The sequence below is a fragment of the Streptomyces sp. NPDC001980 genome, from assembly GCF_040296885.1.
GTDB lineage: Bacteria > Actinomycetota > Actinomycetes > Streptomycetales > Streptomycetaceae > Streptomyces.
Map to the genome: position 1 here is coordinate 57,672 of NZ_JBEOYD010000006.1, position 57,057 is coordinate 114,728.

Genomic DNA, 57,057 nt, shown 5'->3' on the forward strand with positions numbered 1-57,057 from the left:
GGCGCGCATTCCCGGTGTGTCCGGGCACACGGGCATCCCACACCGTACGGATTTCCACGCTGGGGCGAGACGATGCGTTCCCCCTCTGAGGCCATCGAGGAGGGAGGCTCAGGGATGCGTCAGGGACTCCGTCAGGAGGACCTTGCCGGGGGAGGCGGACCCCTTGCTGTCGCAGGACGCGTCGACGACGTATGCCGTCACCTTGGAGGCATCGGAGGCGTCGGGGAGTACGACGAGGTAGGCGTCCTTCCCCTCGTATGTCCCCTTTTTCGCGCCGAGGGCAAGGTCAGTCTGGCTGATGCCCTGGCGGACGCATACAGGCACCTGCGTCGTGGGCTGGAGCTTGATCCTCGGGCTTTGGGTCGAGCTCGGCTGGCCGGTGTCCTGGGACTCGACGTTGAAGGGCTTCTGGGAGCCCCGCTGCGTGTTCGTCTTCGTGCCGAGGAGGTCCTTCACCTGACCCTGAAGGGTGTTCTTGGAGAAGGCCCCGGCGGAGTCCGTCGGCTTGCTCTGAGCCGTCGTGGTTCCGTCGCCGCCGAGGGACTGGAGGAAGAAGGAACCGGCGCCGAGAACGGCGGCGGTGAAGACCGCGCCGAGGACGGCCGTGCGGCGGCGTCGGCCGCGGTCACGTCCGCGGTCCTTGCGGCCGGGACCGGCGGAGGCACTCGGTCGCCCGGCGGGCCGGTCCCCCGAGGACGACATCTCGCGGGGCGATGTTTCACGTGAAACATGAGCCACGGGTGCCGTTGCGTCGAGTAGAGCTTCGGCGGCGAGCGCGGCGTCGATCCGTCCCGCGACATCGGCCGGCATGCGCGGCGGATCCGGCAGATCGCCCAGCAGACCCCGGATCTCCTCCAGCGAGGCGTGGACGTCGGTGCAGAGCTCGCACCCGTCCAGGTGCTGTCGTACTTCCTCCGTCCGAGCGGGTGGGAGCAGACCCTCGGTGAGGTCGGAGATCTCCGCGACATCCGGGTGTCCGGTCGTGTCTGTCGTCGAAGTCATGCTCGCCCACCTCCGCCCTTCACTGCGGCTGAATCACTCGGCCCGGTGGCCTGTGGGCCCCGATCCTGAGGCCCCGCTGCGGGTGGGACGGATGTCCCCTCCGCCCGGTTCCGTGCCGGGTCCGGGTCGTTCTCGTCACCGGTGTTTTCCGGCCGTAGATGAGTGAGCAGAGGGAGGAGTCTGGCTCTGCCGCGAGCGCAGCGGCTCTTCACCGTCCCTGTGGGGACATCGAGGATCCGGGCAGCTTCGGCCACCGGATAGCCCTGCATGTCGACCAGGACGAGGGCGGCGCGCTGGTCGTGGGGCAGGGTGCCGAGGGCTTCCAGGAGCTGGCGGTGCAGATCGTTCCGCTCGGCCGGAGCGGAGGCCGATTCATGCGGCTCCAGGAGTTGCTCCAGCCGCTCGGTGTCGTCGACGGGGGCGGTCTTGCGGGAGGCCGCCTTGCGGGCGCGGTCGAGGCAGGCGTTGACCGTGATCCGGTGCAGCCACGTTGTGACGGCCGACTGGCCTCGGAAGGTGTGGGCGGCCCTGTAGGCGGACACGAGGGCGTCCTGGACGGCGTCAGCGGCCTCCTCGCGGTCCCCCAGGGTCCGCAGGGCGACCGCCCAGAGCCGGTCCCGGTGCCGTCGCACGATCTCACCGAAGGCATCGGGGTCGCCTTCCACATGGCGGGCGAGCAGATCCTGGTCGCTCACTCCGCCGTATCCGGCGCCTTCCGCCATCTGCCCCCTCCGCCTTCGGTGCCGCCGGTGAGACGTCAGCCGGTGAACTTCACCTCGGTGACGGCCTGCTTGTAGCCGGCCTGTGCGTACGCGTCGGGATCCGCGCCCGAATTCGGCACGGCGGTGATCCACATGAGCACGAACTGGCTCTTCACCTTCTTGCTGACCTTCACCGTGGCGGTGTTCCCGGTGGTGGTGACGCTGCCGATCTTCGTCATCGAGCTGATCGATCCCGGGTTCAGCGAGTCGGCGGCGTACAGCGCGACCGTTGTGTGATCGCCAGAGTAGCGAAGGGAGATGGTTCCCGTGGCGAGTTCCTTGGCGGAGCCCAGGTCGTAGACGATTCCCACACCCGGCTTGTACGGAGCCAGCTCCGGTCCGCTCACGAAGGTGTTCGTCCTCCAGTACGTCGAGGTGCTGCCGTCGTACGTCTTCTTGACGTCGTTCGGATGCTGGGCCTCGCCCGTGGCGACGTACTCCTGCGCGTTCTGGATCTTTATCGCGGCGGCGGGCGCCGAGCTGGCGTTGTTCTTGTCGCCGTCGTCCGTCGTCTGGGTGTTGGTGGTGTCTCCGCCGGACTTGTCGCCCTGGTGCATCAGGGCGTCCGCGAGCTGCCAGCTGCCCAGGCCAAGGGCGGCGATGAGAAGGGCCGAGACGCCCCACTTCAGCGCCTTGCCGGTGCGGCTCTGCAGCGGTGGCGGCGGGGCCTGGAGCGGCTGCGTCGCGCCGGGCGGCGCGGGACGGCCGTAGGTGCCCTGCTGGTACGTGGTGCGCTGGTACTCGGGCGGTGCCGTGAACGCCGGCTCCGGCGGACGGATGCGGGGCATCTCGCCGATCGCCTTCACCAGCTCCTCCGGCGTGGTGCACGCGGACTCGTGGCGGGAGGCGGTGGCGCCGTCGTTGACCAGAGCCCGCATGGCGAGCTCGGACAGGCCGCGGTGGATGCCGGCACGCACCTGGTCGGGTGCGATCAGACCGACGTCCTTGGGCAGCCCGGCCAGACCGTAGGCGTCGCTCTCGTACGGCCAGCGCTGGGTCAGCGCCGCGTACAGCAAGGCACCGATCGCCTCGGTGTCGGTGCGCTGCGGGGTGTCGGAACTGATGCCGCGCAGCGCCGCGTTCACCGCGAGGCCGCGGATGCGCCACTGCCCGGTGGAGGTGCGCAGCACGGCGTTCGGGTTCAGGCGGAGATGGGCCAGCCCCTCGCGGTGCGCGGCCGCCATGGCGGAGGCGATCTGACTGACCATCTGGTAGGCGTCGTGAGGCTCCAGCGGTCCGGCCGCGAGCAGTGCGGTCAGCTCCGTGGCGTCAGGCAGCCACTCGTGGACGACGTAGACGAGGTCGTTCTCCTCGACGGCGTCCAGGACCTGCACGAAGCGCGGGTCCCCGAGCAGTGCGGCGGAGCGGGCGGCGGCCAGCACCGCACGGGTCCGCGGATGGTCGGCGGGCAGGATGTGGACGCCGACGGCGCGGCGAAGTTTCTCGTCGACCGCACGCCAACTGCTGAATCCGTCCAGACGGGTGACGCACTCCTCAAGACGGTAGCGTCTGGCGAGCTTGTGCCCGCTGTGCAGTTCAGGGGGTGCGGCCTGCTGCTCAGCACCCGCGGCCATGCCGTTTCCCTGTGCTTCGTCGCTGTCCGTGTCCCGCTCCGGGTTCTTGGCCACCCCGTCGGCCGTGGACTGGTCCGCCTTGGCGGTCAGCGGCTTGTCACCGCTGTTGTCTGCCACGTCGACGGCAGCCGTGCTCCGTTCCGCCACCGTCGTTCCTGCCTCCCCATCCGTTGCACGCTGTCCGACGCCGAAACCAATTGTGCCCACAGTCCCCCGCTATGCACGACACGCGGCGGCGAACGATGGTTGTGCGCTTACCCCCGCCTCAGCGCCCCAGACGCCCGCGCACCATACCCACGAGGGAGTTGAGCTCCTCGATGCGCATGCGGCGCGCGGCGACGTAGAAGACGCCGAGCAGGACCGCCCCGCCGGCCAGCAGCGCGGCGAAGGAACCGATCACGCCCTGCCCCAGAGTGTGGCCGATGCCGTAGCAGGCCGCACCACTGACCAGCGCGGCCGGTACAGAGGCGATGCAGAGCCTGGCATAGGTGCGGGTGACCCGGGAGGCGTCCAGGTCGCCGCCGAGCCGCTTGCGCAGCCGCCGCCAGGCCACGCCGACGCCGATCGCGTAGGCCAGGCCGTAGGAGGCGGCCATGCCGGCCACCGCCCAGCGGGCCGGGAGCAGCAGGTAACAGGCGACCGAGGCGCCCGCGTTGACCGCCGCGACGATGACCGTGTTGTAGAAGGGGGTGCGGGTGTCCTCGTAGGCGTAGAAGGCGCGCAGGACGACGTACTGCACCGAGTAGGGGATCAGGCCGAGGGCGAAGGCCATCAGCATGAACCCCATGTTGGTGGCCTCGCTGATGCCCGAGGAACCGAAGATCAGGGTGCACATCGGGATGCCGAGGGCCAGGAAGCCGAAGGAGATGGGGACGATCGCGACGGCGGTCGTCCTGAGGCCCTGGGAGATGTCGTCGCGGACGGCGCCCGTGTCGTTCTCGGCGGCCGAGCGGGAGATCCGCGGCAGCAGGGCGGCCATCAGGGACACCGTGATGATGGCCTGCGGCAGGCCCCAGATCAGCTGGGCGTTGGCGTAGGCGGCGAAGCCGGTGCCGTCGACCGGGGAGCTCTTGCCGGCCGAGGTCGACAGCTGGGAGACGACGAGCGCGCCCGCCTGGTTGGCGAGGACGAACAGCACGGTCCACTTGGCGAGGGTCGCGGCCTTGCCGAGGCCGTGGCCCCGCCAGTCGAAGCGCAGCCGCAGCCGGAACCCGGTCTCGCGGAGGTAGGGGATCATCGCCAGGGCCTGGACCACGAGCCCGAGCAGCACACCGAGGCCGAGCAGCCGCTGGCCCTCAGGCGGGATGGTCGTGACCTTCATGCCGGAGTGTGCGGCGGTGCCGTAGACCCAGATGAACAGGCCGAGGGTGACGATGATGACGATGTTGTTGAGGACCGGGGTCCACATCATCGCGCCGAACTTGCCGCGGGCGTTGAGGATCTGACCCATCACCACGTGGATGCCCATGAAGAAGATCGAGGGCAGGAAGTAGCGGACGAAGGTGATGCCGACCTCGTTGGCCGCCGGGTCGCTGGCGACCGAGTCGGACAGCAGGCGGATCAGGAACGGCGCGGCCGCGATGGTGGCTGCGGTGAGCAGGCCCAGCGCCACCATCACCAGCGTCAGCAGACGGTTCGCGAAGGCCTCGCCGCCGTCCTCGTCCTCCTTCATGGCCCGCACCAGCTGCGGCACGAAGACGGAGTTGAGGCCGCCGCCGACGGTCAGGATGTAGATCATCGTCGGCAGCTGGTAGGCGACCTGGAAGGTGTCGCCGAGCAGACCCACGCCCAGCGCGGAGACGATCAGCGCGGAGCGGACGAAGCCGGTCAGGCGCGAGACCATCGTGCCCGCCGCCATCACGGCACTCGACTTGAGCAGGCCCGCGGCCTTCCCGCTCTTCTTCGCGGGGGCGGGCGCCGGGGCCGCGGCGGGTACGGCACCGAGGTTCAGGGTCTGGTCGACCGCGGCGGTCGGACCAGCCGGTGCCGGCGGTGCCTGGTACGGCGGCACCTGTGCAGGCCCTCCCGGGGCGGCCGCCGGACCCGGCACCGCCGGGGGCTCCGACGGCAGGTGACCGCCGCCCTGCTGCGGATCCCGGTAGCCGTGCTGCTGCTGGTCCTGGTAGCCGCTCTGCTGCTGGTCGCGGAAGAGATGGGCGAAGGCGTCCGGCTCGTGACGCTCCTCACCGGAGTGCGAGACCAGGTCGTCCACGCCCACGAACTGGGTCGTGCGCGGGTCGTCGCCGTACGGCAGGTACTGGCTCGGGCCGTCCGGCTCCGGCGCCGGGGTCTGGGCCCACACGTGCGGGTCGGGGGCGTACGGCGACTGGGCGGGCTGCCCGTACAGCGGCTGCTGCGGGTAGCTGCCCGGAGCAGGCGGGGGGTGTGCGGCACGGTCGTAGAGCGCCTCGGCGACCGGATCCTGGGCAGAGAGGTCGCGCGCCCGGTAGGGGTCCTGGTCGTAGGCGTCCTGGAGGTACATGTCAGCCGCCTGCTGCGGCGGGACCTGGCCGGGCTCCGGCGGCGGCTCGGGGTAGCCCGAACCGGCCGCGCCCTGGCCGCTTTCACCGTCGTACGGCGCGTTCATGGTTACCCCTACCTCATCGTCCCGGGCCCACCGGCCACGACATCGCTCAACGGTCCACTCTCTCACCCGTCTCGGACGGGTCGGCGCTTTCCGATGCGGTGTCCGGTGTCGGGTCACTCGGCTGGTCCGGGTCGTCTTCCCGGGTCCGGGCGACGGACTCCTCCTGGAGACGATCCCCACGGGTGGCGGGGTTCCCCGGCCCGTCGGTGTCCCCGGCGTCCTCCGGGCTCCTGGCCTCCGAGGTGCCGGGAGTCTCCAGGGTGCCGGGAGCTTCCGGGGCGTCGGGAGCGTCCGGAGAGTCCTCGCCCGCTTCGTCGGGGCCGTCGCCCTCCTCGGCCCGGCGGGCGGCCGCCCGCTTGCGCTGGGTGTACATCCGGAAGCCCGCGAGCACCAGCAGCAGCACGCCGCCGCCGATGACCAGCATCACGGTCGGCGTGACCTCGGTGACCTTCACGTCGAACCTGACGGGCGCGCCGTACTCCTGGCCGTCCTCGGTGTAGAGCTGGGCGGTGACCTCGACCCGGCCGTTGGCATTGGCCGAGGTGGAGAACTTCACGGACTGGCTGTGGCCGCCGGAGACCTCGACGGGCTGCTCGTAGTAGGGCTTGCCGCCGATCTCCAGTCGGGTCGGCATGGTCGAGGTGAGCCGCAGGACGAGGTGATCGACACCCTGGACCAGGTTGTTCTGGACGGTCACCGGGATGGTGGCGCTGCGGCCGGAGAGCTTGGTCTCGGACTTGTCGATCAGCTTCACCTGGCCGATGAGGTCGTCGAGCCAGGACTCCACGCTCGTGCGGAAGCTGTCCGCCTCACTGCCGCGGCCCCGCCACGACGTCGACATCTCGCGGTTTATGGCCCGCCCGAAGGGGGTCACCACCCGGGACTCGTCGGTGAGGATCACCTGGAAGTTGTCGAGCTTGTCCTGGGTGCGGGCGATCTGCTCGAAGGCCGTCCGGGGCAGCTCCTGCTTGCGCAGCGAGGACGGGTACGCGGACGACGAGGGGATCTTCGTGGTCGCGCCGGGGTCGGGCTTGGCCTTGGCGGCCGCCTCGAGGTCCTGGGGCTGCGACCAGTTGCTGTCCTGCAGGGCGGTGATCGCCGTCGCCATCGCCTGGGCCTGGCTTGCCGTCGGCATCCGCTGCGGGGCGACGACGATACTGCGCTGCTTGCCGGTCTGGGTGTTCAGCGCGAGGCTCTGGGCGAGGAACTGCTGCACCGCGAGCGTGGCCGAGTCGGCGTGCGTCAGATCGCCCTCGAACGCCGTGGACAGCCGCGCGTCGGCGACCACCGCGGTGGTGCCGCCGCCGATCGGGCGCGCCGCCGAGGGCGTGTAGGTCAGCCCGCCGGTCTCCTGGAGGCTGTCGCTGCGGGCGATCACCTTGTCGGCACCCGCCGAGGTGGCGACCTTGATGATCGAGGGGTCCACGGCGCCGTCCACGGGCCACGCGAAGTCGGTGCTCGGTGTGACATGGAGCACGGTCTTCACCGTGGTGGCGGCAACGTCGGTGGCGTCCTTGAGGTGGCTCAGCGAGCCGGTCACGCTGGTGCCGTTGTGGGCGAGGGAGGCCAGGTCCGGGTCGGCGAAGGGGAGGGCCACCACCTCCTTGTCGGTCACCGCGTCCTGCAGATCGGACAGGAACTGCTTGGCCACCGCCTGATGGGTGCCGGCCGTGGTGGTGTCGCCGGTTCCCTGGATCCGGTAGTTGCGCGTCATCGCGTCCACGGAGGCCAGCAGATCCGGGTCGATCACCCAGGTGACGTCGAGGTCCTTGCCGAGCGCCAGCATCTGGGCCAGCCGGCCGCCGGGCGAGATCTCCTTGGCCAGGTCGTCGTTCTGGAAGACGGGCGTCTGCAACTCGCCGGCGCCCGTCTTCGCCGTCACGTGGACGGTGGAGATCAGCGGCCAGAGATACGTCGTCTTCGTCTTCGTGTCGGCCTCGGAGGACTGCCACGGCAGGAACGTCCGCTGGATGCCGAGGACCTGGTCCCACTGCTGCGCGGAGGTCTTGCCGGACAGCGAGACGCCGAACTGGTACACGCCGTCCTGGCCGAGATCCAGCTTGTCGACCGGCACGGAGATGCTGAAGTGCTCGGCGACCCCCGGAGGGAGCGAGTCGAAGTCCTCGGTGTATTTGTCGCCGACCTCGGTGCCCAGGCCCGACTGGAGGTCCTCGGACTGCCGGGCGGCCGTGTCGATCTCGGAGCGCGTGCTGAGCAGTGAGCCCATCCGCAGGTCCACGTGCGCGTCTGTGACGGCCTGCTTGCCGTTGTTGGTCACCGTGCCGGAGACCGTCAGTGTGTCCCCGTCGCTGGGGGCGCTGGGGCTCAGTGAGTCCAGGGCGACGGACACGGTGTCCGAGCCGGCCGCCTGGGCCGGCGCCGCCGCGGGCAGCTGCATCAGTCCGGCCAGCAGGGGTGCACCCGCGAGCAGTGCCCCGGTGCGCCGCAGCCAGCGGCGGGCAGGTGAGGGCGTCCCCTGGAAGTCTGCCGCCTCGGCCACGCGCTCGTCCGTCCCTCGTCGTCGTCAGTGGTCGTCGGAATGTGCGTCCACGCATGGTAACGAGGTGCGCTGAACGGAAGTGCCGCGGTCTGCTCCCCAAGATCGGGAGAGGAGGTCGGGCTGTCCCCTATATCCAGTATCGTCGGGAGACTCTGTTAAGAGGCGAACGCTGCGCTTGTATGAGTACGGAGTGAGATGTCCCACCCCTCCGCACGGGAGGCTTTCCATGGGGCGCTGCCGGAATATGGAGGCGCTTCGGACCGTCTGGGGCACGTACCCTGTTCTGTTGTGCCGAACGCCAATGAAGACACTCCCACTGTCCTGAGCCAGGCGCAGCAGCGCGCGGTGAGCGAACTGCTGCGGGTGGCGCCCGTCGCCGACGACCTCGCCCGCCGATTCCAGGAGGCCGGGTTCTCCCTTGCCCTGGTCGGTGGCTCGGTTCGGGACGCGTTGCTGGGTCGGCTCGGCAACGACCTGGACTTCACGACCGACGCCCGCCCCGAGGACGTACTGAAGATCGTCCGGCCCTGGGCGGACGCCGTCTGGGAGGTCGGGATCGCCTTCGGCACGGTCGGCGCGCAGAAGCAGGGCTACCAGATCGAGGTCACCACCTACCGCTCCGAGGCCTACGACCGCACCTCCCGCAAGCCGGAGGTGTCGTACGGGGACTCCATCGAGGAGGACCTCGTCCGCCGTGACTTCACGGTCAACGCGATGGCGGTGGCGCTGCCGGAGAAGGAGTTCATCGACCCCCACGGCGGTCTGGAAGACCTCGCACTGCGCGTGCTGCGCACCCCGGGGACGCCCGAGGACTCCTTCTCGGACGACCCGCTGCGGATGATGCGGGCGGCCCGCTTCGCCGCGCAGCTCGACTTCGAGGTGGCCCCCGAGGTCGTCGCGGCGATGAAGGACATGGCCGGCCGTCTGGAGATCGTCTCGGCCGAGCGGGTCCGGGACGAGCTGAACAAGCTGATCCTCTCGGCCCACCCCCGCAAGGGGCTGACCCTGCTCGTCGACACCGGCCTCGCCGACCATGTCCTGCCCGAGCTGCCCGCCCTGCGGCTGGAGAGCGACGAGCACCACCGGCACAAGGACGTCTACGACCACACGCTGATCGTCCTGGAACAGGCCATGGCGCTGGAGGAGAACGGTCCCGACCTCACCCTCCGGCTCGCCGCGCTGCTGCACGACATCGGTAAGCCGCGCACCCGCCGCTTCGAGAACGACGGCCGGGTCTCGTTCCACCACCACGAGGTGGTCGGAGCGAAGATGACCAAGAAGCGCATGACGGGGTTGAAGTACTCCAACGAACTGGTGAAGGACGTCTCGCACCTGGTCGAACTCCATCTGCGCTTCCACGGCTACGGCACCGGGGAGTGGACGGACTCGGCGGTCCGCCGCTACGTCCGTGACGCGGGCTCGCTGCTGGACCGTCTGCACAAGCTCACCCGGTCCGACTGCACCACCCGTAACAAGCGGAGGGCCGCGGCGCTCTCCCGTGCGTATGACGGCTTGGAGCAGCGCATCGCCGAACTCCAGGAGAAGGAGGAGCTCGACGCGATCCGCCCGGACCTCGACGGCAACCAGATCATGGAGATCCTGGGTATCCGCCCCGGCCCGGAGGTCGGCAAGGCCTACAAGCACATGCTGGAGCTTCGGCTGGAGAACGGGCCGATGGGGCATGACGCGGCGGTGACCGCGCTCAAGGAGTGGTGGGCCGAGCAGGGCTGAAGGCGCACAACGGGGTCATGTTTCACGTGAAACATGACCCCGTTGTGACGTAGCGAGGGGCGATGTTTCACGTGAAACATCGCCCCTCTTCACTGCGGGGTTGCGTGATCCTGCTGTGGTCGGCGGTCGTACTCGAAGCGGGCCATGACTGCCGCAACCGCTGCGTAGACGAGGGCGACCGTGATGACGAGGGTCGCGGAGCGGCCGTCCGGCGGAAGCATCAGTGCGGCTACAGCGGCGGCCCCGACGAAGGCGACGTTGAAGAGCACGTCGTAGACGGAGAAGATCCGGCCGCGGAAGCCGTCGTCCACGGACGACTGCACGAGGGTGTCCGTGGCGATCTTCGCGCCCTGGGTGATGAGTCCCAGGACGAAGGCGGCGACGAGCATGGGGACGGTCGTGAACGGGAGGCCCAGGGCCGGCTCCAGTACGGCGGCCGACGCGGCGCACACGACGATCCAGCGGCCGGGGCCGAGCCGCCCCGCGGTCCATGGCGTCACCACGGCGGCGGCGAAGAAGCCGGCGCCGGAGATGCCCAGAGCCAGCCCCAGCAACCCGAGTCCGTCGTCCGGGTCGGAGGAGAGGGCGTACCGGCACAGCATCAGCACCAGGACGAGCAGCGCGCCGTAACAGAAGCGCATCGCCGTCATGCTGACCAGTGCCCAGGCCGCCTCACGGCGGCGCGGTGCGGCGAGATGCCGAATCCCCTCCAGCAGGTCGCGTGCTGTGGTGATCACGGCCGTTCCCAGGCTCGGCTGGGCTGGATGCCGGTCCGGGCCGAGGAGGTCGGGGGCCATGGACAGGGAGGCCAGGGCCGCGCCCAGGTACAGCATGGCGCCCAGCAGCACCACCACGGCATCGGAATCCGAGGCCACCAGCCGTACGGCGAAGGCGAGGCCGCCACCGGCGGTCGCGGCAAGGGTGCCGGCGGTCGGGGTGAGGGAGTTGGCGAGCACCAGCCGGTCGGTGTCGACCACCCGTGGCAGCGCGGCGGACAGACCGGAAAGGACGAAGCGGTTGACGGCCGTGACACACAGGGCGGAGGCGTAGAAGAGCCAGTCGGGGACGTGGCTGACCATGAGGACGGCGGTGGCCGCGGCCAGCAGCGCGCGCAGCAGGTTGCCGTAGAGGAAGATCTGGCGGCGGCGCCAGCGGTCCAGCAGGACGCCGGCGAAGGGTCCCACGAGGGAGTACGGGAGGAGTAGGACGGCCATGGCAGAGGCGATCGCGGCCGGCGAGGTCTGCTTCTCCGGGGAGAAGACGACGTAGGCGGCGAGGGCGACCTGGTAGACGCCGTCGGCCCCTTGGGAGAGCAGGCGTATGACGAGTAGACGGCGGAAGTTCCGCAGGCTCAGCAGGACACGCAGGTCGCGGACGACGGGCATGGGGCACAGCCTCACATATGGGGCCACGCACAGGAGAAGGGTCCCCGGATCGGATGACCCGGGGACCCTCTGAGCCCTGGCAGGAGCGTTTTTTTGCGAGCTTGAGCTGTGGAGCTTCAGCGCCCGGCGGTGTGCCTGGTCAGCGCTCGACGTCGCCGCGGATGAACTTCTCCACGTTCTCGCGGGCCTCGTCGTCGAAGTACTGGACCGGCGGGGACTTCATGAAGTAGCTGGACGCGGAGAGGATCGGGCCGCCGATGCCGCGGTCCTTGGCGATCTTCGCGGCGCGCACGGCGTCGATGATGACACCGGCGGAGTTCGGGGAGTCCCAGACCTCGAGCTTGTACTCCAGGTTCAGCGGGACGTCACCGAAGGCGCGGCCCTCCAGGCGGACGTACGCCCACTTGCGGTCGTCGAGCCAGGCGACGTAGTCGGACGGACCGATGTGGACGTTCTTCTCGCCGAGGTCCCGGTCGGGGATCTGGGAGGTGACGGCCTGCGTCTTGGAGATCTTCTTGGACTCCAGGCGCTCACGCTCCAGCATGTTCTTGAAGTCCATGTTGCCGCCGACGTTCAGCTGCATCGTGCGGTCCAGGATGACGCCCCGGTCCTCGAACAGCTTCGCCATGACGCGGTGCGTGATGGTGGCGCCGACCTGCGACTTGATGTCGTCGCCGACGATCGGCACACCGGCCTCGGTGAACTTGTCCGCCCACTCCTTGGTGCCGGCGATGAAGACCGGGAGGGCGTTGACGAAGGCGACCTTGGCGTCGATGGCGCACTGGGCGTAGAACTTCGCCGCGTCCTCGGAACCGACGGGCAGGTAGCAGACGAGGACGTCGACCTGCTTGTCCTTGAGGATCTGGACGATGTCGACCGGCTCGGCCTCGGACTCCTCGATGGTCTGGCGGTAGTACTTGCCGAGACCGTCGAGGGTGTGGCCGCGCTGGACGGTGACACCGGTGGTGGGCACGTCGCAGATCTTGATGGTGTTGTTCTCGGAGGCGCCGATGGCGTCCGCCAGGTCGAGGCCGACCTTCTTGGCGTCCACGTCGAACGCGGCGACGAACTCCACGTCCTTGACGTGGTAGTCGCCGAACTGCACGTGCATCAGGCCGGGGACCTTGGACGCCGGGTCGGCGTCCTTGTAGTACTCGACGCCCTGCACCAGCGATGCGGCGCAGTTGCCCACGCCGACGATGGCTACGCGAACCGAACCCATTCCGGTTGCTCCCTGTGTGTACGAGTGAGGCCCTGAACGGGTCTCACGTGGCGGTGTCGTCGGACGCATCCGGCCGGAGGGAATCCCCGGACCGGGGCAGGGCGCCCGGCGCTCCATTGGTGGTGTTCTGCTGAGCGGACCCCCCGGAGGCGGAACCCTTCAGGTCCCGCCCGGCCCGCTCGCTCTCGATGAGCTCGTTCAGCCAGCGCACTTCGCGCTCCACGGACTCCATCCCGTGGCGCTGGAGCTCAAGCGTGTAGTCGTCGAGGCGCTCCCGGGTGCGTGCCAGCGAGGCGCGCATCTTCTCCAGGCGCTCCTCCAGCCGGCTGCGGCGGCCCTCCAGCACGCGCATCCGCACATCGCGGGAGGTCTGCCCGAAGAAGGCGAACCGTGCCGCGAAGTGCTCGTCCTCGTACGCGTCGGGGCCGGTCTGGGACAGGAGCTCCTCGAAGTGCTCCTTACCTTCCGCCGTCAACCGGTAGACGATCTTGGCGCGGCGGCCGGCGAGGGGCGCGGCGAGAGCGTCCTCGGCGGTGCTCCCCGGCTCCTCGATCAACCAGCCGTTGGCGACCAGCGTCTTGAGGCAGGGGTAGAGCGTTCCGTAGCTGAAGGCACGGAAGACGCCGAGCGACGTGTTGAGCCGTTTCCGCAGCTCATAGCCGTGCATCGGGGACTCGCGGAGCAGGCCGAGGACGGCGAACTCAAGGATGCCGGAGCGCCGGCTCATGCTCGCCTCCTCTCGTCCGCGGTTCGCTTATCTCGCTCTGATGTATCGACTCGATACATCCCGACGATAGATCGGCTTTCCTCGTGCGACAAGAGGAACGACGGTGAACGGGATCACATCACCGATTCGTTGGAGGCAACTTGCCTGATTTGGGGTGAACTTCGGGGCTCGGCGGGTTTTGGTGGTGCGTAGTCTGTGCGGCATGCACACCACCGGGAACCGAGTGACGCCTGGGGGGCGTCCATGTCCTCGGTGCCGTACGGGTGAATGCAGGACCGACCACATCCGTATTTCGGGGGGACCGGAAATCAGCCGCCGTTCCAGGCGCCCACGGGTGCGCCTGCCCGAGGAGTAATCGTTCGATGAGCGAGCACCGTCGCAAACCGCCGCCGCCGCAGGGAGGCGGACGTGCCGCGGCCCGACGCGGCCAGTCCGAACCGTCCTCCAGCCGCCGCGCGGCACCGCGAGGCGCCACCGGGTCTCCTTCCGACTCCTATGGGTCCAGTTCCTATGGGTCGGACTCGGGCTCGGGAGGTGAGGAGCGCCCGTACGGTGGCCGTGCCGAGGCACGCCGGGCGGCGCAGAGAAGTACGGGAAACAGCAGCCGCCGCAGAGCGGCCGACAACGGAAGCCGCGGTCCGGGTGGTCCTGCCGGGCCAGGGCGTGGCAGAGGCCGGGCGTCGACGGCGCCCGGCAAGAAGCGCCTGATCGACTACCCCAGGGCGAACAGATTCGGCTGGCGTCGCTGGGTCCCCTCCTGGAAACTCGTCTCGGGGCTGTGCATCACCTTCTTCGGCAGCCTGGTCGCGCTGGTCGGTGTCAGCTACGCCATGGTGGGTGTCCCCAGCGAGAACACGGCGGCCCAGTCCCAGAACAACGTCTATTACTGGGCCGACGGCAAGCAGATGGTCGCGACGGGCACCGGCGTCAACCGGCAGAACGTCAACATCGCCGAGATCCCCCAAGCCATGCAGAACGCCGTGATTTCGGCGGAGAACAAGAGCTTCTACACGGACCCGGGCGTCGACTTCAAGGGCATCGCCCGCGCTCTCGTCAACATGGCCCAGGGCGGTGAGACGCAGGGTGGTTCGACGATCACCCAGCAGTTCGTCAAGAACACCTACCTCAGCCAGGACCAGACGCTCACCCGCAAGTTCAAGGAGATGTTCATCTCCATCAAGGTGGGCACCAAGTTCAGCAAGCCGCAGATCCTCCAGGGCTACCTGAACACCTCGTACTTCGGCCGTGGCGCGTACGGCATCCAGGCCGCCGCCCAGACCTACTACGGCGTGGACGCGAAAAACCTCACGCCGAGCCAGTGCGCGGTCCTGGCGGCCCTGCTCAAGGGAGCGACGTACTACGACCCCGCGGGCAACCCGGACATCGACCCCGCGGCCTCCCAGAAGGCCAATTACCAGCGCTCGCACGAGCGCTGGGCCTGGATCCTCGAGGAGATGCACAAGGACCAGCACCTCACCGATGCCGAGTACCAGACGGCCATCAAGAAGTACCCGATGCCCCAGGGCCGCAAGGCGGTCAAGGGCATGACCGGCCAGATCAGCTATCTCGCCGACACGGCCAAGAAGTACGTCCTCGCGCACTCCAACATCACGGAGACGCAGTTCGACCAGGGCGGCTTCCAGATCTACACGACCTTCCAGAAGGACAAGGTCAACGCGCTGAGCACGGCCGTGGAGAAGGTCCAGAAGGCGCGTCTGGACCCGAAGAACCGGGAGAAGGACAAGTACGTCCAGTTCGGTGCCGCGTCGGTGGTGCCCAACGACGGCGCGATCGTCGCCCTGTACGGCGGTGCCGGCTACGAGAACAACCACTTCACCAACAACGCCGACACCTCCGGTGTCCCCGTCGGTTCGACGTGGAAGCCGTTCGTCCTTGCCGCTGCCATGCAGTACGGCACGTACAAGACCTCCCCCGATGGGGTCTCGCCGCTGAGCAAGTACAACGGCAACGACCATCTCAAGGTCATGAACGAGGACGGCACCGCCGTCCTGAACAAGGACGGCTCGACGTTCTTCCAGAACAACGAGAGCAACTATCGCTGGGGGTACATCACCCTGCGCAAGGCGATGGAGCAGTCGATCAACACGCCGTTCGTGCAGCTCGGCTGGGACGTGGGCATGTCGAAGGTACGGGACGTCGCGAGCCGGTCCGGCATTCTGGACAGCAGCTTCGCGACCCTCAACCCGTCCTTCGCACTCGGTACGTCGACTCCGAGCGCGATCCGCATGGCCGACGCCTACTCGACCTTCGCCGCGTCCGGCAAGCACGCCGACCCGTACTCGGTGACCGAGGTCAAGCAGGACGGGCAGCCCTTGCAGGGCTTCAGCAAGCCGAAGGTCACGACGGCGATGCCCGAGAACATCGCGAACAACGTGACGGACACGCTGGAGAACGTCATCCAGAACGGTACGGGTACCAATGCCAAGGCCCTGGGCCGTACGGCGGCGGGCAAGACCGGTACCACCGACAGCAACAAGTCGGCCTGGTTCGTCGGCTACACCCAGCAGCTGGCCACGTCGGTGGCGATGTTCCGCGAGAACCCGAAGGACGCCGAGCTGCTCTCCATGAACGGCACCGCCGGCGTGGCGTCCATCCACGGTGGTGACATCCCGACCTCGGTGTGGACCGAGTACATGGAGTCCGCGCTGAAGGGCAAGAACGACCCCGGCTTCCCGGACGCCACCAAGGTCGGCGAGATCGCTGACGAGGCGGGGGCTCCCTCCCCGACGCCGACCGTCAGCATCACGCCGAGCGAGACGCCCACCGAGACGCCGAGCGCCACCCCCAGCGAGACGGCCACCTCCCCGTCGCCCACGGTGACGGAGACCTGCCAGTTCGCCTGGAACTGCTCGACCGACGGCGGCTCCACCGGCGGTAGTACGTCGGGTACGACGTCCTCGCCGACAGCTACGGAGACGACCAGCGAAGGCGACACCAGAGGCAATGCCAACGGCGGAGGAAACCTCTTCGGCGGATCAACCGGCTAGCCGCGCGGTCTGACCGGCTGGTGACCATTTCGCCCGCCGAAGTCTGTTTCACGTGAAACATGGGCCGCCGCACCCGGCGAGGTGCGGCGGCCCTCGGCGTATTCCTAGGGAGGTACGGCAGGATGGGCCCCATGCCCAGTGCAGAGACGACGCCCGCGGGCGTGCGTGAGCCGGAGCCGGTGCGGCCGACCAGGGAAGACGAGGTCGCCGCGGCCGGGAGTGAGCTGATCGGCGGCCCCATCGGGCGGCGTGCCCTGCTCGGCACGTCCTGGTGGACGCCGCTACGCGTGGTCGTCATCGTGGCGGTCGGGATGTTCGCCCTCGGCATGGTGCAGAAGCTGCCCTGCTACGACAGCGGCTGGTTCTTCGGCGCGAGTTCCCAGTACACCCACGCCTGCTACTCGGACATTCCGCATCTCTACCAGGGGCGCGGTTTCGCCGACGGTCTGGTGCCGTACTTCGACAAGCTCCCGGGCGACATGGACTACCTCGAATACCCGGTGCTGACCGGTGTGTTCATGGAGGTGGCCGCATGGCTCACGCCCGGCAGCGGCAGCATCATGCTCCAGGAGCAGGTGTACTGGTTCGTCAACGCCGGGATGCTGATGCTGTGCGCCGCGGTCATCGCGGTGTGCGTGGTCCGTACGCACCGCCGGCGCCCCTGGGACGGCCTGCTGGTCGCCCTGGCACCTGCCTTCGCCCTGACCGCCACCATCAACTGGGACCTCCTGGCGGTCGCTCTGACGGCCGCGGCGATGCTGATGTGGTCCCGGAGTCGTCCCCTCGCCTTCGGTGTCCTCCTGGGGCTTGCCACGGCCGCCAAGCTGTACCCCGTCTTCCTGCTGGGCCCGCTGTTCCTGCTGTGCTGGCGCGCGGGTAAATGGCGGGAGTTCTTCGTTGCCACCGGCGGTGCGGTGGTCGCCTGGCTCGTCGTGAACCTGCCGGTGATGATCTTCGCCTTCGACGGATGGTCGAAGTTCTACACGTTCAGCCAGGAGCGGGGCGTCGACTTCGGATCCTTCTGGTTGATCTGGGCGCAGAACACGACCACCCCGCCGAGCACCGACGTCGTGAACACCGCGGCCACGGCTCTGGTGCTGCTCTGCTTCCTGGGCATCGCCGCCCTGACCCTCACCGCTCCCCGCCGGCCGCGCTTCGCCCAGCTGGCCTTCCTGGTGGTGGCGGCCTTCATCCTCACCAACAAGGTCTACTCCCCGCAGTACGTGCTGTGGCTGGTGCCGCTGGCGGTCCTCGCCCGGCCCAAGTGGCGGGACTTCCTGATCTGGCAGGCGTGCGAGGTGGCGTACTTCCTGGGGATCTGGATGTACCTCGCGTACACGACCAGCGGGGACGCCCACAAGGGTCTGCCGACCGACGGCTACCACTGGGCCATCGCCGTGCACCTGCTGGGCACGCTCTACCTGTGCGGCATGGTCGTGCGCGACATCCTCATGCCCGAGCGGGACGTGGTGCGCCGCACCGGGGAGGACGATCCGTCCGGCGGGGTGCTGGACGGCGCGGAGGACGTCTTCGTGCTCGGCGCGGCGGCCCGTCCCCCGCGCCACGCGGCCCACTTCGAGGGGCCGCAGGTGGAATGGGGAAGCCGATCCTCCGAGGTCGATTCGCTCTGAGCGAACACCCCAGGTCCTGAACGGCAAAAGGGCCGTACACGGAGTCCGTGTACGGCCCTCTTCCCGTCCTGTGAACGGTCAGGCGGTGCGCTTGTCCATCCTGCGGCCGGTCAGCGGTCCACGATCCGGTCGAACTGGGTCGTGGTGTGCCGCAGATGGGCCACCAGTTCCTCGCCGACCTTCGGCTCCGGGGCGTCCGAGGGCACGAAGAGGATCGACACCTGCATGTGCGGCGGCTCCGCGAACCAGCGCTGTTTGCCGCCCCAGACGAACGGAGAAAGGTTCCGGTTCACCGTGGCCAGGCCGGCCCGTGCGACGCCCTTGGCGCGCGGCATGACGCCGTGCAGGGCCTTCGGGGCCTCCAGGCCCACCCCGTGCGACGTACCGCCCGCCACGACCACCAGGAAGCCGTCCGAGGCCGACTTCTGCTGCCGATAGCCGAACCGGTCGCCCTTGGCGACGCGGGTGACGTCCAGGACCGCCCCACGGTACTCGGTGGCGTCGTGGTCCCCCAGCCACAGCCGGGTGCCGATCCGGGCCCGGAACCGCGTCTGCGGGAACTGCTGCTGCAGCCGGGCGAGTTCGTCGGCCTTGAGGTGGCTGACGAACATCGTGTGCAGCGGCAGCCGGGCCGCGCGCAGCCGGTCCATCCAGCCGATGACCTCCTCGACGGCGTCCGAGCCGTCGGTGCGGTCCAGCGGCAGGTGGATGGCGAAGCCCTCCAGCCGGACGTTCTCTATGGCCGAGTGAAGCTGCGGCAGGTCCTGCTCGCTGATGCCGTGCCGCTTCATCGTGGACATCACCTCGATGACCACGCGGGCACCCACCAGGCCGTACACGCCGTCGATGGACGACACCGAGCGGATGACCCGGTCGGGCAGCGGCACGGGTTCCTCGCCCCGTCGGTACGGGGTCAGCACCAGCAGGTCGCCGCCGAACCAGTCCTTGATGCGCGCGGCTTCATACGTCGTACCGACGGCGAGGATGTCCGAGCCCAGACGCGTGGCCTCTTCCGCCAGGCGCTCGTGCCCGAAGCCGTAGCCGTTGCCCTTGCAGACCGGGACCAGACCCGGGAACTGCTCCTGCACGTGCTTGTGGTGCGCCCGCCAGCGCGCGGTGTCGACGTAGAGCGTGAGCGCCATGGCCGGACCTGGAACCTTTCTGGGTGGCTGGGGAGTGCCAGAGGACTGCGGTGTGTCAGGGCTATAGAAGCACGGAGCGTGACGTCAGCGGCGCGACATGTAGATGTCGAGCGCCTTGTGGAGCAGCTTGTTCAGCGGGAAGTCCCACTCGCCGAGGTACTCGGCGGCCTGGCCACCGGTGCCCACCTTGAACTGGATCAGGCCGAAGAGGTGGTCCGTCTCGTCCAGCGAGTCGGAGATGCCGCGCAGGTCGTAGACGGTGGCGCCGAGCGCGTAGGCGTCGCGCAGCATCCGCCACTGCATGGCGTTCGAGGGCCGCACCTCACGGCCGATGTTGTCGGAGGCGCCGTAGGAGTACCAGACGTGCCCGCCGACGATCAGCATGGTCGCCGCGGACAGGTTGACCCCGTTGTGCCGGGCGAAGTACAGCCGCATCCGGTTGGGGTCCTCGGTGTTGAGGGCCGTCCACATGCGCTCGAAGTACGACAGCGGGCGCGGCCGGAAGTGGTCACGAGCGGCCGTGATCTCGTACAGCCGCTGCCATTCCGCCAGGTCCTGGTAGCCGCCCTGCACGACCTCGACGCCGGCCTTCTCGGCCTTCTTGATGTTGCGCCGCCACAACTGGTTGAAGTTCTTGTGGACCTCTTCCAGGGAACGGTTCGCCAGCGGCACCTGGAAGACATAGCGCGGCTGCACGTCGCCGAAGCCGGCACCGCCGTCCTCGCCCTGCTGCCAGCCCATCCGGCGCAGCTTGTCGGCCACCTCGAAGGCGCGCGGCTCGATGAAGTCGGCCTCGATGTCGCGCAGCCGCTTCACGTCCGGGTTCTGGATGCCCTGCTTGATGGAGTTGGACTCCCAGCGCCGGATGATCACCGGCGGGCCCATCTTCACCGAGAACGCGCCCTGCTGCTTGAGGTGGGCCAGCATCGGCTGGAGCCACTCGTCGAGATTCGGCGCGAACCAGTTGATGACCGGGCCCTCGGGGAGGTAGGCGAGGTAGCGCTTGATCTTGGGCAGCTGGCGGTACAGCACCAGGCCCGCACCGACCATCTCGCCGGTGCGCTCGTCGAACCAGCCGAGGCTCTCCGAACGCCACTCCGCCTTGACATCGGCCCAGGCCGGGACCTGCATGTGGCTAGCCGCCGGCAGGCTCTGGATGTACGCCAGATGCTGTTCGCGGCTGATGGTCCTCAGGGTCAGGCTCATGTCGGGGCGCTCCTCGGGCTGGTGTGTCCCCATGGGTACAGGGGCTCCGGCTCTCGCGCCGAAGCCTACTGCGCCTCGCCCGCGGCCCGACTGGCCGTACGGCACCTACGCCCCGGCTCCTGCCCGGCCGGGGCGTTCCACGGTTGTGCGGGGGCGCCGGACTCAGCCGAACAGGCCGCCGTGCGCCATGCCGATGAAGAAGCCGATGCCCGAGGCACCGAGACCCAGGATCAGACCGAAACGCTCGCGCGTGGTGATCGAGACCCACTGCCCGAACAGACCGGTGACGAGGCCGATCAGGCCGGTCCAGGAGCTGAGCAGGTGCAGGCTGTGGAAGAACGACGTGATGAAGGCGATCAGCCCGAGCGCCAGCGTCACTGCCATCAGCGAGTCCTGGAGCGGATGGGTCTTGCCGTCGGTGGCGAACAGTGATCCGGCGGTGTTGGGTCGCAATGCCTGTGCCATGGAGCACCTCCTGCGGAAGGCGGCGCATCGTAGCGCCGTACACACCCGATGTGTACAGATTGAGGGCCCCGGCCGCCGGATTTCAACCGGAAGCGGGTGTGCGGGTAGTCTGTAGCCTCTGCACCGGTGTCTGCCCAGGCCCTGACCGGGATCCCAGCGGGAACCCCCGAATGTCAGTGGCTGCCGATACCGTTGCGCACGCATCACAACCCTCCTGCCACGGAACGACCGTGGCCGCTGAGTCCAAAGGAGGTGGGTTCCACATGCGTCACTACGAGGTGATGGTCATCCTCGACCCCGATCTGGAGGAGCGCGCTGTCGCCCCCCTGATCGAGAACTTCCTCTCCGTCGTCCGTGAGGGCAACGGAAAGGTCGAGAAGGTCGACACCTGGGGCCGTCGTCGTCTCTCGTACGAGATCAAGAAGAAGCCCGAGGGCATCTACTCGGTCATCGACCTGCAGGCCGAGCCTGTGGTCGTCAAGGAGCTCGACCGCCAGATGAACCTGAACGAGTCGGTCCTCCGGACCAAGGTCCTCCGCCCCGAGACCCACTGAGCTTTCCGCTCAGCCGATCTCGGGATTTCGAGTAGCAGCACAAGCAGCCAGCAGCAAACCCGCCGAGAGGTTCCCCCATGGCAGGCGAGACCGTCATCACGGTCGTCGGCAATCTTGTCGATGACCCCGAGCTGCGCTTCACCCCCTCCGGTGCGGCGGTCGCGAAGTTCCGTGTCGCGTCCACCCCCCGCACCTTCGACCGTCAGACCAACGAGTGGAAGGACGGCGAGAGCCTGTTCCTGACCTGCTCGGTCTGGCGTCAGGCGGCGGAGAACGTCGCGGAGTCGCTCCAGCGAGGCATGCGCGTCATCGTGCAGGGCCGGCTGAAGCAGCGGTCCTACGAGGACCGTGAGGGTGTCAAGCGCACGGTCTACGAGCTGGACGTCGAGGAAGTCGGCGCCAGCCTGCGGAGCGCCACGGCCAAGGTCACCAAGACCGCCGGTGGCGGCGGCCGCGGTGGTCAGGGCGGTTACGGCGGCGGTGGCGGCCAGGGTGGCGGCGGCTGGGGCGGTGGCCCCGGTGGCGGCAACCAGGGCGGCGCCCCCAACGACGACCCCTGGGCTTCCGGCGCTCCCGCCGGTGGCGGCAACCAGGGCGGTGGCGGCGGCTGGGGCGGCGGCTCCGGCTCGGGCTCCGGCTCCGGCGGCGGTGGCGGCTACTCGGACGAGCCTCCCTTCTAAGGGGCAAGGGCTCGTATCCCCACTTCTTGATCACACAGGAGAAACACCATGGCGAAGCCGCCTGTGCGCAAGCCTAAGAAGAAGGTCTGCGCTTTCTGCAAGGACAAGGTCACGTACGTGGACTACAAGGACACGAACATGCTGCGGAAGTTCATTTCCGACCGCGGCAAGATCCGTGCCCGCCGCGTGACCGGCAACTGCACGCAGCACCAGCGTGACGTCGCCACGGCCGTCAAGAACAGCCGTGAGATGGCGCTGCTGCCCTACACCTCCACCGCGCGCTAAGGGAAGGGTGACCGACTAATGAAGATCATCCTGACCCACGAGGTCTCTGGCCTCGGCGCCGCCGGCGACGTCGTCGACGTCAAGGACGGCTACGCACGCAACTACCTGATCCCGCGGAAGTTCGCGATCCGCTGGACCAAGGGTGGCGAGAAGGACGTCGAGCAGATCCGTCGTGCTCGCAAGATCCACGAGATCCAGACCATCGAGCAGGCCAACCAGGTGAAGGCCCAGCTTGAGGGCGTCAAGGTCCGCCTGGCCGTCCGCGCCGGCGACGCCGGCCGCCTCTTCGGTTCCGTCACCCAGGCCGACATCGCTTCGGCGATCAAGGCTGCCGGTGGCCCCGAGGTCGACAAGCGCCGCATCGAGGTCGCTTCGGCGATCAAGACCCTGGGCGCCCACGAGACGTCCGTGCGTCTGCACCCCGAGGTTGCCGCCAAGGTCAACATCGAGGTCGTCGCGGGCTGATGCTGCGCTGAGCAGTAGCTGAACAGGGGCCGCACCCGTGAAGGGTGCGGCCCCTGTCTCTTGGTCGGCTTTCGTGGTCGGCGATGGTGTGGAGTCGCGGGTGTTTCACGTGAAACGTGACAGCCCGCGATGTTTCACGTGAAACCGTCGGCAGCGCACATGGGTCAGCGCGTCGCGCCGGTCACGATCCATCGGCCGGAGCGGGCGCGCAGCCAGAGGGTGAGCATCCGTACGGTCATCATCAGCGTCATGGCTCCCCAGAGCGCCGTGAGTCCGCCGCCGAGGGCGGGGACGAGCAGCGCCACCGGAGTGAAGACCGCGAGCGTGAGGACCATGGCCCCGGCGAGATACGGCCCGTCTCCGGCGCCCATCAGTACGCCGTCGAGGACGAAGACCATGCCGGAGATCGGTTGGGAGAGCGCCACGATGAGCAGTGCGGGTAGCGCTGTGCTCTTCACGGCGGGGTCGCCGGTGAACAACGGGAGGAAGAGCGGTCGGGCGGCGATCACGAGCAGGCCCAGGATCACTCCGGTGGCTATGCCCCACTGCACCATGCGCCGGCAGGCTTCGCGGGCGCCGACGGCATCATCCGCCCCGAGATAGCGGCCGATGACGGCCTGTCCGGCGATCGCGATCGCATCCAGGGCGAAGGCCAGCAGGCTCCACAGGGACAGCACGATCTGGTGGGCGGCGATGTCGGCATCGCCCAGCCGGGCAGCCACTGCGGTGGCGATCATCAGGACGGCCCGCAGCGAGATCGTCCGGACGAGCAGGGGCACGCCGGCCTGTGCCGAGGCCCGTATCCCGGCGGCGTCGGGGCGCAGCGACGCCCCGTGTCTGCGGGCGCCGCGCACGACGACGGTCAGGTAGACCGCTGCCATTCCGCACTGGGCGATGACCGTGCCCCAGGCGGAGCCGGCGATACCCAGTCCGGCCCCGTAGACGAGCGCCGCGTTGAGTCCGGCGTTGGCGATGAACCCCGCTACAGCGACGTACAGCGGTGTGCGGGTGTTCTGGAGGCCGCGCAGGACGCCGGTGGCGGCGAGCACGACCAACATGGCCGGGATGCCCAGGGAGGAGATCCTCAGGTAGGTGGTCGCGTAGGGAGCGGCGGTGGCCGAGGCGCCGAAGACGTCCACGATGCCGGAGGCGAAGGGCAGGACGACGGCGATGACCGCGGCACCGAGCAGCAGTGCCAGCCAGATGCCGTCCATGCCCTGGCGGACGGCCGCCTGGAGGTCGCCCGCACCGACCCGGCGGGCGACCGCGGACGTGGTGGCGTAGGCGAGGAAGACGAAGATGCTCACGGCGGTGGTGAGGAGGGCCGAGGCGATTCCGAGACCGGCGAGTTGTGCGGTGCCGAGATGGCCGACGATCGCGCTGTCGGCCATGACGAAAAGCGGCTCGGCGACGAGTGCGCCGAAGGCCGGGACGGCCAGTGCGATGATCTCTCGGTCGTGCCCCCGGCGGGTGGCCTCGGAGGTCGCGGGAGCCTGTGACATGGGCGCTAATCTAATCGTCCACAGGTAAGTGATGCAAATAAGGAGTGACCCTTACCTATGGTTGCGTGGTCCGCGCCGTCGCGCGTTGTTCGAAGCGATCTTGGCCCGACCGGGAAAGTTTTTCTTCTGCACAGCCGGTGGATGGGAAAAGTGCAGGTCAGACGCTGTTGTGAACAGGGATCGAGGGCTTGTTCACAGGGCTGTCCACCGTGTCGTGCACAGGTTTTGGCGGGTTCTCCACAGCATACGGGCGGTCGTCCACATGGCCTGTGGATAACCAGATTGGCTGACGGTGCCCGCGGGCCTAACGTGGTCCGGCACCCGCTCCTTGTCACGGCCTCGGAAACCTCACAAAACCGACGCGTCCAGAACCGGAATGGGGCGTCCTGGTTGTCAGTGCCGTGCCGTACAAAAGAGGGCATGGCGAGGTCCGCGGTGCGGACGGGAGGAGGTGGCTCGGTGAGCATTTCCGAGCCCTTGGACGATCCGTGGGCCGACGCCGGTCCGGGTGATCGTCTGCCCGCCTCCCGCCGACGGGACGAGGGCGGTCGCGGCCGGGACGACCGGCACGACCGGGGCCGGGACAGCGGAGACTGGGACGGCGGGGGCGCCACCTTCGAGCGGGTTCCCCCACAGGACCTGGACGCCGAGCAGTCCGTGCTCGGCGGCATGCTGCTCTCCAAGGACGCCATCGCCGACGTCGTCGAGATCCTCAAGGGCCACGACTTCTACAAGCCCGCGCACGAGACGATCTACCAGGCGATCCTCGACGTCTATGCGAAGGGCGAGCCGGCCGACCCCATCACCATCGCTGCCGAGCTCACCAAACGCGGCGAGATCAACAAGGTCGGCGGCGCCTCCTATCTGCACACCCTCGTCCAGACGGTGCCGACGGCGGCGAACGCCGAGTACTACGCGGAGATCGTCCATGAGCGGGCGGTGCTGCGCCGTCTGGTCGAGGCGGGCACCCGCATCACGCAGATGGGATACGCGGCCGACGGCGACATCGACGAGATCGTCAACAGCGCCCAGGCCGAGATCTACGCCGTCACCGAGCAGCGGACCAGTGAGGACTACCTGCCGCTCGGCGACATCATGGAGGGCGCTCTCGACGAGATCGAGGCGATCGGCTCCCGCACCGGCGAGATGACCGGCGTGCCCACCGGTTTCACCGACCTGGACTCGCTCACCAACGGCCTGCACCCCGGCCAGATGATCGTCATCGCCGCGCGTCCCGCCATGGGCAAGTCCACCCTCGCGCTGGACTTCGCACGCGCCGCGTCGATCAAGCACAACCTCCCGAGCGTCATCTTCTCCCTCGAAATGGGCCGCAACGAGATCGCGATGCGTCTGCTGTCCGCCGAGGCCCGGGTCGCCCTGCACCACATGCGCTCCGGCACGATGACCGACGAGGACTGGACCCGGCTGGCCCGCCGGATGCCCGACGTCTCGGCCGCGCCGCTCTACATCGACGACTCCCCGAACCTGTCGATGATGGAAATCCGCGCCAAGTGCCGTCGGCTGAAGCAGCGCAACGACATCAAGCTCGTAATCATCGACTATCTCCAGCTGATGCAGTCCGGCGGCAAGCGGTCCGAGAGCCGTCAGCAGGAAGTGTCGGACATGTCGCGAAACCTCAAGCTGCTGGCCAAGGAGCTGGAGGTTCCGGTGATCGCGCTGTCACAGCTCAACCGTGGTCCCGAGCAACGCACGGACAAGAAGCCGATGGTGTCCGACCTGCGTGAGTCCGGCTCCATCGAGCAGGACGCCGACATGGTCATCCTGCTCCACCGTGAGGACGCCTACGAGAAGGAGTCGCCCCGCGCGGGCGAGGCGGACATCATCGTCGGCAAGCACCGAAACGGCCCGACGGCGACGATCACCGTGGCCTTCCAGGGCCACTACTCCCGCTTCGTGGACATGGCGCAGACCTGATCCGAGCCGGGACGGCGCAGACCTGATCCGAGCCGGGACGGCACCGACGTGATCCGTGCCGGCGAAATGGACTCGACGACGGTGCGCCCACCAGGTGGACTGGGCGCATGACCACATTCCAGGAAGAGCTGCTCCCCGCCACCCGGCGGGCGCTGCTGCATCGGATCGCCGTGGCCCAGTCCGAAGGCCGGGCGCCGTCACTGGTGGCGGCGGTCGTGCGAGGCGGGCGGGCCGTCTGGCACGGGGCGCGGACCTCGGTGGACGGGCATGGGCCGGACGAGAACGTGCAGTACCGGATCGGCTCGATCACCAAGACGTTCACGGCCGTTCTGGTGCTCCGGCTGCGCGACGAGGGGCTGCTCGACCTCGGCGACCCGTTGGAGAAACATCTGCCGGGCACCGGCGCGGGGGAGGCGAACATCGCCGAACTCCTCGCGCACACCGGCGGCTTGGCGGCCGAGTCCCCGGCACCCTGGTGGGAGCGCACCCCGGGCTCACTGCGGCCGGAACTCAGCGACGTGCTCGGTGAGCAGCCCCTCCTGCATCCCGTCGGCCGCCGTCACCACTACTCCAACCCCGGTTACACCCTGCTCGGCGCGCTGGTCGAGGAACTCCGCGGTGCCCCCTGGGAGGAGGTACTGCGGCGGGAGGTGCTCGAGCCTCTGGGCCTCGACCGCACGAGCGCCCAGCCGCAGGCGCCGCACGCGGGTGGCTGGGCGGTGCATCCCTGGGCCGACGCCCTGCTGCCGGAGCCGCTGGAGGACCTCGGGCGGATGGCGCCGGCCGGGCAGCTCTGGTCGACCACCGGCGACCTGGCCCGCTTCGCGGTGTTCCTGGCGGCCGGGGACGACCGTGTGCTGAGCGCCGAGTCGGTGCGGGAGATGCGCACCCCGGCAGCCCCCGCGGAGCCCGCCGACGTACTGGACGGTGCCACCTACGGCCTTGGCCTGCAGATCCAGCGCCGTGAGGGCAGGCTGCTCGTCGGGCACTCCGGCTCGCTGCCCGGCTTCCTGGCCAACCTCACGATCAGCGTGGACGACGACGTCGCGGCCGTGGTGCTGGCGAACTGCACCTCCGGCCCACTGCTGTCCGTCACCGGTGCCGACCTCGTCCGTATCGTCGCGGAGGCCGAGCCGCGCATCCCCGAGCCATGGCGCCCTCTGACACAGGTCGAGCCGTCCGTCCTGGAGTTGGCAGGCCCCTGGTACTGGGGAACACATGCCTTCGTGCTGCGGGTGTCGGCCGACGGGCTTGTCTCACTGGGGCCGCTGACCGGCGCCGGCCGCCGAGCCCGTTTCCGCTCCAACGGCGACGGCACCTGGACCGGCCTGGAGGGCTATTACGCCGGAGAGCTGCTACGGCCCGTACGGCGCCCGGACGGCACCATGAGCCACCTGGACCTCGGATCGTTCGTGTTCACACGCCAGCCGTACGACGAGACGGCTCCCGTGCCCGGTGGGGTGGACCCCGAGGGATGGCGGGGGATCGGTTAGCGGACAAGAAGGCGGGGGCGGTGTTTCACGTGAAACACCGCCCCCGCCCGCATGCTCCGCTCGGCTGTGAGTCGCCGGGGTTCAGATTTCGAGCTTGAAGCCTGTGTGCGAGGCGGTGAAACCGAGCCGCTCGTAGAAGCGATGAGCGTCGACCCGTGACGTGTCCGAGGTCAGCTGGACCAGCTGGCAGCCCTGGCGGCGGGATTCGTCGATGGCCCACTCGATGAACCGGGTGCCCAGCCCGCTGCCGCGCTCGTCGGCGTGGATACGCACGCCTTCGATGATCGACCGGGTGGCACCGCGCCTCGACAGCCCGGGAATGACCGTGAGTTGGAGTGTGCCGACGATGCGCCCTTCGCGGACGGCGACGACCAACTGCTGGTTGGGATCGGCACTGAGTCGTTCCAGAGCGCTCAGATAGGGCGCCAGGTCGTCCGGTGTCTCCCGCCGGGCGCCCAGCGGGTCGTCGGCGAGCATGCCGACGATGGCCGGGACGTCGTCGGCGACCGCGGTGCGTATGTCAAGGTCTCCCATACCCGCAGCCTATGCGGGCACGTGCAGCGACTCCACGGCCCGGACCAGGGGAGCCAGATCCGGGTTTCTGGCCGCCCCGTCGAGGGCCTCGCGCAGCGCCGTGTCGTTGGTGGGGCGAGCCTCTTCCAGCAGTCGCAGGCCTGCCTCGGTGACGTTGGTGTAGATGCCACGCCGGTCGGTCGGGCAGAGGTAGCGCTCCAGGAGGCCTCGGTCCTCCAGGCGCGTGACCAGCCGGGTGGTGGCGCTCTGGCTGAGGACGACCGCGTCGGCGACCTGCTTCATCTGCAGATGGCCCCCTTCGCCGTCGTGCTGCCGGCTGAGCACGTCGAGCAGGGAGTACTCGCGCACGCTCAGGTCGTGCTTGGTCTGAAGGGCGCGCTCGATGTGCGCCTCGATCCTCCCGTGGAGCAGGGAGAGGGCGCACCAGCCCTGGGCTAGGGCGGTGAGCGCGGGGTCCGTCGCTGTCATTGGCGTTTTCCTCCGTCCCGGAGCGGCTGAACCCAGGATAGAGCAGGCCCGCAATATCCCTCGCTTGCATATAGCCCGCGTCTGCAATTATTGTGAACGCACGCAAAGCGCACCTGCAATCGTCTGGGAAGGTCGTACCTCCATGCCTCTCGCGCTTCTGGCCCTCGCGATCGGGGCCTTCGGAATCGGAACGACCGAATTCGGGATCATGGGCTTGCTGCCCGAGGTCGCGGGTGACTTCGGGGTCTCCATCCCGACCGCCGGCCTGCTCGTCACCGGCTACGCGCTCGGTGTGGTGATCGGTGCCCCGCTGATGACCGTGCTGGGCACGAGGGTTCCCCGCAAGCGGATGCTGATGCTGCTGATGGGCTTCTTCATCGCCGGCAACCTGCTGACCGCCGTGGCCCCCGTCTTCGCCGTCATGCTGATCGGCCGGGTGGTCGCCTCCCTCGCCCACGGCGCCTTCTTCGGCATCGGCTCGGTCGTGGCGGCCGAGCTGGTTGCACCGAGCAAGAAGGCAGGGGCCATCGCGATGATGTTCACCGGCCTCACCGTCGCCAACGTCATCGGCGTCCCGCTGGGCACCCTCGTGGGGCAGCACGCCGGCTGGCGCGTCACCTTCGGCATCGTCGCCGCCCTCGGCGTCGTCGGCCTGGCCGGTATCGCCAAGCTGGTCCCCGAGCTGCCCAAGCCGCAGGGCGTGCACCTGCGGCACGAGCTGGCCGCCTTCAAGAACACTCAGGTCCTGCTCGCCATGGCGATGACCGTCCTCGGCTTCGGCGGGGTCTTCGCGGCCATCACCTACATCGCGCCGATGATGACCCATGTCACCGGTTTCGCCGACGGCTCCGTCACCTGGCTGCTGGTCCTCTTCGGCCTCGGCATGGTCGGCGGCAACCTGATCGGCGGCAAGTTCGCCGACCGCGCCCTGATGCCCATGCTGTATGTGTCCCTGGGCGCCCTGGCGGTCGTCCTCGCCCTCTTCCCGCTCACCGCGCACAGCAAGATCGCGGCCGCTGTGACCGTCGCCCTGATCGGTGCCCTGGGCTTCGCCACCGTCCCGCCGCTCCAGAAGCGCGTCCTGGACCAGGCGCACGGCGCTCCCACCCTGGCCTCGGCCGTGAACATCGGCGCCTTCAACCTCGGCAACGCCCTGTCCGCCTGGCTCGGCGGCATCGTGATCGCCGCGGGCTTCGGCTACACCTCACCCAACTGGGTCGGCGCCGCCCTCGCCGCGGCCGCCCTCGTCCTCGCCTTCCTGTCGGCCGCGCTGGAGCGCCGCGACAGCGCCCCGAGCGCGGTGGTCGCCGCCGGCACGCCCGCAGGACAGCGGGCGTCGGTTCACCACTGACCGCCCGCATCTCTCACCGCACGTCAGCACCATCCAAGGAGAACCATGAGCACCACCACCGTCGCCCCGCTCACCACTCAGGACGCCGAGCTCCTGATCGCCGAGGCCGGTCGCGCGGCCGAGGCAGCCGGGGTCACCGTCAGCGTCACCGTCCTGGACGCCGGGGGCCATCTGCTGGCCTTCCGGCGGGACGACCGCGCCGTGCTGATCTCCGGCGAGACCAGCACCCGCAAGGCCTACACGGCGCTCCAGCTGAACACCCCCACCGCCGACCTCGTAGACGCCGTCCAGCCCGGCGGCCTCTTCCACACCCTGCCCACGGCGCTCGACAGGCCGCTGCTGTTCATCGCCGGTGGTGTCCCCGTCCGGCGTGACGGCCGGCTCATCGGGGCGATCGGTGTCGGCGGCGGTGCGCCCGACCAGGACCACGGCTTCGCCTCCGCCGCGGCATCGGCACTCGCCTGACAGCCCCCTGCTCGACGGCGAACGCCGGCTCCCTCAGGGAGCCGGCGTTCGCCGTGGTCGAAGGCTTCTCAGCCCGCGGCGACCGTCAGCGGCGCGAACCGCCGTGTCCAGTCCCCCGGTGACTCCGTGATTCCGTAGGTCATCACCGAGTTCATGGCGACGGAGGCCAGCCCGCGGTCCTTCGCCCAGGCCAGCAGTTCCTCGTGCCGGATGTCGATGTCGGTACGGAGCGGGCGGTCGGTGTGGGCGGCGAGCGAGGCGATCAGGGACTTCGCCGTCTCCGTGTCGCGGGCGATCAGCGGCCCCACGACATGCGTGTCCATGTTGGGCCAGGCGGCCGCGTATCCGACGATCCGCCCGTCGTCCACGGCGACGCGCAGCAGGTCCGAGAACGCGGGCAGCCGGGTGATGAGGAGGGTGCGGTCGACGCCGAACACCTCCTCGTCCAGCCGGAGGATGGAACCGAGGTCCTCGGCGGTGGCCGCCCGGGTCACCACCCGCGGCTCGGACCCGCCCGGCGTGAAGGGTCCGGAGAGCATCTCCGAACGTCCCGTGACCTTGAATCCCAGCTCCTCGTAGAGCGGCCGGCCGTACGGCGTCGCATACAGGGTCAGCGGAGTCGTTCCCATCGCCGAGACGATGTGCCGCATCAGCCGGCGCCCGATGCCCCGGCGGGCATGTCGTTCGGCGACCAGGACCATGCCCACCGCGCCGAGATGCGGGCGTTCCCTCGGGCCGTACTCCGTGATGACACAGGCGGCGACCAGGCCTCCTCCGGGGTCGTCGATCCCGTATCCCTTCCCGGCCGTGAGGAGCAAGCGCCACTTGTGTTCCTCACGGGGCCACCCCCGATCCTCGGACAAGTCGGCGCAGGCGCTGAGATCGCGTGGCGTCAGTCGGCGAATGGGCAGAGGGGCGTCGGAAGGAGTTGACACGCAGGTCAGGCTTGCCGACCGACACCCACGGCGTCCACCTGTTTCAGGTAGGACGCACGCGCTTTTGGCCATGTCGTAGTCCACGGCCCAGCCTTTGGACAGGCGTGGGGCGTTTCACGTGAAACATCGCCGTATGGCCCCCGTGCGGTGCCGCACCAAGGAGCTCTGTGCGCTGCCCGTTAGCCTCGGGCCCATGGCGAGACTTCACCTCTTCGATCTCGACGGCACTCTGCTGCACGGCACCTCCGCACCCGTCGAGATATCCCGTCAACTCGGTCTGGAAGCAGAGACCATGGAGCTTGATCGGGCGATTTCGGCGGGACGGATAGATCCGCCGGAGTACGCGGCGCGGGTGTACACCCTCTGGGCCGATCTGACCGAAGCACATGTGACGGCGGCCTTCGACGGTGCGCCGTGGCTGGCCCGTATCCGTGACGTCTGGGCCGAGATCAGGGGAGCGGGGGACTACTGCGCGGTGGTCTCGCTCTCGCCCTCGTTCTTCGTGGAACGTCTGCTGGACTGGGGAGCCCATGCGGCTTTCGGATCCCGCTTCCCGGCGGTGCCGTTCGTCGAACCGGTGGATCCGGCGGGAGTCCTCACTGCCGCGGCCAAGGTGACGATCGCGGACCGTCTGTGCGAGCAGTTCGGGGTCGGTCGGGCGGACTGCGTCGCCTACGGCGACTCGATGTCGGACAGGGACCTGTTCGGCGCGGTTCCGGTGTCCGTGGCGGTCAATGCGGACGGACATCTCGCCGGTCTCGCGACGTACTCCTACACGGGCCGGGATCTATGGGGTGCCTATGAATTGGCGTGCGGCGCCCGGTAATTGAGGGAACCGATGGTTCGCCCGTTGCCAGTTTCACGGGGGAGACAGGGGGGACTTGTGCGCGCGGCGACGGCCGGTAGGGTCGACTCCGGTTAACGTCCGGGGCAGGACGCTCCCGGCAGGAGCGGTTGCGGTCCATGTCACACTCTCGCCTTACTTGTCCGTACACGGGGGAATCGCGGGTTGAATGTGGTCGTGTCGGCCACAGGGCCCGACCGGGGAGAGCTAGCCGTCAACGGGGGAAAGCAAGCACCTTCCGAGTGAAGTGCGCAGACCGACCGCAAGATGTTCGAGGCGAGGGCACACCATGGACGCTCCGACCACCACGTCGGCGGGCAACGACGGGGCCGGCGGAGGCAACTGGTTCACGTCCCACGACGGGCCCGCGGCCGACCCTTCCGCCGGGCCCCCGGGTGTGGCGCCGAGGGGCGGACAGGAACCGCCTCAGGGCCGCCCTCTCGTGCCTACAGAGCCCCGGGAGCGAATACGGCAGGCGGCGGAGCCGACGCGCCTTCAGGGAGCCGCTCAGGCCCCGTCCGCCGGACAGCACGCGGCACCCGGCCCCTTCGCTCCCGCGACCGGGCATCCTGCGCCCGGCTCTTTCGAACAGCGCGTCCCGCCACAGCGGAGCGCAGGGCAGCCGCGGGACGTCTCCCCGGACGCGATCCGTATCCGCGGCACCATGGCCGAGATAGGTCCGATCGCCGACAAGGTCACCTCGTACTTCTACGCACTGCTCTTCGTCCGCCACCCCGAACTGCGTTCGCTGTTCCCGGCCGCCATGGACACCCAGCGGGACCGGCTGCTGAAGGCGCTGCTCACCGCGGCCGAGCACATCGACAACCCGCCCGTCCTGGTCGAATACCTCCAGAACCTGGGCCGCGGCCACCGCAAGTACGGCACCCGGGCCGAGCACTACCCGGCCGTCGGCGAGTGCCTCATCGGCGCACTGAGCAAGTACGCCTCGGGTTGCTGGGATCCCGAGACGGAGGCGGCCTGGGTACGGACGTACACGACGATGTCCCAGGTGATGATCGACGCGGCGGCCACGGACGAACTGCGCGCACCGGCTTGGTGGCACGCGGAGATCGTCGCCCACGACCTCAGGACCGCGGACGTCGCGGTGCTCACGCTCCGCCCGGACCAGCCGTACCCCTTCCTCGCCGGGCAGTACGCGAGCCTGGAGACACCCTGGTGGCCACGGGTGTGGCGGCACTACTCCTTCGCCTCCGCGCCCCGCTCGGACGGCCTGCTCACGTTCCATGTGAAGGCCGTCCCGGCAGGCTGGGTCTCGAACTCGCTGGTGCACCGCGCCCGCCCCGGTGACGTCGTCCGCCTCGGCCCGGCCGGTGGTTCGATGACCGTCGACCACACACGGGACAACGGACTGCTCTGCCTGGGCGGCGGCACCGGCATCGCACCCATCAAGGCGATGGTCGAAGACATCGCCGAACGCGGCTCGCGCCGTCCGGTCGAGGTGTTCTACGGCGCCCGCACCGACCACGACCTGTACGACATCGACACGCTGCTTCGGCTCCAGCAGAGCCATCCCTGGCTCGCGGTCCGCGCGGTCGTCGACCAGCGGGCGCACCTCCAGCTCCCCGACGCCATCCGCGGCTACGGCCCGTGGATCGAGTACGACGCCTATCTCTCCGGCCCGCCCGGCATGATCCGCAACGGGATCACCGCGCTACGGGCCGCAGGCGTCCCCGCGCACCGCATCCGGCACGACTCGGTCGAGGAGCTGGTCGTCGTCGGCGACTGACCCGTCACCCGAGGTCGGGAGCGTGCATGGCCCGCACGCCCTCGATGTTGCCGTCCAGGTAGTGCCGCAGCGACAGCGGTACGAGATGGACGGAGGCGATCCCGACACGGGTGAAGGGGACACGCACGATCTCGTACTCACCGGCGGGTTCGTCGACTTCGGGGCCGTGCCGCAGGGCCGGGTCCATGGACTCCAGCCGGCAGACGAAGAAGTGCTGCACCTTCACACCGGTCGCGCTGCCGCTGTCACCGATGTGCTCCACGGTGTCCACGAAGCAGGGCACCACATCGGTGATCTTGGCGCCGAGCTCCTCGTCCACCTCGCGGTGCAGGGCGTCGACGACGGTGGTGTCCTCCGGTTCGACCCCGCCACCAGGCGTAACCCAGTAGGGATCGACACCGGGCTTGGTGCGCTTGATCAGAATCAGGTCGTCGCCGTCCAGGAGAACGGCACGGGCGGTGCGCTTGACCACGGGTCGGACGGTCATGGGAGAAATGTGGCCCAGCTGGTTCCACGTGAAACATAGCGAGGCGCCACCGCACGGCCGCATTGCGTCAACCCCGCAGAACGCGCTCAGCCCCAGTCCGCGGCCGCGTGCTGGAGCCACTCGTGCGCTCGTGCCACATGCGGCATGGCGAGCGTGCCGGTGCGCACCACAAGGAAGTACGTCCGCAGCGGAGGCACCGCGGGATCGTGCAGTGCCACGACCTCGCCGCGCTCCAGGGCGGCCGTGCACAGATACCGGGGCAGCACGGCGAGGCCGGCACCCGCGACCGCACAGGCGAGGACCGCGCGCAGATCCGGTACCACGACCGTGCCCGAGGCGGCCGGACGCGTGTCGAAGACGGAGCCCCAGTAGCGCGAGACGAACGGCAGCGACTCATGGACCTCGACGACCGGGAGGTTCTCCAGGGCGGCCGCGCCCTTGCCGCGTACCGTGCCGGCGCCGATCTCCTCGGCCCAGCGCGGAGCGGCGACCAGTACATGCTCCTCGTCGCAGAGCGCGGCGGCGGTGAGCAGGGCGCCGCGCGGCCGGATCGTACTGATGGCCAGGTCATGGTGGCCGGCGGACAGCCCTTCCAGGGTCTCCTCGGCGTTCCCGAACGAGGCACGCAGCGCGAAGCCCTGGCCGTCGTCCCCGGCGAGCTCCGCGAGAGCCGGGAGGGCGCGCTCGGCGGTGAACTCGGGCGGACCGGCGAGGTGCAGGGTACGCACCGAGGAGTCGTCGTCGAGACCGCGTTCCGCTATCTCCACGAGGGCGTCGAGATGCGGGGCAGCCTTGTGGGCGAGTTCGTCGCCGATGGTCGTGGGGGTCACCCCACGGGCCTGGCGCAGGAAGAGCGGTCGGCCCAGTTGCCGTTCCAGGGTCCGGATCTGGGAGGTCACGGCCGGCTGCGAGAGGCCGAGCAGCGCGGCGGCGCGGGTGAAGGAGCCGGCCCGGTGCACGGTGACGAAGGTGCGCAGCAAGGCCAGATCCATCGCACGCCCTCCCGTTCGGCCTGCCCTTTTCCGGCCCCCGGGCAGGCCCTCAACTATAAATAAGTCGATAGGTCTCTGTCGCTACAGTGATTGGACACTGACGCAGAGTCAACTAGCCTTGGTCGCGCGGTTCTTGGCGCGCGAGAACCGGGACGGTCCGAGCCACGAGGGGGGAGGCTCGGACCGTCCGTTATGCGTAGCCGGACCCGTGGGGACGTCCGTAATCCGGTCAGCGGTCCGACTCGTCGAGGGCGCGCAGCACATCGGCCACGAGATCTTCGGGATCCTCGGCCCCGACCGAGAGCCGGATGAACCCGTCCGGTACGTCGTCCCCGCCCCAGCGCCGCCGCCGCTCGGCCGTGGAACGCACCCCGCCGAAGCTCGTCGCGTCGTCGACCAGCCGCAGGGACTCGAGGAAACGCTCGGCACGCGCGCGCGTGGGCAGCGTGAAGGAGATCACCGAGCCGTAGCGGCGCATCTGCTGCGAGGCGATCTTGTGCGCGGGGTCGTCGGACAGCCCCGGGTAGCGCAGGGCGGTCACCTCGGGCCGCTCGCGCAGCGCCTCCGCGAGCAGCAGGGCGGTCGCGTTCTGCCGGTCCACCCGCAACTGGAGGGTGGCGAGGGAGCGATGGGCCAGCCAGGCTTCCATGGGCCCCGAGATCGCCCCGATGATCTTGCGCCAGCGGCGTACGGCGGCCATGGCCTCCGCGTCGCGCCCGGCGACGTACCCCAGCAGGACGTCCCCGTGGCCGGTGAGCTGCTTGGTGCCGCTGGCCATGGAGAAGTCGGCGCCCAGCGCCAGCGGCCGCTGGCCGAGCGGGGTGGCGAGGGTGTTGTCGACGGCGACCAGGGCGCCACGCGCGTGTGCCGCCTCGGCGAGCCGCCGGATGTCGCAGACGTCGAGCCCGGGGTTGCACGGCGACTCGATCAGCAGCAGCTTCGCGCCGTCCAGGACGTCGAGCTGGGCGTCGCCGGCGGTCGGCGCGGTGCGCACCTCGATGCCGTACGCCTCCAGCTGGGCACGGACCAGCGGCAGCACCTGGTAGCCGTCGGAGGGCAGCACGACCGCGTCCCCGGCGCGCAGCTGGGAGAAGAGCACCGCCGCGATGGCCGCCACGCCGGATGCGAACACCAGCGTCTCCACGCTCTCGCCGGGTGCCTCCAACTCGCCGATGGCCCGCTCCAGATGGGTCCAGGTCGGGTTCTCCTCGCGGCCATAGGCGTACGGCCCGCTCACCTCGCCGGGCAGATGGAAGTGCGCGGCGAAGACCGGCCCGGGCAGGGTCGGCTCGTTCTTGACCGGCTCGGGCAGCCCCGCGCGCACCGCGCGCGTGCCCTCGCCCATGGTCGCGTCGCTCATGCCGCTGTTCCCTCCACTTCGGCCCGTACCGCGGCGAGCAGACCCTCGCTCGCCGCCTCCACCATCTCAAGACACTCCTCGAAGCCGTCCAGACCGCCGTAGTACGGATCCGGTACGTCCAGGTCGTCACCGGCGGATTCAGAAGGTGCGTGCGAAGCACTCGTTGAGGGGCGGTGGTCGGGCGACGGGCGGGCGTACGAGCGCAGCAGCCGCACCTTGCGCGCGTCCTCCTCGGTGGGAGCGAGGCGGCGCAGGGACTTGAGGTGGCCGGAGTCGAGGGCGATCACGAGGTCGAGGCGGGCGAACCAGGACGCCTGGAACTGGCGGGCGGTGTGCTCGCTGTCGTAGCCGTGCTCCTCGAGGACACGGGCGGTGCGCGGGTCGGCGCCGTCGCCCTCGTGCCAGCCGCCGGTGCCGGCGCTGTCGGCCTCCACACGGTCGTCGAGCCCGGCCTCGGCCAGGCGGGCACGGAAGACGGATTCGGCCATCGGGGAGCGGCAGATGTTGCCGGTGCAGACGAAGCAGACGCGGTAGGTCATCGGGCGCTCAGTCCGAGTCGGGAAGGACCATGTTGAGGGCCCAGGACACGATCGAGATGATCAGACCGCCGAGGACGGCCGTCCAGAAGCCCTCGACGTGGAAGCTCAGGTCGAGCTTGTCGCACACCCACGACGTCAGCAGCAGCATCAGCGCGTTGACCACCAGGGTGATCAGGCCGAGCGTGAGGATGAACAGCGGGAAGGTCAGGATCTTCACGATCGGCTTGACCAGGAAGTTGACCAGGCCGAAGACCAGGGCGACCAGGATCAGCGTCCAGACCTTCTTGGCGGTGCTGTCGCCGGTCAGGGTGATCTTGTCGAGCAGCCATACGGCGACCGCCAGGGCGCCCGCGTTGGCGATCGTCTTGACTACGAAATTCTTCATGTGTCTGATCGTGACAGAAGAGATCGGATGCAAATAGTGATGCGAGGGCGACAACGGCGATGAAGGCATTCCGGCTGGACGAACTGGAGGCGGAGCGGGCCGCCAACGACGGGGCCTACCTGCAGTTCCTGCGGGAGCGGAACATGTCGGTCGGCCTCTACGCCCTCGACGCGGGCTCGCACGACCCGCAGCAGCCGCACAACCAGGACGAGGTCTACTTCGTCGTCAGCGGCCGTGCCGCGGTCACCGTGGGCATGGAGACCACGCAGGTGGCGCGGGGCAGCGTGGTGTACGTGCCGGCCGGGGTGGCCCACAAGTTCCATCACATCAGCGAGGATCTGCGGGTTCTGGTCGTCTTCTCTCCCCCCGAGGCCTGACCCCGGGCCTCGGGGTTCCCTAGGGGAAGGGTCAGGGGAGGACAAGGGATCCAGGGCCCCCGTACGACCCCTTCGCGGCTCTAGCATCGGGTGCAGGACATCGCATCGTGCGGGACGCACGAGACCGTACGTGCCGGAGCGCACGAGAAAGCGGAGGACAGGGCAATGCGAGAGATCTTCACGGGTCTGCCGTGGTGGGTGAAGTGGATCGCGGTGCCGGTCATCGCGCTGGTGGTGTTCGGCGGCCTGATCACGGCCGTGATCAGCTGGGTGGTCTTCCTGCTCTTCAAGCTGCTGATCTTCGTGGCCCTGGTCGGCGGACTGATCTACATCGTGCGGAAGTTCATATCGAACTCCTCGTCGAAGAGCGACTGGTGAGGACCGTGGGAATCGGTGGCCGGTAACAGGAGTCACCGGTTCCCTCGGGCGAGGGAAGTTTCCCTCACGGGCCGACCGGGAGCGGCGGTGGACGGTTAGAGTCGCTGACCCCCTCGCGCTCCGGGAGTGACCCTTGGCCACGCTTGACGCCACCTCCGCACCCACGGAACATCCCCCGCCCCCGACCCAACGCAGTTCCGGCTCACCCCCCGTACAGCGGCCGGCCTCCCCGGCCGATTCCGTACAGCCGCATTCGGCCACCCTCATCGGCTCCGTGCAGCGCGCGATGCGCCTGCTGGAGTGTGTTGCCGGACACGAGCACGGCGCACCCGCCAAGCAACTGGCCCGCGAGACCGGCCTCGCCCTGCCCACCGCCTACCACCTGCTGCGCACCCTGGTGCACGAGGGCTATCTGCGCCGTGACAAGGGGCTGTTCTTCCTCGGTGAGGCGGCGGAGCGGCTGAGCAGCAGCGGAGCGCAGCAGAAACGTCGCAGCGCGGTCGTCGACACCCTCGCCCACTGGCGGGATTCGATCGGTGTTCCCGTGTACTACGCCATGTACCGGGACGGCGAGATCGAGGTCATGAGCATCTCCGACTCCCCGGCCACCCCGGCGGTCGAGGAGTGGGCCGGCTTCCGCGAGACCGGGCACGCGCACGCCGTCGGCCAGTGTCTCCTCTCCCAGCTGGACGAGGACGTCCGCCGCGAGCACCTGAGCCGGTATCCCGTGCGGCCCCTCACCGCGTACACGGTCCGTGACGACCAGACGCTGCTGCGACGGCTGGAGCGGACGCGGCGGATGGAGCCGGTGGTGGAGCGCCAGGAGTACGCGCTGGGAACGGTGTGTGCGGCGATCCCCCTCACCGTCGGCACCACGGCCGCCACGATCGCCATTTCTCTCCCTCTCCACCAGGCCGACCGGCTGCTGCCCGCCGTCCGGCAGTTGCAGGCAGAAGTGGGCCGGCATCTGGGATCCCTGTCGATCGCTATCAGTATCTGAAAACTCACTCCTTGTGATCTCCCGTGTACGTTCAGCAAGATTTGACCACCATCAAGGGATAAATCCCGGCCAGTCGGTGTCATATGACGGGGTAGGCAATGCGCGAGTCCGTACAAGCAGAAGTCATGATGAGCTTTCTCGTCTCGGAGGAGCTCTCCTTCCGCATCCCCGTGGAGTTGCGCTACGAGACCTGTGATCCCTATGCCGTCCGGCTCACCTTCCATCTGCCCGGGGACGCTCCGGTGACCTGGGCCTTCGGCCGGGAGCTGCTGATCGACGGGGTGGGGCGGCCGTGCGGGGAGGGCGATGTGCACATCGCGCCCGCCGATTCCGAGGTGCTGGGCGAGGTGCTGATCCGGCTTCAGGTCGGCGGCGACCAGGCGGTGTTCCGGTCCTCCGCGCCCCCGCTGGTGGCCTTCCTCGACCGTACGGACAAGCTGGTGCCGCTCGGCCAGGAGGGCTCGCTCGCCGACTTCGACGCCCACCTCGACGAGGCCCTGGACCGCATCCTGGCCGAGGAACCAAGCGCCGGCTGAAGCGTTTACGGCACGGAGCCGCGCGCCGCTCGTCCGAACCGCGTGAGGACGCGCAGGAACGCTTCAGCGCTTCCCTGCGCGGCCCTTGCCGGAACGCTTCTCCTCACCGGCGCACCGTCCGCGCCCCCACCTCGTGGACGGCCTCCTCCCGGGCCGTCCACCGCGCCTCACCGCTTGCGGCGCCGCCCCCGCCCGCCGCGCGCCGCGGCCGACCCGGCAGGAGCGGTCTCCACGGACACGGCTGTCCCGGTGCCCGGCCGGTCGGCCGACACCACCAGGGCCGCGAGCAGCGTGGTGACCGGGACCGAGGCGACCAGACCGATCGAGCCGACCAGGGTGCGCACGATCTCCTCGGCCACCAACTCACTGTTGGCGACCGTGGCCACACTGCTCTGCGCGATCGAGAAGAGCAGCAGCAGGGGCAGCGCGGCGCCCGCGTAGGCCAGCACGAGGGTATTGACGACGGAGGCGATGTGGTCGCGGCCGATGCGGATGCCCGCCCGGTACAGCCCACGCCAGCCCATCGTCGGGTTGGCCTCGTGCAGCTCCCAGACGGCCGAGGTCTGGGTCACCGTCACGTCGTCCAGGACACCCAGCGAACCGATGATGACACCGGCCAGCAACAGGCCGCTCATGTCGATCGACGGGTACAGGCCGTGGATCAGGCCGGTGTTGTCGTCGGTGTTGCCGGTGAGCGCGGCCCAGTCGATGAACTCCGAGCCGAGCAGGCCGATCAGGCACAGTGAGACCAGCGTGCCGAGCACCGCCACCGAGGTCCGGGCCGACAGCCCGTGGCAGATGTACAGGGCGATCAGCATGATGGCGCTCGACCCGACCACCGCCATCAGCAGCGGATTCGAGCCCTGCAGGATCCCCGGCAGGATGAACATGGTCAGCACCAGGAAGCTGACGGCCAGCGCGACCAGCGCCATCACACCGCGCAGCCGGCCCACCACCACGACGGCGATCGCGAAGATCCCGGCCAGCAGCGCCATCGGGAACTTCCGGTTCACGTCGGTCACCGAGTACTGCAGGTCCTTGGGCGCGGAGGGCTCGTACGCGGCCACGACCTGCTCGCCCTCGTGCAACTGCCGCGACTGGTCGGGCTGCACGATCTCGGTGAAGGTACGGCCCTTGTCCTTGCCGGTGTCGACCCGGACCGTGGCCTTCTTGCAGGTGCTGTCCTCCTCCTTCGAGGAGGTGCCGTCGGCGGTGGAGGTGTCGCCGGTCGAGCCGCCGCCGGAGGCGTTGACCGACTTGCAGCTGACCGAGACGACCTTGGTGACCGTCGCCGCCTGCGTCTGGCGGTCGAAGCCGACGCCGGTGCGCTCGTGCGGCGGGGCACCGCCGGGCCACAGCACCACCAGGCCGACCACGACCGCGGCGGTGAAGGGGATGAGGATCGCCGCGATGACCTTGCGCAGATGCTTGGAGACGGGCGCGGCGGGTCCGTGGCTGTGCCCGTGCGAGTGGCCGTGACCGCCGCCGGGCCCGGAGCCGCCCTGGTCGGGGCCCGGAGCGGGCGAGTGGCCGTAGGCCTGGCCGTGTGGCGCGTGGCCATGGGCCTCACCGTGGCCGTGGGCATCGCCGTTGTCGTGGTGCTGGGCGTGGCTGAGGGCGTGCCCCTGGCCGTACTGCTCGCCCTGCCCGTGGATGTGTCCGTCACCGGCACCACGGCCCCCGTGGCCGGGTCCGCCGCCCTGCGGGGCGCCGTTGCCGCGCCGCGGGTCGGGGGGCGGATAGGGGTGCTGCTGTGTCGAGGTCACCGCCCGATCATCGCAAGAACGGCAGGGGCCCTCTGTTCACCGCGCCCGAATTGACGCTAGCGTGGAGGCACCTTTGCACACGCGGGAGCTCGGAGCACCGGGCTGAGAGGGCGCTGACCTCCGTATTCGCGATGTTTCACGTGGAACGAGTGATGTTTCACAGGAAACGCCGCCCGACGGAAGCCGCTGCGTCGACCGCTGAACCTGTTACCGGGTAATGCCGGCGTAGGGAGTAGGTCTCATGACCAACAAGGACGCACGCACGCCTGCCTTCAGCCAGGACGAACAGCCCATCGCGGGCGAAACGTCCCCGGAGGCCGGGAAGTCCATCGGCTGGCACAAGGGGTATGTCGCGGGCTCCCGCCCCGATCTGCGGGTGCCGGTCCGTCAGGTGCATCTCACCAACGGGCAGTCGGTGACGCTCTACGACACCTCGGGTCCGTACACCGATCCGCTCGTCGAGACCGACGTCCGCAGGGGCCTGCCGCCGCTGCGGGAGAACTGGATCGTCGCCCGCGGCGACACCGAGGAGTACGCGGGCCGGCCCGTCCGTCCCGAGGACGACGGAATCAAGCACACCTCGCCGCGTGGTGGCCTGCGCAACCTGGACGCGGTCTTCCCGGGCCGCCCGCGCCAGCCGCGCCGCAGCCGGGGAGGCGAGGCGGTGACGCAGCTCGCGTACGCCCGCCGGGGCGAGATCACCCCGGAGATGGAGTACGTGGCCATCCGCGAGAACGTCTCTCCCGAGGTGGTCCGCGAGGAGATCGCGGCGGGCAGGGCCGTACTGCCCGCCAACGTCAACCACCCGGAGATCGAGCCGATGATCATCGGCAAGCGGTTCCTGGTGAAGGTCAACGCCAACATCGGCAACTCCGCGGTCACCTCCTCCATCGAGGAGGAGGTCGAGAAGATGACCTGGGCGACCCGCTGGGGCGCCGACACGGTCATGGACCTCTCCACCGGCCGCAACATCCACACCACCCGCGAGTGGGTGCTGCGCAACTCCCCCGTCCCCATCGGCACGGTGCCGCTCTACCAGGCACTGGAGAAGGTCGACGGCAGGGCCGAGGAACTGACCTGGGAGATCTACAAGGACACGGTCGTCGAACAGGCCGAGCAGGGCGTGGACTACATGACCGTCCACGCGGGTGTGCGCCTGCCGTACGTGCCGCTCACGGCCAACCGCAAGACCGGCATCGTCTCGCGCGGCGGCTCGATCATGGCGGCCTGGTGCCTCGCGCACCACAAGGAGTCGTTCCTGTACGAGAACTTCGAGGAACTCTGCGAGATCCTCGCCGCCTACGACGTCACGTACTCACTGGGCGACGGGCTGCGCCCCGGCTCCATCGCGGACGCCAACGACGAGGCCCAGTTCGCGGAACTGCGCACACTCGGGGAACTCAACCGGATCGCCAAGCGTTTCGATGTACAGACCATGATCGAAGGCCCGGGCCACGTCCCGATGCACAAGATCAAGGAGAACATCGACCTTCAGCAGGAGATCTGCGATGAAGCTCCGTTCTATACGCTCGGCCCGCTGACCACGGACGTCGCGCCGGCGTACGACCACATCACCTCCGGCATCGGCGCCGCGATGATCGCCTGGTGGGGCACGGCGATGCTCTGCTACGTCACGCCGAAGGAGCACCTCGGCCTGCCCAACCGGGACGACGTCAAGACCGGCGTCATCACCTACAAGATCGCAGCCCACGCGGCCGACCTCGCCAAGGGCCACCCGGGCGCCCAGGAGTGGGACGACGCGCTGTCCGACGCCCGCTTCGAGTTCCGGTGGGAGGACCAGTTCAACCTCGCCCTCGACCCGGACACGGCCCGCGAGTTCCACGACGAGACGCTTCCGGCGGAGCCGGCGAAGACGGCCCACTTCTGCTCGATGTGCGGGCCGAAGTTCTGCTCGATGAAGATTAGCCAAAGCATCACAGAGCGGTTCGGTGGTGCGGCGGTTGAGGGGGCGTCACCCGAGGAGGTCGCGGAGGGGATGCTCCAGAAGTCGAAGGAGTTCGCGGCGAGCGGGAACCGGGTGTACCTGCCGATCGCGGACTGAGACCAGGGTTCGATGCCCCGGTCCTCCGGGGCATCGCTTCCCATGAGCCCTCATGGGGCTGCCCTTTGGCTCTCTTGGCTGTGCAGACTGACTCCATGACAGCGAGAGCACTGAGCAAGGGCGCTAACCTTCCCGTCGATTCTCCTGTGGTGCACGTCGAGATGGCTTGGTCCGAGGGACCCAGTGTGCCCGATGTCGACGCCTCAGCCTTGCTGCTCACGGCGGCCGGACGCGTTCGTGGCGATGGTGACTTCGTTTTCTACAACCAGCCACTACACGCGTCGAACGCCGTGACGCACCTGGGAAAACAGAGTGCCGCCGGAGTAATGACGGACACGGTCGAGGTGGACCTGAACTCGCTGGAGCCGGCCGTCGAGCGGGTCGTGTTGTGTGCGTCTGCCGACGGTGGGACGTTCGGTCAGGTGCCTGGGCTGGTCATGAGGCTCCTGGAAGCCGGGACGCGGATCGAAATCGCACGGTTCGGCATAGAGGCCGGGACGGAGACCGCGCTCATCGGTGGCGAGCTGTACCTGCGGGCGGGCCGGTGGAAGTTCCGCGCGGTCGGGCAGGGCTATGCCTCCGGTCTTACTGGGCTGGCAACCGATTTCGGGATCACCGTCGACGATGCCCCCTCGGGCATGTCCGCTGACTCGACGCCACCAGTTCCGGCACCGCCTGCCCCAGCCACGACACCTGTCGGCCCTCGCATCAGCAAGGGCGAGGAACGGCTGCCCGTGGACATGCGAAAGCGTCTGTCCCTGCGCAAGGAGCAGGTGGCGATCAGTCTGAGGAAGCATGGAGGAGCCGGGGTCACCGCACGCGTCATCCTGGTACTGGACGCTTCCGGTTCGATGTCCTTCCTTTACTCCAAGGGTGTCGTGAACGACGTGGTGGAGCGTATGGCGGCGGTTGCCGCACAGCTTGACGACGATGGAGAGATGCAAGCCTGGACGTTCGCTTCGAACGCCGCGCGACTCCCCGACTTGCGTCTGGGCGAGCTCCCCGAATGGCTGCGGCTGCACGTCAGGGTGGGACAGCTGAGCCTCTTCCGGCGCAGCAAGAAGCCGAGCAAGGGGCTGGAAGCCGGTCAGGTTGACATGCGGACGGTCGGCATCCAGAACGAAGAGCAGAAGGCGATCGCCCAAGTTCGCATGTATGTCCGGGAAAACTCGGCCGCTGTCCCTACCCTGGTGCTGTTCTTCTCCGACGGGGGCGTCTATCGCAACGCCGCGATCGAGCAAGAACTCCGGGATGCGGTCGAGGAACCCATCTTCTGGCAGTTCGTCGGGCTGGGCCGGTCCAACTACGGCGTGCTGGAGCGCTTCGACACCTTGCCGGGCCGCCGTGTCGACAACGTGGGATTCTTCGCCGTCGATGACATCGAAAAAGTCGCCGACCAGGAACTGTACGACCGGCTCCTGTCCGAGTTCCCGACGTGGATGACTGCCGCCGGCCAGGCGGGCATCCTCTGAGCCTGTCCTGCTTGCGGGCTATCTCAGGGGTTTGGTTGTCCTCGATGAAGATCAGCCAAAGCATCACAGAGCGGTTCGGCGGTGCGGCGGCCGAGGGAGCGTCATCCGAGGAGGCCGCGGAGGGGATGCTCCAGAAGTCGAAGGAGTTCGCGGCGAGCGGGAACCGGGTGTACCTGCCGATCGTGGACTGAGCTCCACTGCTGGCGGTCTGCACCTCGGAGTGGTCAAAAGCTGAGCCGGGGTGCGGTCCGCCTCACCTTGCGCGACGCAGGGAGGCTCAACGGCTGGAGCCAACGGTCTGGTGGGCGTACCACAAGCGCGCAGTCGGTCGCGGCGTGCTGGATGGTGAGCATCCGGGTCCTCCTGCATCGGCCGAGGGCTGTGTCCGCTCACTAGTGGAAGCGCGACCGCGTGACCTGGATCAAGCCGTTGTTCCTCTCACGGGCGGCAGCCGGCCGTAGGAACGAGGGCTTGACACATGTCAAGCCGTGTTCACAGACCCTTGCCGGACAGGACTGCGTCGCCAGGCGGAAGCGGTTGGGGCCGAGTACGGCACCTTGGTTGTGGATGTTCACCGAACCCAAGGACAAGGATCCCATCCTTACGCAAGTATGTGCAGTGTGAGCCGTTACGACCTGACCCGCATGGGCCCCCACGAGTTCCAGCGCCTTACTCAAGCACTTCTTCTTGCTGAGTTCGGATCACACATTCAGATACATGGGTTGGGCCCCGATGGTGGTAAAGACGCCAGTACCTACGATGACCTTCCGATTTCCCGGAATGGCAGTCCTTGGACCGGATACACCGTTTTCCAGATGAAACACAAGGAGGAACTAACAAGGCGAACTGCCGACGCTCAATGGCTCCTAAAGGAGACCAAGGCAGAAATAGCTGGATGGAAGGAAAGGGCTGAGCGGCCACGGCAACTACTGATCATCACGAATGTGGTTCTCACGCCCGCCCCTGGGGGCGGCGAAGAGCTCCTCAATGATTATCTTGACTCCGTTGCGGCCAGTGTTGGCCTCAGCGATTGGGATATCTGGCATGCTGAAAAGATCTGCCGACTCCTCGATTCCCATACGGCGGTGCGTCAGAAATACCTTGGCCTCGTCATGGGGGACTTGCTCGTAACCTTGAATGATATGCTTTTCGCAGAACAGATGGAGCTAGCTGATACTCTTTCAGGTCATCTTGCTAAAATGTTCAAGGCTGAGAGATATGCTCAACTTGATCAGGGCGGCGGTGTGGATGATCGCAAAGTACCCTTGGCCCGCGTCTTCGTAGACGTACCCTACCAAACTACCGATGAGGCGGAAGAATTTCTATTCTCCGAAGAAGGGTCGGGTCACACAGGGATTGCGAGTACTGCACACATTATTGGACTAGCAAATAACGGCGCTACGCCCCTAGATAGGCAAAATTCTCCTTCGCGCGGTAGATTCGTTCTTATTGGAGGGCCGGGTCAAGGGAAAAGTACGCTGGGCAGGTTTCTTTGTCAGATCTATCGGGCGGAACTCCTGAGTCGCCACGAATTTCTCTCCCTTCAAACGGAGATCAAGGCGGAAATTGAGCACACCCGCCACCTCTGCGCAGAGGAAGGAATTCCGCGACCTGCAAACCTTCGATTCCCCGTATTCGTTTCTCTGCCGAAGTTCGCCAACGCTTTGGCGGAGAATCCACGAACTTCACTCATCGCATTTATCGCTGAACGTATCGGCGATGGCTTTTCTGCAGCTAATGTGCACCGGTGGTTGCGCAAGTATCCTTGGCTATTGATTCTCGACGGACTTGATGAAGTTCCAGTGTCGGCAAATAGGGAAGCTATGCTGGAGGCGGTTAGCGCCTTCCACGACTCAGCTGACGCATGCGGGGCAGACCTAGTTGTTATCGCGACCAGTCGACCTCAAGGATACAAAGATGACTTCTCGTCATATTACCGGATGTCTCTTTCGGGACTAACCACAGATCAGGCGCTACGTTACTCGCGCCGGCTCACGTCCATCCGTCATGGCGACGGAAGCGAAAAGTCACTGGAGATAATGGGGCGCGTAGAGAAGGCGGCAAACACGACCGAGACCGCTCGCCTAATGACCACGCCGCTTCAGGTCACCATCTTGGTTCTACTACTTTCCAGGGCCAGTCAGGCCCCGAGCCAGAGGTATGCACTTTTCTCGAATTATTATCAGGTAATTTATGCCCGGGAGCTCGAAAAGGAAACGCCGAGTGCAAAAATCTTGGATAGGTACAGGAACTTTATCGACTTGCTGCATTGGCGAATTGGGTTGCGTCTGCAGTTTGAAGCAGCAAGGGCTTCCAATACAGAGGCATTCCTGTCTCGTGAAGAAGTAACTCTTGAACTTAAGGAGATGCTAGAGGACGAGGGGTATGAGGAGCCCGAGCGTTCTAATTTGGCAAATGACATCATGGATTCAGCCGCAGATCGTCTCGTATTCCTTGTCGCGAACACGGCTGAACGATTCGGGTTTGAACTTAGGAGTCTGCAGGAATTTTGTGCGGCGCAGGGGCTACTTGAGGGAGGTGACGAGGAAGTATATGAGCGCCTTGCAGCGATTTCCTGCAGTGACTACTGGCGAAACGTCTTCCAGTTGGCCAGTGGTGCTATATTTTCCAGCAACACCGCCCGACGGGACATGATCTTCTCTATATGTAATGAGCTTAACGCTGGTGACATTGCGGAGTTCCCAGGGTCGAGCGGGCCGTGTTTGGGTTCGCAGCTGGCAATCGACATCCTTGGCGATCGAATCGCCGATACCGCACCTCGCCATCAAAGGCTTCTCACGGACACTGCTGTTTCCATCATTTCCGTTCCGGTGCGAAATTCATGGTCGATGCTACCCGTGATGGGTGTAACTGATGCCACGTCACTTAAGAAAATCGACGCCGCTGTTGCTCAAGCTTCCGTGTCGTCAGACATATTCGAGCGCGCCGGGGCACTGGCGAATATGGCCTCCGCGGCAGAGCACGGCGTTGATAATTCACTAGAAGAACTTCTTTCCGCACTCTCCGCGGAAACTGACGAGCGACGAATCAAGATTCTTCAGATCGCTTTGAATGCCGATCCCGGTCGTTATGCCATGGCATGGGCTCTCGCGGATCAGTTGCCGAACTTTTCTCCAGCGGATTCGTCCAAATTCTTGGGGCACATGAGTGTCTCGGCATGGGTTGTGGAGCAAGAAGAACTTGGAGTGAGCCTGCGGCCTTCGGTTCGATTCATTTCAAAACTAAATCGACTCGTCCGTGATTTCAGATTCCCATTTGCTGCGCGGCGGCACCTTGAATTTAGGGTGTTTCCCATTCGCGCCTCGGATGGTGATTCAGTCGAGGATTACCTCCACTCAACTGCAGCCGACGCTGAACTAGCAGGTCCCATGGGTAGCTGGGAATTTTTGCGTCTAGCAGTGCTCTTCGCTGATGCCCCGACGCCAAATACTTGGGAAGCTGCGGTAAGCGCTCTGCTGCAGGCAGACGAGGAAGACGTCAAAGTTTGGTGGAACCGCCTGCCCTGGCCCTTGGCCCTCTGGTGGGAGACGGGGCAGCAGAATTTCCGTGCTACTGCGGAAGCTATTGCTAGTTGGCGAGCCGCGCAAGGGAACTGGGGAGAGGGAGATATCGTAGAAAAGCTAGCGATAGTGCAACCTGCACTTGTTCCGGAGGTTGTCGGAATTCCGGCAACCCTGATTCGCGCTCCTCAGCCCACGCGGACAATCGGTGGACCGGGAAATATCGAGGAAATAGCTGTGGAGCTCGCCAAAATGCCCAGAAACCGCTACTGGACTGCGCGAGTCACTTGGTGGTGGAATGTAGCTAACCGGTCTAGGCGCGGCGCAGACATAGTTGCTGGCCTCCCGGCGCAGGTTTCTGAAGCACTAGCGCGCTCGAAAGCGCTAGTCCCGACGGACATTATCCTTGCACTCGGCGCTAGTGGAGACCCGGAAGCAGTTAATCGTGCTGATCAAATAGCAAAATGGGCGCACAGTCTGAGTGTGGCTCCCGCAGTCACTGAGGAGTATAACGATTTCAAGGTTCAAGTTTTGCGGGAGTGGACGGCAGACCCCTCCAGGTGGGGACTCGCTCGCGCCCTAATTCGGCGCCCTCACTTTGAAATCCATAAGTCTTGGAGTGAAGTGAGAGGAGCAGAGGACGACGATGCTGGCTCCTTTATGAAGCTGCTAGTGGCATGGGGAGGTAGCTGGTGCGAAGAAGATGAGCATGAGATTGCTCAGTATCTATGTGATTGGGCGACAGGTCAGACTAAAGCGCCCATTAACTGCTTTGATAAGTTCATCAGTGGTCGAGGAGGTGCGAAGCTTGCCGAGATGTGCCGTAAGGCGCAGGATCGACGGTACGTGAACGTCGTTAGCATGCTATCGCATCGACATTCCTCAAGAATTGTCTCAATTCCACACCCTAGATTCCACGTCAGGTGATGTAAATGGCTTCATCCGTAGTCTTCGAGGGTGCCGCCCATGAACCGACTATGCTTCGCGATCTCTCAGAATGGTAGTTCGGGCCCGACGCTGCCTCTCTTGATAGCTGTGACCTGCTCGTGGAAATCGCGTGTGGCGGCCTCGCGGGGATACCTGGCGCGTAGTTCCTTGTCCAGCTCGTCGGCGACTAAAAGCAGGGACGGGAGCGACTTGCGGTCGGCTTCGAGGGCGGTGGTGCCCATGCCGATGGCTTCTTCGATCCCGCCCATGCGGGCGGCGGCGACTCCGAGGGTGAGGCGGGCTTCTGCGGCGCGCATGGGGGAGATCTCGGTTCCGTCGGGGCCGGTGCTGATGCGGATGACCGATCGGGCGTGGGCGGCGGCGCGCTCGTCGTCTCCGAGGAGGCGGTAGGCGTCCATCTCGTAGAAGTCCCACTTGTCGGGGTCGATGATGAAGTGGTGTTCGGGGTGGTCGGGCCTGGGAAGTCGGTCCAGGCGGGCGCGGCCGGCATCGAGGGAGTCACGGACCAGGCGGGCGTCTCCCATGCGGGCGGCGGCGCGTGCCTTGTGGGCGTAGAGCTGGACGCCGACGGAATGCGTCTGGTCGGCCATGTGTCCGGCCTCGACGGCATTGAGCATGTCCTGCCAACGGCTCTGGGTGAGGGCGAACCAGGCCTCGATCTCCCACGCCCACGCCTTGATCTCGCCGTGCCCGGCCTCCTCGCCGATCCGGAGTGCTGCGGCCTTGCTGAGGTTGGCAGCCTCGCGCTGACCGCGGTCGTACTGGACGCACGCGTTGAGCAGGAACAGCCATCCGGTGTCGACGAGTAGTTCTCGGTGCTGGCGCAGGGTCACGCGGCCTTCGAGTTGCTCGGTGACGTAGTGCAGTCCGTTGCGGGTGCGCTCGTGGAGGTAGTCGGCGTTGGCGTAGGGGTAGGCGCGGGCGAGTTGGTCGATGCCGTCTTCGATCGACTCCAGAGCGGCGCTGTTGATGCTGGACATCTCGGTGCGGCGCAGCATCTCGGCGATGTCCCATATCCCTGCACCGCCCTGTGCGATCAGGGTGCTTGGGTCGTCCGGCTGGGTGGTCTTGGCCGACTGTTCCAGCTCCCATGGGCGTGGGGCGAGTCCTGCGAGATGGCCGGGGATGCGTAGGCCGTCCACCACTTCCAGGATCTTGTGGAACTGCGTGATGCGCGGGCGGACACCCGTGCCGTCGGTCTCGGGTCGGGCCATCTTGCCGATGTGCTCGCGCTTGTAGCCGACGGCCTCGGAGATCTTGGCGTAGCTGACGTTTCCGTGGATCTTGGCGAGTCTGAAGACCTCGCCGAAGTCGTGGTTGGCGATCGCTGACCGCACGTCTGCGCGTTCCAGAACGTGAGGCGGCAGAGCGGCCGGTGTCGGTGCGGTTGCGGTCATCTCACTTCCCCATCGTGATTGACCAAATGTGTCTTCTGGTTGATCTTCGCGCCGTGTCCTGCTGGCGATTCTACCCAGGGACTTTCTCAAGTGGAGGGGCCCAAGTGGTCCCCGGGAGTGCCCGATTGGCTCGGGGGTCCCCAAGAGGGGGGTCCCCAAGTGGGGGGAGCGACGGCTGTGACATCGGGTGCACCCTCGGGTCACCCTGCCGGGAGAGCCTCGGCAGACGTGATCGGGGCTGGTGATCCGTGTCATGGGTGGGAGGAGAGCGCGGCGGTCGGAAGACCTGTTCAGCGAGTTAGACGCGTACGCACACTGGTTCGTGGCGCCGGATCCGTCCCTGGGGCACTTTCTGACGCTGACTCTCTTCGCCGAGTGCAGCAGCACGGGGCGCATCGCGCGTGACACGACGTCCGTGTTTCTCCGAGGCTCGGTTCCGGAAGACGTCATGTATGACGCGCGTCTGGTCGTCTCGGAACTGGTCGGCAACGTCGTGAACCACGTGGTTCCGGACCGCTGCCGGGCTCATGCCGGCGGGGCGCGGCGCATCGACGTGATCTTCAAGCTCTACCCGAAGTGGCTGTTCATCGGGGTTGCGGATGAGGACTCGACGCCCCCGCTGCTGCCCATGGGTGACTTCTACTCGCCGGAGTTGGTGTCGGAGTTCTCGGAGGCGGTCCTGGCCGACAGCGGCCGTGGGCTGATGCTCGCCCAGCGGATGGCGGCGGCGGTGTGGTGGACGCCGAAACAAGGAGGCAAGACGGTCTGGTGCCGTTTCGATCTCGACGGCGAAGCCGGACTCGTCCCGTCGTGATGATCTCCGGGCTGTCGCTCCTGTTCCCGACTCGTGCTGAGGGGGCGGCAGTCGGGGGCCGGAGGTAGATCCTCCGGTGATCGGGGCGTGGCTCCTCGGGAGTGTCCGCCGGGATCCCCACCTGGTTCCAGGGGCCACGCCTCACAACCTCATACCGAGACCGGACCACCCCCGCGCCTGGCAGCAACCGGGGTGGTCCGGGAGGGGACACAGCGATCCCCGGTGCCTGATGGTACCGGGGTCGTTGTGCTGTGCATTCGCCCTGGGCCAAAGAGAGTTGACGATCTGTTACCAGAGCGGGAGTGACGCGGTGACTGGCGCTAATGATGAGTGGATCGGTGACGGGCTCGACGCGATGGGCGTGGACTTCGGGCTCTGGGTGTCTGGGGTCGACTACATCGCCGGATGGCGGGACGCGAGGGAGAGTGCCGACCGGCTCAACCGCGCGTTTCTGGGCGCGGGCTTCGAGCTGTCGGAGTTACGGGCGGTCGGCTCGACGTACGACGACGGGCGCGGGGTCGTCCGCTTCGTCGGCTGGCCTGGCGCGGTGGAGCGGCTCGCCGCGCTCCTGGAGGCGCGTGCGGGTGGCGACGGTGGTGCGGCGTGAGGGGCTTTTCCGCTGGTGAGCGGTGTGCGTGGGCACGTCGCCGGCTGCTGAGACTTTGGGCGGTAGCTGCCATGGGGCGAGTGAACAGGGGGCCTTACGCTCGCCAGCGGATCGGGCAGTCCTTGGACCTGCCCGCAAGAGCCCGATCGGCCCCCTGTTCTTCGAGGCTCGCCCCATGGGAGCTGCCTAAAGTCTCGGCAGCCGGCGACCCCCAGCCCTGTGGGCCCCGGCCCGCGGCGGCCGGTCGTCGCCTCGACTCTTCGGGCGTGCTGTGGGTGGGGGCGTCGGGTGACCGGGCGGGATCGGCGGTCACGCCGCACGCCCGGCCGGGGCGGCCGGGCGCCCCGGCGCGCCGAAGGCGCGCCCTTGAGGAAGTGAAGGCTGTTTCGACCGATCCTCGACCCTGCTCAGGGGCGGGCGGGTTGCGTGGGCTGTTTGTCGGCGGTGATCCGGTAGGCGAGTTCGGCGCGGTCGGCACCGATGCGGAGCTCTTCGAGGATCAGGGGCGTCTCGTCGGTGTCGTGGGTGACGCGGGCCAGGTGCAGGATCGGGGTCGCGTCCGGGAGCTGGAGCGTGCTGCGCTCGTCGGGCAGGGGCATACGCGCACGTACGGTCTCGGACCAGATGAGCTTGTGGCCGTCCTCGGTGAGCTGCCGGTAGAGGGCACCCGACCGCTTGTACGGGTCCTCGGCGAGCGCCGGAACCATGTCAGCTACGGCGAACGGGATCAACGTCCGGTGCATCGCCCGCGTCCCCGTGGCGGGATCGAGAAGCAACCGGTCACAGCCGAACAGGGCCTCTTCCTCGGCGAGTTGGAGGAGTCGGCCGGTGGCCTTGGTGGTGTGCGTGCGGTAGGTGCTGGGCTCTTCGGCTTCCTGCCATACGTCGCCGTTGGGCATAACGAACTTGCCGTCCGGTGTGCGGCTGATCCGGCGCTCGATCGTCAGCGACGGCTGCCCGTCGGACCTAACGAAGCTGCCCTTGCCATGGCGCACGTCGATCAGTCCTTCCGCGCGCAGGGCGGCGATGGCGTTGCGCACGGTGGGGCGGGAGACGCCGTAGCGGGTCATGAGCTGGGCTTCGGACGGCAGCAGGGAGTCGGGGGCGAACTCGCCCGACAGGATCGCTTCGCGGATCGCGGCGGCCACCTGCTGGTAGAGGGCTCCGGGGCGCTGGATCTCCGACATCAGGGCATCTCCGGCGGGTTGGGGTCATAGGCACGTCGCACGCGCGGCGTCACTCGTCAGCATAAGTAGTTGCGGACTCGTCGTACAGCACTCCACACTCACAACTCATTAGGACAAGTGACGTCAGGGTAAGTCTGACGTCTCGACTGGCCAGGGAGGCCAACGAAATGCAGTCCATTCCCGTGGACACCGGGCGGCTAGGCGTACTGAGGTGCGCCATCGCGCCCGAAGCGAAGATCACCAACAGCGAGACACAGGAGGTGAAACGGGACCGGGACGGCAACCCGGTCTGGACGGTGGCTGTCACCGTGCGGCAGGACGGGCGGCGGATCTCCGTCATCGAGATCGCCGTCAGCGGCCAGCCTCGGGGCATCGAGGAAGGGCAGATCCTCAAGGTCACCGGACTGACCGCGTTCATGTGGGCGATGGGCGACCGCCACGGCGTCAGCTTCCGCGCCGACGCCATCACCCCCGTGCACGGAACCCCCGTACAGACCAAGGGCGGTGAGGCGTGATGGGGCCGGTCCTGATCGCGTTCGCTCTTGCCGTGCTGGCCTGGATGCTGGTCATCGGCGACCTGGTGCGCCGGCATCGTCCGGTCTGGCACTGGTACCTCGTCGGCTACCCGGCCACCGTCTTCCGGGTGGTGGCGACCTGGCGCAAGGTCGCGATGTTCAACGACCTCGCAGTGTCCCGGCGCCCGCCCCGCGGGCTCCTCGGCGACCTGGTCGTCAAGGGCGATCCCCTGCGGCCGCTCATCCCGCGCGCCTCGTTCCCGCGCGCCACCCGCATGGGCCTGACCATGACCGTGCGCCTGCATGCCGGGCAGACTCCGGCGACCTACATGAAGGCGGCGGATGCGCTGGTGCACGCGTGGAAGGTCCACGCGGTCCGGGTCACCTCACCGGAACGCGGGCTCGTCCTGCTGACCGCGACGGCCACGGATCCGCTCCAGCGGCCCGGCTTAGCCACGGCTCCGGCTGAGCTGCTGTCGGCCCTCATCGGTGTCCTGGAGTCCGGCGGCGCCTGGGTGATGAACCTGCGGCTCGTCCCGCACTGGCTGATCGCCGGGGCCACCCGGTCCGGCAAGTCCACCCTCCTGGCCCGGCTGATCACACAGCTGGCCCCGCAGCGGGTCGCCCTGGTCGGGATCGACTGCAAGGGCGGCATGGAACTCGGCCTGTTCGCCGACCGACTGAGCGCGCTGGCCACCTGCCGCAGTGAAGCGGTCACCGTGCTGTTCGCGCTGGCGGCAGACATGCGGGAGCGCATGAGTGCCTGCCGTTCGGCCGGCGTCCGCTCCATCTGGGAGCTCCCCGACAAGCTCCGCCCAGTACCCGTCGTGGTGATCGTCGACGAGATCGCTGAACTGTACCTGTCCGACGGCACCCGCGAGAGCAAGACCGAGGCGGAGCAATGCTCCACGCTCCTCCTCCGGCTGGCCCAGCTCGGGGCCGCACTCGGCCTGCACCTGGTCGTCGCCGGCCAACGCGTCGGCTCCGACCTCGGTCCCGGCGTCACCGCACTGCGCGCCCAACTCGGCGGCCGGATCTGCCACCGGGTCAACGACCCCGGCACGGCAGAGATGACCCTGGGCGACCTCAACAAAGACGCCGTGGCCGTCGCCCAGTCCATCACGGCAGAGGAACGCGGGGTGGCCGTGTGCACGGGCCTGGATGGCGGCTGGAGCCGTGCCCGCTCCCACCTCACACCCACGGAAGAGGCCGTGTCGACGGCCCGGAAGTACAGCGCGCTGACCCCTCAACTGCCCGCCCTCGTCCGCGCTCTTGCGGTGCTGGAAGGAGACGTCAAGTGATCAGCGAAGGTACGGCCTACGGGTTCGCGTTGATCTTCGGGATCATCACCGTTCTCCTCGTCCGCTCCCGCGACGTCCGCCCGTGGGAAGCCGTATGCGTCGGCCTCTTCGGTCTCTACGTCGGCCAGACCCCCGTAGGCCTGACTGTGCACGAACTCGTGACCTGGTTCATCAGCGGCTTCTCGCACAACTGAGCAGAGAAGGGACCACCACCATGCCCATGCCTCGCGTGAGGTGCCCGTACTGCAAGGGCGACGGAGCACGGAAGACCTGGACCGGACGGCTGCGGCGCTGCCGCGTCTGCCGGGGCACCGGCACCATCCGCTGACCAGCAACCCCACCCACCGGACCACCGAAGGGACAACCCCATGCCAACCGGAGCACCACCACCCACCCACCGTGCCGCCCCGGCGGCTCACCCCGGAAGGTCACCACCATCACCCCGGATTTCACCCCGGCTGACCGGCGCGCCGCCCTCGACCGCGCGGCGCGCCTGCGTCAGCTCCCCGAAACCGACCGTGACGCCATACGCATCGCCAAAGATCCGAACTTCTCCCGCTGGCTGGAGCAGGTCACCGCAACCGGTGGATGCTCCCACCCCGTCCACCTCTCCGGCTCCACCACCACCCTGGACGGCACAACCGGCGAGATCCTCCACCACTACGACACCCACCATGAGCCCGGCGAACGCCTCCTCGTCCGATGCCGGAACCGCCGGGCGACCATCTGCCCCGCCTGCTCCCGCCTCCACGCCGGAGACACCTTCCACCTCGTCCGTGCGGGCCTGCTGGGCGGCAAGAACATCCCCGCGACCGTCCGGCACCGGCCCCGGCTCTTCATCACCCTGACCGCCCCCTCCTTCGGCCCCGTCCACCGGTCAGGGGAGCCCTGTCGTCCTCGCCGCGACGGCGGAACCTGCGAGCACGGCCGTTCCCTCGGGTGCGGCGCCGTCCACGCCACGGACGCTCCGGCCATCGGCCAACCGCTCTGCGCCGACTGCTACGACTACACCGCTCACGTCCTGTGGCACGCGCACGCATCCAAGCTGTGGGACCGGTTCGTCATCGACGTCCGCCGGCGCCTGGCCTCCTCGGTCGGCCTCGTACAGTCTCGTTTCACCGATCACGCCCGGCTGTCCTTCGCCCGCGTCGCCGAGTACCAGAAGCGGGCGGCCGTCCACGTCCACGCCGTCGTACGCCTCGACGGACCGAACG

50 protein-coding genes (1 of these 50 cut by a window edge) are annotated in these 57,057 nt (G+C 67.8%); 27 read left to right on the forward strand and 23 right to left on the reverse strand.

Annotated features, from left to right (window positions below; all coding sequences use genetic code 11):
* Nucleotides 1-108: 108 nt before the first annotated feature.
* From ABT137_RS11145 to ABT137_RS11165, 5 genes are all read right to left on the reverse strand, one after another.
* On the reverse strand, nt 109-1,002 hold the full coding sequence (locus tag ABT137_RS11145) for an anti-sigma factor family protein (RefSeq protein WP_351705960.1): 894 nt from the start codon (nt 1,000-1,002) through the stop codon (nt 109-111).
* Nucleotides 999-1,724: an RNA polymerase sigma factor SigM gene (gene sigM / locus ABT137_RS11150; protein WP_351705963.1), complete on the reverse strand. Its 726-nt coding sequence runs from the start codon at nt 1,722-1,724 to the stop codon at nt 999-1,001. Before sigM ends, ABT137_RS11145 begins: the two co-directional genes overlap by 4 nt.
* 35 nt (nt 1,725-1,759) lie before the next feature.
* Entirely contained in the window at nt 1,760-3,484 is a 1,725-nt protein-coding gene (locus ABT137_RS11155; RefSeq protein WP_351705966.1) for a protein kinase family protein, read from the reverse strand.
* Between the two features lie 118 nt (nt 3,485-3,602).
* Nucleotides 3,603-5,924 carry a murein biosynthesis integral membrane protein MurJ gene (gene murJ, locus ABT137_RS11160; protein ID WP_351705969.1) on the reverse strand — a complete coding sequence of 774 codons (2,322 nt, stop codon included), beginning with the start codon at nt 5,922-5,924 and terminating at the stop codon, nt 3,603-3,605.
* Nucleotides 5,925-5,970: 46 nt separating this feature from the next.
* On the reverse strand, nt 5,971-8,424 hold the full coding sequence (locus ABT137_RS11165; protein WP_351705972.1) for a DUF6049 family protein: 2,454 nt from the start codon (nt 8,422-8,424) through the stop codon (nt 5,971-5,973).
* A gap of 288 nt (nt 8,425-8,712) precedes the next feature.
* Between ABT137_RS11165 and ABT137_RS11170 the strand changes: the two genes are divergently transcribed.
* Nucleotides 8,713-10,155, forward strand: coding sequence for a CCA tRNA nucleotidyltransferase (locus ABT137_RS11170; RefSeq protein WP_351705975.1), 1,443 nt, complete (start codon nt 8,713-8,715; stop codon nt 10,153-10,155).
* Nucleotides 10,156-10,244: 89 nt separating this feature from the next.
* On the opposite strand, the gene ABT137_RS11175 is transcribed toward ABT137_RS11170, so the two are convergent.
* The 3 genes from ABT137_RS11175 to ABT137_RS11185 all read right to left on the reverse strand — a co-directional run bounded on the left by ABT137_RS11175 (nt 10,245) and on the right by ABT137_RS11185 (nt 13,489).
* Nucleotides 10,245-11,540, reverse strand: coding sequence for an MFS transporter (locus ABT137_RS11175; protein WP_351705978.1), 1,296 nt, complete (start codon nt 11,538-11,540; stop codon nt 10,245-10,247).
* 139 nt (nt 11,541-11,679) lie between these two features.
* Nucleotides 11,680-12,762 carry an inositol-3-phosphate synthase gene (locus tag ABT137_RS11180; RefSeq protein ID WP_351705981.1) on the reverse strand — a complete coding sequence of 361 codons (1,083 nt, stop codon included), beginning with the start codon at nt 12,760-12,762 and terminating at the stop codon, nt 11,680-11,682.
* Between the two features lie 43 nt (nt 12,763-12,805).
* Nucleotides 12,806-13,489: a PadR family transcriptional regulator gene (locus ABT137_RS11185; RefSeq protein ID WP_351491802.1), complete on the reverse strand. Its 684-nt coding sequence runs from the start codon at nt 13,487-13,489 to the stop codon at nt 12,806-12,808.
* A gap of 362 nt (nt 13,490-13,851) precedes the next feature.
* Between ABT137_RS11185 and ABT137_RS11190 the strand changes: the two genes are divergently transcribed.
* A complete protein-coding gene (locus ABT137_RS11190; RefSeq protein WP_351705984.1) occupies nt 13,852-16,497 on the forward strand; it encodes a transglycosylase domain-containing protein in 2,646 nt (881 codons plus the stop codon).
* 131 nt (nt 16,498-16,628) lie between these two features.
* On the forward strand, nt 16,629-18,128 hold the full coding sequence (locus ABT137_RS11195; RefSeq protein WP_351705986.1) for a glycosyltransferase family 87 protein: 1,500 nt from the start codon (nt 16,629-16,631) through the stop codon (nt 18,126-18,128).
* A gap of 110 nt (nt 18,129-18,238) precedes the next feature.
* On the opposite strand, the gene ABT137_RS11200 is transcribed toward ABT137_RS11195, so the two are convergent.
* The 3 genes from ABT137_RS11200 to ABT137_RS11210 all read right to left on the reverse strand — a co-directional run bounded on the left by ABT137_RS11200 (nt 18,239) and on the right by ABT137_RS11210 (nt 20,941).
* The gene (locus ABT137_RS11200; protein ID WP_093500866.1) at nt 18,239-19,270 is read right to left on the reverse strand and encodes an alanine racemase; all 1,032 of its coding nucleotides are present in this window, start codon (nt 19,268-19,270) and stop codon (nt 18,239-18,241) included.
* Between the two features lie 84 nt (nt 19,271-19,354).
* Nucleotides 19,355-20,476, reverse strand: coding sequence for a lipid II:glycine glycyltransferase FemX (locus ABT137_RS11205; RefSeq protein WP_351705990.1), 1,122 nt, complete (start codon nt 20,474-20,476; stop codon nt 19,355-19,357).
* Between the two features lie 162 nt (nt 20,477-20,638).
* Complete coding sequence (locus tag ABT137_RS11210) at nt 20,639-20,941, reverse strand: hypothetical protein (protein WP_351705993.1); 303 nt, start codon at nt 20,939-20,941, stop codon at nt 20,639-20,641.
* 263 nt (nt 20,942-21,204) lie between these two features.
* Here ABT137_RS11210 and rpsF point away from each other — a divergent pair, with 263 nt between their 5' ends.
* From rpsF to rplI, 4 genes are all read left to right on the forward strand, one after another.
* Nucleotides 21,205-21,495 (forward strand): 30S ribosomal protein S6, encoded by a 291-nt coding sequence (gene rpsF, locus ABT137_RS11215; RefSeq protein WP_093500872.1) that lies wholly within the window; start codon nt 21,205-21,207, stop codon nt 21,493-21,495.
* Between the two features lie 77 nt (nt 21,496-21,572).
* A complete protein-coding gene (locus tag ABT137_RS11220; RefSeq protein ID WP_351705996.1) occupies nt 21,573-22,175 on the forward strand; it encodes a single-stranded DNA-binding protein in 603 nt (200 codons plus the stop codon).
* A gap of 48 nt (nt 22,176-22,223) precedes the next feature.
* A complete protein-coding gene (gene rpsR, locus ABT137_RS11225; protein ID WP_003949403.1) occupies nt 22,224-22,460 on the forward strand; it encodes a 30S ribosomal protein S18 in 237 nt (78 codons plus the stop codon).
* Between the two features lie 18 nt (nt 22,461-22,478).
* Nucleotides 22,479-22,925, forward strand: coding sequence for a 50S ribosomal protein L9 (gene rplI / locus ABT137_RS11230; RefSeq protein WP_184967858.1), 447 nt, complete (start codon nt 22,479-22,481; stop codon nt 22,923-22,925).
* A 164-nt stretch (nt 22,926-23,089) separates the two neighbouring features.
* Here rplI and ABT137_RS11235 read toward each other — a convergent pair whose 3' ends face one another.
* Nucleotides 23,090-24,427, reverse strand: coding sequence for an MATE family efflux transporter (locus tag ABT137_RS11235; protein WP_351705999.1), 1,338 nt, complete (start codon nt 24,425-24,427; stop codon nt 23,090-23,092).
* Nucleotides 24,428-24,886: 459 nt separating this feature from the next.
* Between ABT137_RS11235 and dnaB the strand changes: the two genes are divergently transcribed.
* On the forward strand, nt 24,887-26,362 hold the full coding sequence (gene dnaB / locus ABT137_RS11240) for a replicative DNA helicase (RefSeq protein ID WP_294011583.1): 1,476 nt from the start codon (nt 24,887-24,889) through the stop codon (nt 26,360-26,362).
* 107 nt (nt 26,363-26,469) lie between these two features.
* Nucleotides 26,470-27,855 carry a serine hydrolase domain-containing protein gene (locus tag ABT137_RS11245; RefSeq protein WP_351706005.1) on the forward strand — a complete coding sequence of 462 codons (1,386 nt, stop codon included), beginning with the start codon at nt 26,470-26,472 and terminating at the stop codon, nt 27,853-27,855.
* Between the two features lie 81 nt (nt 27,856-27,936).
* Here the strand turns inward: ABT137_RS11245 and ABT137_RS11250 are convergent, their stop codons facing one another.
* A complete protein-coding gene (locus ABT137_RS11250; protein ID WP_351706008.1) occupies nt 27,937-28,389 on the reverse strand; it encodes a GNAT family N-acetyltransferase in 453 nt (150 codons plus the stop codon).
* 9 nt (nt 28,390-28,398) lie between these two features.
* Nucleotides 28,399-28,857 (reverse strand): MarR family winged helix-turn-helix transcriptional regulator, encoded by a 459-nt coding sequence (locus tag ABT137_RS11255; protein ID WP_351706011.1) that lies wholly within the window; start codon nt 28,855-28,857, stop codon nt 28,399-28,401.
* 142 nt (nt 28,858-28,999) lie between these two features.
* Between ABT137_RS11255 and ABT137_RS11260 the strand changes: the two genes are divergently transcribed.
* Both ABT137_RS11260 and ABT137_RS11265 read left to right on the forward strand, forming a co-directional pair.
* On the forward strand, nt 29,000-30,208 hold the full coding sequence (locus ABT137_RS11260) for an MFS transporter (protein ID WP_351706014.1): 1,209 nt from the start codon (nt 29,000-29,002) through the stop codon (nt 30,206-30,208).
* Between the two features lie 45 nt (nt 30,209-30,253).
* Complete coding sequence (locus ABT137_RS11265; protein ID WP_351706017.1) at nt 30,254-30,673, forward strand: GlcG/HbpS family heme-binding protein; 420 nt, start codon at nt 30,254-30,256, stop codon at nt 30,671-30,673.
* 68 nt (nt 30,674-30,741) lie between these two features.
* Here ABT137_RS11265 and ABT137_RS11270 read toward each other — a convergent pair whose 3' ends face one another.
* Nucleotides 30,742-31,608 carry a GNAT family N-acetyltransferase gene (locus ABT137_RS11270; protein ID WP_351706020.1) on the reverse strand — a complete coding sequence of 289 codons (867 nt, stop codon included), beginning with the start codon at nt 31,606-31,608 and terminating at the stop codon, nt 30,742-30,744.
* Nucleotides 31,609-31,801: 193 nt separating this feature from the next.
* On the opposite strand from ABT137_RS11270, the gene ABT137_RS11275 reads away from it, so the two are divergent.
* Both ABT137_RS11275 and ABT137_RS11280 read left to right on the forward strand, forming a co-directional pair.
* A complete protein-coding gene (locus ABT137_RS11275) occupies nt 31,802-32,434 on the forward strand; it encodes an HAD family hydrolase (protein ID WP_351706023.1) in 633 nt (210 codons plus the stop codon).
* Between the two features lie 682 nt (nt 32,435-33,116).
* Nucleotides 33,117-34,199: a globin domain-containing protein gene (locus ABT137_RS11280; RefSeq protein WP_351706026.1), complete on the forward strand. Its 1,083-nt coding sequence runs from the start codon at nt 33,117-33,119 to the stop codon at nt 34,197-34,199.
* Between the two features lie 4 nt (nt 34,200-34,203).
* Here ABT137_RS11280 and ABT137_RS11285 read toward each other — a convergent pair whose 3' ends face one another.
* The 5 genes from ABT137_RS11285 to ABT137_RS11305 all read right to left on the reverse strand — a co-directional run bounded on the left by ABT137_RS11285 (nt 34,204) and on the right by ABT137_RS11305 (nt 37,962).
* On the reverse strand, nt 34,204-34,686 hold the full coding sequence (locus ABT137_RS11285; RefSeq protein ID WP_294011603.1) for an NUDIX domain-containing protein: 483 nt from the start codon (nt 34,684-34,686) through the stop codon (nt 34,204-34,206).
* Between the two features lie 86 nt (nt 34,687-34,772).
* Nucleotides 34,773-35,678 carry a LysR family transcriptional regulator gene (locus ABT137_RS11290; protein ID WP_351706029.1) on the reverse strand — a complete coding sequence of 302 codons (906 nt, stop codon included), beginning with the start codon at nt 35,676-35,678 and terminating at the stop codon, nt 34,773-34,775.
* A 229-nt stretch (nt 35,679-35,907) separates the two neighbouring features.
* Nucleotides 35,908-37,038: a cystathionine gamma-lyase gene (locus ABT137_RS11295; protein WP_351706032.1), complete on the reverse strand. Its 1,131-nt coding sequence runs from the start codon at nt 37,036-37,038 to the stop codon at nt 35,908-35,910.
* Entirely contained in the window at nt 37,035-37,577 is a 543-nt protein-coding gene (locus ABT137_RS11300; RefSeq protein ID WP_351706035.1) for a low molecular weight protein-tyrosine-phosphatase, read from the reverse strand. Before ABT137_RS11300 ends, ABT137_RS11295 begins: the two co-directional genes overlap by 4 nt.
* Before the next feature lie 7 nt (nt 37,578-37,584).
* Entirely contained in the window at nt 37,585-37,962 is a 378-nt protein-coding gene (locus tag ABT137_RS11305) for a phage holin family protein (RefSeq protein ID WP_351706038.1), read from the reverse strand.
* Between the two features lie 59 nt (nt 37,963-38,021).
* Between ABT137_RS11305 and ABT137_RS11310 the strand changes: the two genes are divergently transcribed.
* The 4 genes from ABT137_RS11310 to ABT137_RS11325 all read left to right on the forward strand — a co-directional run bounded on the left by ABT137_RS11310 (nt 38,022) and on the right by ABT137_RS11325 (nt 40,253).
* Complete coding sequence (locus tag ABT137_RS11310; RefSeq protein WP_351706041.1) at nt 38,022-38,339, forward strand: cupin domain-containing protein; 318 nt, start codon at nt 38,022-38,024, stop codon at nt 38,337-38,339.
* Nucleotides 38,340-38,504: 165 nt separating this feature from the next.
* Complete coding sequence (locus tag ABT137_RS11315; protein WP_351706044.1) at nt 38,505-38,717, forward strand: DUF5326 family protein; 213 nt, start codon at nt 38,505-38,507, stop codon at nt 38,715-38,717.
* A gap of 274 nt (nt 38,718-38,991) precedes the next feature.
* The gene (locus tag ABT137_RS11320; protein ID WP_351706047.1) at nt 38,992-39,717 is read left to right on the forward strand and encodes an IclR family transcriptional regulator; all 726 of its coding nucleotides are present in this window, start codon (nt 38,992-38,994) and stop codon (nt 39,715-39,717) included.
* Between the two features lie 98 nt (nt 39,718-39,815).
* Complete coding sequence (locus ABT137_RS11325; protein ID WP_351706050.1) at nt 39,816-40,253, forward strand: SsgA family sporulation/cell division regulator; 438 nt, start codon at nt 39,816-39,818, stop codon at nt 40,251-40,253.
* Nucleotides 40,254-40,420: 167 nt separating this feature from the next.
* Here the strand turns inward: ABT137_RS11325 and ABT137_RS11330 are convergent, their stop codons facing one another.
* A complete protein-coding gene (locus ABT137_RS11330) occupies nt 40,421-42,019 on the reverse strand; it encodes a YibE/F family protein (RefSeq protein WP_351706053.1) in 1,599 nt (532 codons plus the stop codon).
* Between the two features lie 241 nt (nt 42,020-42,260).
* On the opposite strand from ABT137_RS11330, the gene thiC reads away from it, so the two are divergent.
* The 4 genes from thiC (at nt 42,261) to ABT137_RS11350 (ending at nt 50,001) form a co-directional block, all read left to right on the forward strand.
* The gene (gene thiC, locus ABT137_RS11335; RefSeq protein ID WP_351706056.1) at nt 42,261-44,081 is read left to right on the forward strand and encodes a phosphomethylpyrimidine synthase ThiC; all 1,821 of its coding nucleotides are present in this window, start codon (nt 42,261-42,263) and stop codon (nt 44,079-44,081) included.
* A gap of 95 nt (nt 44,082-44,176) precedes the next feature.
* Nucleotides 44,177-45,553: a VWA domain-containing protein gene (locus ABT137_RS11340; RefSeq protein WP_351706059.1), complete on the forward strand. Its 1,377-nt coding sequence runs from the start codon at nt 44,177-44,179 to the stop codon at nt 45,551-45,553.
* A 44-nt stretch (nt 45,554-45,597) separates the two neighbouring features.
* Nucleotides 45,598-45,744, forward strand: coding sequence for a hypothetical protein (locus ABT137_RS11345; RefSeq protein WP_351706062.1), 147 nt, complete (start codon nt 45,598-45,600; stop codon nt 45,742-45,744).
* A gap of 429 nt (nt 45,745-46,173) precedes the next feature.
* Nucleotides 46,174-50,001 (forward strand): NACHT domain-containing protein, encoded by a 3,828-nt coding sequence (locus ABT137_RS11350; protein ID WP_351706065.1) that lies wholly within the window; start codon nt 46,174-46,176, stop codon nt 49,999-50,001.
* A gap of 65 nt (nt 50,002-50,066) precedes the next feature.
* On the opposite strand, the gene ABT137_RS11355 is transcribed toward ABT137_RS11350, so the two are convergent.
* The gene (locus tag ABT137_RS11355; protein ID WP_351706068.1) at nt 50,067-51,359 is read right to left on the reverse strand and encodes an NsdA family TPR-like regulatory protein; all 1,293 of its coding nucleotides are present in this window, start codon (nt 51,357-51,359) and stop codon (nt 50,067-50,069) included.
* Nucleotides 51,360-51,672: 313 nt separating this feature from the next.
* On the opposite strand from ABT137_RS11355, the gene ABT137_RS11360 reads away from it, so the two are divergent.
* Together ABT137_RS11360 and ABT137_RS11365 are read left to right on the forward strand one after the other, a co-directional pair.
* Complete coding sequence (locus ABT137_RS11360; RefSeq protein ID WP_351706635.1) at nt 51,673-52,233, forward strand: ATP-binding protein; 561 nt, start codon at nt 51,673-51,675, stop codon at nt 52,231-52,233.
* Nucleotides 52,234-52,543: 310 nt separating this feature from the next.
* On the forward strand, nt 52,544-52,840 hold the full coding sequence (locus ABT137_RS11365) for a hypothetical protein (RefSeq protein WP_351706071.1): 297 nt from the start codon (nt 52,544-52,546) through the stop codon (nt 52,838-52,840).
* 407 nt (nt 52,841-53,247) lie between these two features.
* Here the strand turns inward: ABT137_RS11365 and ABT137_RS11370 are convergent, their stop codons facing one another.
* Nucleotides 53,248-54,027: a GntR family transcriptional regulator gene (locus ABT137_RS11370; RefSeq protein WP_351706074.1), complete on the reverse strand. Its 780-nt coding sequence runs from the start codon at nt 54,025-54,027 to the stop codon at nt 53,248-53,250.
* Nucleotides 54,028-54,194: 167 nt separating this feature from the next.
* Here ABT137_RS11370 and ABT137_RS11375 point away from each other — a divergent pair, with 167 nt between their 5' ends.
* The 4 genes from ABT137_RS11375 to ABT137_RS11390 form a co-directional block, all read left to right on the forward strand.
* Nucleotides 54,195-54,542, forward strand: a complete 348-nt coding sequence (locus ABT137_RS11375; protein ID WP_351706077.1) for an SCO3933 family regulatory protein — start codon at nt 54,195-54,197, stop codon at nt 54,540-54,542.
* A complete protein-coding gene (locus tag ABT137_RS11380) occupies nt 54,542-55,843 on the forward strand; it encodes an FtsK/SpoIIIE domain-containing protein (protein ID WP_351706080.1) in 1,302 nt (433 codons plus the stop codon). Before ABT137_RS11375 ends, ABT137_RS11380 begins: the two co-directional genes overlap by 1 nt.
* On the forward strand, nt 55,840-56,037 hold the full coding sequence (locus tag ABT137_RS11385; RefSeq protein ID WP_351706083.1) for a hypothetical protein: 198 nt from the start codon (nt 55,840-55,842) through the stop codon (nt 56,035-56,037). Before ABT137_RS11380 ends, ABT137_RS11385 begins: the two co-directional genes overlap by 4 nt.
* 299 nt (nt 56,038-56,336) lie before the next feature.
* Nucleotides 56,337-57,057 carry the 5' portion of a replication initiator gene (locus ABT137_RS11390; protein WP_351706638.1) on the forward strand. The gene runs 638 nt beyond the window's last position, so 721 of the gene's 1,359 nt are visible here — the first part of the coding sequence; the start codon lies at nt 56,337-56,339; its stop codon lies off the right edge, out of view.

Excerpts from the sequence above, each read along its gene's own strand:
- murJ (WP_351705969.1), bottom strand. The coding sequence starts at position 5,924 with ATGAACGCGCCGTACGACGGTGAAAGCGGCCAGGGCGCGGCCGGTTCG.
- ABT137_RS11250 (WP_351706008.1), bottom strand. The coding sequence starts at position 28,389 with ATGGGAGACCTTGACATACGCACCGCGGTCGCCGACGACGTCCCGGCC.
- ABT137_RS11255 (WP_351706011.1), bottom strand. The coding sequence starts at position 28,857 with ATGACAGCGACGGACCCCGCGCTCACCGCCCTAGCCCAGGGCTGGTGC.
- ABT137_RS11305 (WP_351706038.1), bottom strand. The coding sequence starts at position 37,962 with ATGAAGAATTTCGTAGTCAAGACGATCGCCAACGCGGGCGCCCTGGCG.
- ABT137_RS11300 (WP_351706035.1), bottom strand. The coding sequence starts at position 37,577 with ATGACCTACCGCGTCTGCTTCGTCTGCACCGGCAACATCTGCCGCTCC.
- ABT137_RS11360 (WP_351706635.1), top strand. The coding sequence starts at position 51,673 with ATGGGTGGGAGGAGAGCGCGGCGGTCGGAAGACCTGTTCAGCGAGTTA.
- sigM (WP_351705963.1), bottom strand. The coding sequence starts at position 1,724 with ATGGCGGAAGGCGCCGGATACGGCGGAGTGAGCGACCAGGATCTGCTC.
- ABT137_RS11265 (WP_351706017.1), top strand. The coding sequence starts at position 30,254 with ATGAGCACCACCACCGTCGCCCCGCTCACCACTCAGGACGCCGAGCTC.
- rpsR (WP_003949403.1), top strand. The coding sequence starts at position 22,224 with ATGGCGAAGCCGCCTGTGCGCAAGCCTAAGAAGAAGGTCTGCGCTTTC.
- ABT137_RS11200 (WP_093500866.1), bottom strand. The coding sequence starts at position 19,270 with ATGGCGCTCACGCTCTACGTCGACACCGCGCGCTGGCGGGCGCACCAC.
- ABT137_RS11280 (WP_351706026.1), top strand. The coding sequence starts at position 33,117 with ATGGCCGAGATAGGTCCGATCGCCGACAAGGTCACCTCGTACTTCTAC.
- ABT137_RS11325 (WP_351706050.1), top strand. The coding sequence starts at position 39,816 with ATGCGCGAGTCCGTACAAGCAGAAGTCATGATGAGCTTTCTCGTCTCG.
- ABT137_RS11145 (WP_351705960.1), bottom strand. The coding sequence starts at position 1,002 with ATGACTTCGACGACAGACACGACCGGACACCCGGATGTCGCGGAGATC.
- rpsF (WP_093500872.1), top strand. The coding sequence starts at position 21,205 with ATGCGTCACTACGAGGTGATGGTCATCCTCGACCCCGATCTGGAGGAG.
- ABT137_RS11260 (WP_351706014.1), top strand. The coding sequence starts at position 29,000 with ATGCCTCTCGCGCTTCTGGCCCTCGCGATCGGGGCCTTCGGAATCGGA.
- ABT137_RS11380 (WP_351706080.1), top strand. The coding sequence starts at position 54,542 with ATGGGGCCGGTCCTGATCGCGTTCGCTCTTGCCGTGCTGGCCTGGATG.
- ABT137_RS11210 (WP_351705993.1), bottom strand. The coding sequence starts at position 20,941 with ATGGCACAGGCATTGCGACCCAACACCGCCGGATCACTGTTCGCCACC.
- ABT137_RS11370 (WP_351706074.1), bottom strand. The coding sequence starts at position 54,027 with ATGTCGGAGATCCAGCGCCCCGGAGCCCTCTACCAGCAGGTGGCCGCC.
- ABT137_RS11315 (WP_351706044.1), top strand. The coding sequence starts at position 38,505 with ATGCGAGAGATCTTCACGGGTCTGCCGTGGTGGGTGAAGTGGATCGCG.
- ABT137_RS11375 (WP_351706077.1), top strand. The coding sequence starts at position 54,195 with ATGCAGTCCATTCCCGTGGACACCGGGCGGCTAGGCGTACTGAGGTGC.
- ABT137_RS11205 (WP_351705990.1), bottom strand. The coding sequence starts at position 20,476 with ATGAGCCTGACCCTGAGGACCATCAGCCGCGAACAGCATCTGGCGTAC.
- ABT137_RS11185 (WP_351491802.1), bottom strand. The coding sequence starts at position 13,489 with ATGAGCCGGCGCTCCGGCATCCTTGAGTTCGCCGTCCTCGGCCTGCTC.
- ABT137_RS11295 (WP_351706032.1), bottom strand. The coding sequence starts at position 37,038 with ATGAGCGACGCGACCATGGGCGAGGGCACGCGCGCGGTGCGCGCGGGG.
- ABT137_RS11345 (WP_351706062.1), top strand. The coding sequence starts at position 45,598 with ATGAAGATCAGCCAAAGCATCACAGAGCGGTTCGGCGGTGCGGCGGCC.
- ABT137_RS11235 (WP_351705999.1), bottom strand. The coding sequence starts at position 24,427 with ATGTCACAGGCTCCCGCGACCTCCGAGGCCACCCGCCGGGGGCACGAC.
- ABT137_RS11220 (WP_351705996.1), top strand. The coding sequence starts at position 21,573 with ATGGCAGGCGAGACCGTCATCACGGTCGTCGGCAATCTTGTCGATGAC.
- ABT137_RS11310 (WP_351706041.1), top strand. The coding sequence starts at position 38,022 with ATGAAGGCATTCCGGCTGGACGAACTGGAGGCGGAGCGGGCCGCCAAC.
- ABT137_RS11245 (WP_351706005.1), top strand. The coding sequence starts at position 26,470 with ATGACCACATTCCAGGAAGAGCTGCTCCCCGCCACCCGGCGGGCGCTG.
- ABT137_RS11340 (WP_351706059.1), top strand. The coding sequence starts at position 44,177 with ATGACAGCGAGAGCACTGAGCAAGGGCGCTAACCTTCCCGTCGATTCT.
- ABT137_RS11190 (WP_351705984.1), top strand. The coding sequence starts at position 13,852 with ATGAGCGAGCACCGTCGCAAACCGCCGCCGCCGCAGGGAGGCGGACGT.
- ABT137_RS11175 (WP_351705978.1), bottom strand. The coding sequence starts at position 11,540 with ATGCCCGTCGTCCGCGACCTGCGTGTCCTGCTGAGCCTGCGGAACTTC.
- thiC (WP_351706056.1), top strand. The coding sequence starts at position 42,261 with ATGACCAACAAGGACGCACGCACGCCTGCCTTCAGCCAGGACGAACAG.
- ABT137_RS11180 (WP_351705981.1), bottom strand. The coding sequence starts at position 12,762 with ATGGGTTCGGTTCGCGTAGCCATCGTCGGCGTGGGCAACTGCGCCGCA.
- ABT137_RS11275 (WP_351706023.1), top strand. The coding sequence starts at position 31,802 with ATGGCGAGACTTCACCTCTTCGATCTCGACGGCACTCTGCTGCACGGC.
- ABT137_RS11195 (WP_351705986.1), top strand. The coding sequence starts at position 16,629 with ATGCCCAGTGCAGAGACGACGCCCGCGGGCGTGCGTGAGCCGGAGCCG.
- ABT137_RS11290 (WP_351706029.1), bottom strand. The coding sequence starts at position 35,678 with ATGGATCTGGCCTTGCTGCGCACCTTCGTCACCGTGCACCGGGCCGGC.
- rplI (WP_184967858.1), top strand. The coding sequence starts at position 22,479 with ATGAAGATCATCCTGACCCACGAGGTCTCTGGCCTCGGCGCCGCCGGC.
- ABT137_RS11285 (WP_294011603.1), bottom strand. The coding sequence starts at position 34,686 with ATGACCGTCCGACCCGTGGTCAAGCGCACCGCCCGTGCCGTTCTCCTG.